The organism is Mesorhizobium sp. WSM4829 (assembly GCF_055811475.1).
The window spans coordinates 99,904-156,886 of sequence record NZ_JBVVQJ010000004.1 but is presented as its reverse complement, the minus strand read 5'-3'; the positions used below and the strand labels follow the sequence as shown (position 1 = coordinate 156,886).

The 56,983-nt window shown below is 62.3% G+C and carries 52 protein-coding genes (2 of these 52 running past the window's edge); 23 read left to right on the top strand and 29 right to left on the bottom strand.

The features are described from left to right. Positions 1–790, top strand: the 3' portion of a protein-coding gene (locus tag AC0L17_RS05920; RefSeq protein ID WP_208602495.1) for an aldehyde dehydrogenase family protein. Its footprint begins 647 nt before the window's first position; 790 of the gene's 1,437 nt are visible here — the last part of the coding sequence; its start codon lies off the left edge, out of view; it ends in the stop codon at positions 788–790. A gap of 185 nt (positions 791–975) precedes the next feature. Here AC0L17_RS05920 and AC0L17_RS05915 read toward each other — a convergent pair whose 3' ends face one another. The 3 genes from AC0L17_RS05915 to AC0L17_RS05905 form a co-directional block, all read right to left on the bottom strand. Further along, on the bottom strand, positions 976–2,316 hold the full coding sequence (locus tag AC0L17_RS05915) for a glucoamylase family protein (protein ID WP_473515125.1): 1,341 nt from the start codon (positions 2,314–2,316) through the stop codon (positions 976–978). A gap of 51 nt (positions 2,317–2,367) precedes the next feature. After that, positions 2,368–3,120, bottom strand: coding sequence for an SDR family NAD(P)-dependent oxidoreductase (locus AC0L17_RS05910; RefSeq protein ID WP_473515124.1), 753 nt, complete (start codon positions 3,118–3,120; stop codon positions 2,368–2,370). Positions 3,121–3,333: 213 nt separating this feature from the next. Continuing rightward, on the bottom strand, positions 3,334–4,263 hold the full coding sequence (locus AC0L17_RS05905) for a TIR domain-containing protein (protein WP_091592790.1): 930 nt from the start codon (positions 4,261–4,263) through the stop codon (positions 3,334–3,336). Between the two features lie 189 nt (positions 4,264–4,452). Here AC0L17_RS05905 and AC0L17_RS05900 point away from each other — a divergent pair, with 189 nt between their 5' ends. After that, positions 4,453–4,722 (top strand): hypothetical protein, encoded by a 270-nt coding sequence (locus AC0L17_RS05900; protein ID WP_473515123.1) that lies wholly within the window; start codon positions 4,453–4,455, stop codon positions 4,720–4,722. Continuing rightward, complete coding sequence (locus tag AC0L17_RS05895; RefSeq protein WP_091593000.1) at positions 4,719–5,981, top strand: O-antigen ligase family protein; 1,263 nt, start codon at positions 4,719–4,721, stop codon at positions 5,979–5,981. The genes AC0L17_RS05900 and AC0L17_RS05895 overlap by 4 nt, the downstream gene beginning before the upstream one ends. A 133-nt stretch (positions 5,982–6,114) precedes the next feature. On the opposite strand, the gene AC0L17_RS05890 is transcribed toward AC0L17_RS05895, so the two are convergent. The 3 genes from AC0L17_RS05890 to AC0L17_RS05880 all read right to left on the bottom strand — a co-directional run bounded on the left by AC0L17_RS05890 (position 6,115) and on the right by AC0L17_RS05880 (position 9,130). Continuing rightward, positions 6,115–6,873 carry a class I SAM-dependent methyltransferase gene (locus AC0L17_RS05890; RefSeq protein WP_091592793.1) on the bottom strand — a complete coding sequence of 253 codons (759 nt, stop codon included), beginning with the start codon at positions 6,871–6,873 and terminating at the stop codon, positions 6,115–6,117. A 204-nt stretch (positions 6,874–7,077) separates the two neighbouring features. Further along, a complete protein-coding gene (locus tag AC0L17_RS05885) occupies positions 7,078–8,286 on the bottom strand; it encodes a polysaccharide biosynthesis/export family protein (RefSeq protein ID WP_091593002.1) in 1,209 nt (402 codons plus the stop codon). Between the two features lie 169 nt (positions 8,287–8,455). Continuing rightward, on the bottom strand, positions 8,456–9,130 hold the full coding sequence (locus AC0L17_RS05880) for a sugar transferase (protein WP_091592795.1): 675 nt from the start codon (positions 9,128–9,130) through the stop codon (positions 8,456–8,458). 554 nt (positions 9,131–9,684) lie between these two features. On the opposite strand from AC0L17_RS05880, the gene AC0L17_RS05875 reads away from it, so the two are divergent. From AC0L17_RS05875 to AC0L17_RS05840, 8 genes are all read left to right on the top strand, one after another. Continuing rightward, on the top strand, positions 9,685–10,005 hold the full coding sequence (locus AC0L17_RS05875) for an exopolysaccharide production repressor exox (protein ID WP_473515122.1): 321 nt from the start codon (positions 9,685–9,687) through the stop codon (positions 10,003–10,005). A 406-nt stretch (positions 10,006–10,411) separates the two neighbouring features. Beyond that, positions 10,412–11,425: a glycosyltransferase family 2 protein gene (locus AC0L17_RS05870; RefSeq protein WP_473515121.1), complete on the top strand. Its 1,014-nt coding sequence runs from the start codon at positions 10,412–10,414 to the stop codon at positions 11,423–11,425. Between the two features lie 266 nt (positions 11,426–11,691). Next, positions 11,692–12,090: a hypothetical protein gene (locus AC0L17_RS05865; RefSeq protein ID WP_091592800.1), complete on the top strand. Its 399-nt coding sequence runs from the start codon at positions 11,692–11,694 to the stop codon at positions 12,088–12,090. A gap of 142 nt (positions 12,091–12,232) precedes the next feature. After that, positions 12,233–13,102 carry an endo-1,3-1,4-beta-glycanase ExoK gene (gene exoK, locus AC0L17_RS05860; RefSeq protein WP_473515201.1) on the top strand — a complete coding sequence of 290 codons (870 nt, stop codon included), beginning with the start codon at positions 12,233–12,235 and terminating at the stop codon, positions 13,100–13,102. 61 nt (positions 13,103–13,163) lie between these two features. Next, positions 13,164–14,495, top strand: a complete 1,332-nt coding sequence (locus tag AC0L17_RS05855) for a UDP-glucose dehydrogenase family protein (protein ID WP_023796744.1) — start codon at positions 13,164–13,166, stop codon at positions 14,493–14,495. 90 nt (positions 14,496–14,585) lie between these two features. After that, entirely contained in the window at positions 14,586–16,046 is a 1,461-nt protein-coding gene (locus tag AC0L17_RS05850; RefSeq protein ID WP_473515120.1) for a GMC oxidoreductase, read from the top strand. Further along, on the top strand, positions 16,043–16,492 hold the full coding sequence (locus tag AC0L17_RS05845; protein ID WP_023796742.1) for a hypothetical protein: 450 nt from the start codon (positions 16,043–16,045) through the stop codon (positions 16,490–16,492). The genes AC0L17_RS05850 and AC0L17_RS05845 overlap by 4 nt, the downstream gene beginning before the upstream one ends. A gap of 80 nt (positions 16,493–16,572) precedes the next feature. Next, positions 16,573–17,652, top strand: coding sequence for a glycosyltransferase (locus tag AC0L17_RS05840; protein WP_473515119.1), 1,080 nt, complete (start codon positions 16,573–16,575; stop codon positions 17,650–17,652). A 141-nt stretch (positions 17,653–17,793) separates the two neighbouring features. Here AC0L17_RS05840 and AC0L17_RS05835 read toward each other — a convergent pair whose 3' ends face one another. Both AC0L17_RS05835 and AC0L17_RS05830 read right to left on the bottom strand, forming a co-directional pair. Beyond that, on the bottom strand, positions 17,794–18,816 hold the full coding sequence (locus AC0L17_RS05835) for a phosphoribosyltransferase (protein ID WP_473515118.1): 1,023 nt from the start codon (positions 18,814–18,816) through the stop codon (positions 17,794–17,796). Between the two features lie 38 nt (positions 18,817–18,854). Next, positions 18,855–20,351, bottom strand: coding sequence for a lipopolysaccharide biosynthesis protein (locus AC0L17_RS05830; RefSeq protein ID WP_473515117.1), 1,497 nt, complete (start codon positions 20,349–20,351; stop codon positions 18,855–18,857). A 191-nt stretch (positions 20,352–20,542) separates the two neighbouring features. On the opposite strand from AC0L17_RS05830, the gene AC0L17_RS05825 reads away from it, so the two are divergent. The 6 genes from AC0L17_RS05825 to AC0L17_RS05800 all read left to right on the top strand — a co-directional run bounded on the left by AC0L17_RS05825 (position 20,543) and on the right by AC0L17_RS05800 (position 28,237). Further along, entirely contained in the window at positions 20,543–21,712 is a 1,170-nt protein-coding gene (locus tag AC0L17_RS05825; RefSeq protein ID WP_473515116.1) for a glycosyltransferase family protein, read from the top strand. 28 nt (positions 21,713–21,740) lie between these two features. Further along, the gene (locus tag AC0L17_RS05820) at positions 21,741–22,733 is read left to right on the top strand and encodes a glycosyltransferase family 2 protein (RefSeq protein ID WP_473515200.1); all 993 of its coding nucleotides are present in this window, start codon (positions 21,741–21,743) and stop codon (positions 22,731–22,733) included. Next, on the top strand, positions 22,733–23,683 hold the full coding sequence (locus tag AC0L17_RS05815) for a glycosyltransferase family 2 protein (RefSeq protein ID WP_023796736.1): 951 nt from the start codon (positions 22,733–22,735) through the stop codon (positions 23,681–23,683). The genes AC0L17_RS05820 and AC0L17_RS05815 overlap by 1 nt, the downstream gene beginning before the upstream one ends. Next, positions 23,673–24,641 (top strand): glycosyltransferase family 2 protein, encoded by a 969-nt coding sequence (locus AC0L17_RS05810; RefSeq protein ID WP_091592817.1) that lies wholly within the window; start codon positions 23,673–23,675, stop codon positions 24,639–24,641. The genes AC0L17_RS05815 and AC0L17_RS05810 overlap by 11 nt, the downstream gene beginning before the upstream one ends. A 58-nt stretch (positions 24,642–24,699) precedes the next feature. Then, the gene (locus AC0L17_RS05805) at positions 24,700–25,596 is read left to right on the top strand and encodes a UTP--glucose-1-phosphate uridylyltransferase (RefSeq protein WP_023796734.1); all 897 of its coding nucleotides are present in this window, start codon (positions 24,700–24,702) and stop codon (positions 25,594–25,596) included. A 259-nt stretch (positions 25,597–25,855) separates the two neighbouring features. After that, entirely contained in the window at positions 25,856–28,237 is a 2,382-nt protein-coding gene (locus AC0L17_RS05800; protein ID WP_473515115.1) for a polysaccharide biosynthesis tyrosine autokinase, read from the top strand. 293 nt (positions 28,238–28,530) lie between these two features. Here the strand turns inward: AC0L17_RS05800 and AC0L17_RS05795 are convergent, their stop codons facing one another. The 14 genes from AC0L17_RS05795 to AC0L17_RS05730 all read right to left on the bottom strand — a co-directional run bounded on the left by AC0L17_RS05795 (position 28,531) and on the right by AC0L17_RS05730 (position 41,947). Then, positions 28,531–29,613 carry an acyltransferase family protein gene (locus tag AC0L17_RS05795; protein WP_473515114.1) on the bottom strand — a complete coding sequence of 361 codons (1,083 nt, stop codon included), beginning with the start codon at positions 29,611–29,613 and terminating at the stop codon, positions 28,531–28,533. A gap of 134 nt (positions 29,614–29,747) precedes the next feature. Continuing rightward, positions 29,748–31,655 (bottom strand): propionyl-CoA synthetase, encoded by a 1,908-nt coding sequence (locus tag AC0L17_RS05790; protein ID WP_473515113.1) that lies wholly within the window; start codon positions 31,653–31,655, stop codon positions 29,748–29,750. Positions 31,656–31,852: 197 nt separating this feature from the next. Further along, the gene (gene dhaK, locus AC0L17_RS05785; RefSeq protein ID WP_473515112.1) at positions 31,853–32,839 is read right to left on the bottom strand and encodes a dihydroxyacetone kinase subunit DhaK; all 987 of its coding nucleotides are present in this window, start codon (positions 32,837–32,839) and stop codon (positions 31,853–31,855) included. Between the two features lie 35 nt (positions 32,840–32,874). Further along, positions 32,875–33,306, bottom strand: coding sequence for a hypothetical protein (locus tag AC0L17_RS05780; protein WP_023796729.1), 432 nt, complete (start codon positions 33,304–33,306; stop codon positions 32,875–32,877). A gap of 8 nt (positions 33,307–33,314) precedes the next feature. Continuing rightward, positions 33,315–34,901, bottom strand: a complete 1,587-nt coding sequence (gene ptsP, locus AC0L17_RS05775; RefSeq protein WP_473515111.1) for a phosphoenolpyruvate--protein phosphotransferase — start codon at positions 34,899–34,901, stop codon at positions 33,315–33,317. Continuing rightward, on the bottom strand, positions 34,885–35,187 hold the full coding sequence (locus AC0L17_RS05770) for an HPr family phosphocarrier protein (protein ID WP_023796727.1): 303 nt from the start codon (positions 35,185–35,187) through the stop codon (positions 34,885–34,887). Before AC0L17_RS05770 ends, ptsP begins: the two co-directional genes overlap by 17 nt. 21 nt (positions 35,188–35,208) lie before the next feature. Continuing rightward, the gene (gene dhaM / locus AC0L17_RS05765; RefSeq protein ID WP_027151568.1) at positions 35,209–35,598 is read right to left on the bottom strand and encodes a dihydroxyacetone kinase phosphoryl donor subunit DhaM; all 390 of its coding nucleotides are present in this window, start codon (positions 35,596–35,598) and stop codon (positions 35,209–35,211) included. After that, on the bottom strand, positions 35,595–36,197 hold the full coding sequence (gene dhaL, locus AC0L17_RS05760) for a dihydroxyacetone kinase subunit DhaL (protein ID WP_473515199.1): 603 nt from the start codon (positions 36,195–36,197) through the stop codon (positions 35,595–35,597). Before dhaL ends, dhaM begins: the two co-directional genes overlap by 4 nt. Positions 36,198–36,262: 65 nt before the next feature. Continuing rightward, a complete protein-coding gene (locus tag AC0L17_RS05755) occupies positions 36,263–37,282 on the bottom strand; it encodes an ABC transporter ATP-binding protein (protein ID WP_287177599.1) in 1,020 nt (339 codons plus the stop codon). Next, positions 37,275–38,387 carry an ABC transporter ATP-binding protein gene (locus AC0L17_RS05750; RefSeq protein WP_473515110.1) on the bottom strand — a complete coding sequence of 371 codons (1,113 nt, stop codon included), beginning with the start codon at positions 38,385–38,387 and terminating at the stop codon, positions 37,275–37,277. Before AC0L17_RS05750 ends, AC0L17_RS05755 begins: the two co-directional genes overlap by 8 nt. Before the next feature lie 3 nt (positions 38,388–38,390). Continuing rightward, positions 38,391–38,597, bottom strand: coding sequence for a hypothetical protein (locus tag AC0L17_RS05745; RefSeq protein ID WP_091592832.1), 207 nt, complete (start codon positions 38,595–38,597; stop codon positions 38,391–38,393). Beyond that, positions 38,594–39,544, bottom strand: coding sequence for a carbohydrate ABC transporter permease (locus tag AC0L17_RS05740; protein WP_473515109.1), 951 nt, complete (start codon positions 39,542–39,544; stop codon positions 38,594–38,596). The genes AC0L17_RS05745 and AC0L17_RS05740 overlap by 4 nt, the downstream gene beginning before the upstream one ends. After that, on the bottom strand, positions 39,541–40,488 hold the full coding sequence (locus AC0L17_RS05735) for a carbohydrate ABC transporter permease (RefSeq protein WP_128183436.1): 948 nt from the start codon (positions 40,486–40,488) through the stop codon (positions 39,541–39,543). The genes AC0L17_RS05740 and AC0L17_RS05735 overlap by 4 nt, the downstream gene beginning before the upstream one ends. Positions 40,489–40,615: 127 nt before the next feature. Further along, complete coding sequence (locus tag AC0L17_RS05730) at positions 40,616–41,947, bottom strand: ABC transporter substrate-binding protein (RefSeq protein ID WP_023796720.1); 1,332 nt, start codon at positions 41,945–41,947, stop codon at positions 40,616–40,618. 404 nt (positions 41,948–42,351) lie between these two features. Between AC0L17_RS05730 and hrpB the strand changes: the two genes are divergently transcribed. The 4 genes from hrpB (at position 42,352) to nhaA (ending at position 48,279) form a co-directional block, all read left to right on the top strand. Beyond that, positions 42,352–44,967 carry an ATP-dependent helicase HrpB gene (gene hrpB / locus AC0L17_RS05725; protein WP_473515108.1) on the top strand — a complete coding sequence of 872 codons (2,616 nt, stop codon included), beginning with the start codon at positions 42,352–42,354 and terminating at the stop codon, positions 44,965–44,967. Positions 44,968–44,999: 32 nt separating this feature from the next. Then, the gene (locus AC0L17_RS05720; RefSeq protein WP_473515198.1) at positions 45,000–46,325 is read left to right on the top strand and encodes an ActS/PrrB/RegB family redox-sensitive histidine kinase; all 1,326 of its coding nucleotides are present in this window, start codon (positions 45,000–45,002) and stop codon (positions 46,323–46,325) included. A 63-nt stretch (positions 46,326–46,388) separates the two neighbouring features. Beyond that, positions 46,389–46,952, top strand: coding sequence for an ActR/PrrA/RegA family redox response regulator transcription factor (locus AC0L17_RS05715; protein WP_023796717.1), 564 nt, complete (start codon positions 46,389–46,391; stop codon positions 46,950–46,952). A 130-nt stretch (positions 46,953–47,082) separates the two neighbouring features. Then, positions 47,083–48,279 (top strand): Na+/H+ antiporter NhaA, encoded by a 1,197-nt coding sequence (nhaA, locus tag AC0L17_RS05710; protein WP_287235090.1) that lies wholly within the window; start codon positions 47,083–47,085, stop codon positions 48,277–48,279. Between the two features lie 226 nt (positions 48,280–48,505). Here the strand turns inward: nhaA and AC0L17_RS05705 are convergent, their stop codons facing one another. Then, complete coding sequence (locus AC0L17_RS05705) at positions 48,506–49,006, bottom strand: MmcB family DNA repair protein (protein ID WP_473515107.1); 501 nt, start codon at positions 49,004–49,006, stop codon at positions 48,506–48,508. Between the two features lie 176 nt (positions 49,007–49,182). Between AC0L17_RS05705 and AC0L17_RS05700 the strand changes: the two genes are divergently transcribed. Continuing rightward, positions 49,183–49,416, top strand: coding sequence for a hypothetical protein (locus tag AC0L17_RS05700; protein ID WP_077377488.1), 234 nt, complete (start codon positions 49,183–49,185; stop codon positions 49,414–49,416). Between the two features lie 50 nt (positions 49,417–49,466). Here the strand turns inward: AC0L17_RS05700 and cueR are convergent, their stop codons facing one another. Next, positions 49,467–49,889: a Cu(I)-responsive transcriptional regulator gene (gene cueR, locus AC0L17_RS05695; protein ID WP_287361657.1), complete on the bottom strand. Its 423-nt coding sequence runs from the start codon at positions 49,887–49,889 to the stop codon at positions 49,467–49,469. 226 nt (positions 49,890–50,115) lie between these two features. Here cueR and AC0L17_RS05690 point away from each other — a divergent pair, with 226 nt between their 5' ends. After that, on the top strand, positions 50,116–50,733 hold the full coding sequence (locus AC0L17_RS05690) for a L,D-transpeptidase (RefSeq protein ID WP_027151583.1): 618 nt from the start codon (positions 50,116–50,118) through the stop codon (positions 50,731–50,733). 109 nt (positions 50,734–50,842) lie between these two features. On the opposite strand, the gene AC0L17_RS05685 is transcribed toward AC0L17_RS05690, so the two are convergent. The 5 genes from AC0L17_RS05685 to AC0L17_RS05665 all read right to left on the bottom strand — a co-directional run. Continuing rightward, positions 50,843–51,412, bottom strand: coding sequence for a NifU family protein (locus AC0L17_RS05685; protein WP_023796710.1), 570 nt, complete (start codon positions 51,410–51,412; stop codon positions 50,843–50,845). A 134-nt stretch (positions 51,413–51,546) separates the two neighbouring features. Continuing rightward, positions 51,547–52,038, bottom strand: coding sequence for a universal stress protein (locus AC0L17_RS05680; protein ID WP_023796709.1), 492 nt, complete (start codon positions 52,036–52,038; stop codon positions 51,547–51,549). 88 nt (positions 52,039–52,126) lie between these two features. Next, positions 52,127–53,209: a tryptophan--tRNA ligase gene (trpS, locus tag AC0L17_RS05675; RefSeq protein WP_473515105.1), complete on the bottom strand. Its 1,083-nt coding sequence runs from the start codon at positions 53,207–53,209 to the stop codon at positions 52,127–52,129. Positions 53,210–53,606: 397 nt separating this feature from the next. Continuing rightward, on the bottom strand, positions 53,607–55,190 hold the full coding sequence (gene murJ, locus AC0L17_RS05670; RefSeq protein WP_473515104.1) for a murein biosynthesis integral membrane protein MurJ: 1,584 nt from the start codon (positions 55,188–55,190) through the stop codon (positions 53,607–53,609). Positions 55,191–55,236: 46 nt separating this feature from the next. Beyond that, positions 55,237–56,983, bottom strand: the 3' portion of a protein-coding gene (locus tag AC0L17_RS05665) for a [protein-PII] uridylyltransferase (RefSeq protein ID WP_473515103.1). It continues 1,055 nt past the right edge of the window; only the last 1,747 of its 2,802 coding nucleotides appear in the window; its start codon lies off the right edge, out of view; it ends in the stop codon at positions 55,237–55,239.

Sequence of the window (56,983 nt, the reverse complement as noted above, 5' to 3'; positions counted from 1 at the left end):
CCTCAATGCCATCACCTTCACCGGCTCGGTCGGCACCGGCAAGCGCGTGGCTGCCGCCAGCGTCGAGCACATGCGCAAGTACCAGCTCGAAATGGGCGGCAAGAACCCGCTCGTCGTGCTCGACGATGCAGACCTAGCCGTCGCCGTCGACTGCGCGATCAATGGCGCATATTTCTCGACCGGCCAGCGCTGCACGGCGTCGTCCCGCCTGGTCGTGACGGACGGCATCCATGACCGCTTCGTCGATGCGATGAAAGATCGCCTCGCCAAGCTGGTCGTCGGCGACGCCCTCGATGCGAAAACCCAGATCGGACCCGTCGTCGACCAGAGCCAGTTGAAACAGGACGAAGACTATATCGCCATCGGCCGCCAGGAAGGCGCCGATCTCGCCTTCGGCGGCGAGCGGCTCGATCGCGAAACCCGCGGCTTCTACCTGCAACCGGCGCTGTTCACGCAAGCCACCAACGCCATGCGCATTTCACGCGAGGAGATTTTTGGTCCGGTCGCCAACGTCATCCGCGTCAAGGACTATGACGAGGCCTTGGCGGTGGCCAACGACACGCCGTTCGGGCTGACGTCGGGCATCTGCACCTCGAGCCTCAAGCACGCCACGCATTTCAAGCGCAACTCGGAGGCCGGTATGGTGATGGTCAATCTGCCGACGGCGGGCGTTGACTTCCACGTGCCTTTCGGCGGACGCAAGGGGTCGAGCTACGGCCCGCGCGAGCAAGGCCGCTACGCAGCGGAATTCTACACTACGGTAAAGACCGCCTACACGTTCGCCGGCTAAGTAAATCAAGTTAGACGAAATCGAACGGCCTTCCCAGCGAGCGCGAGTTGCCGGGAAGGCGAACGTCTTCGTGGCCGAAACGACAGCGACCACTGGGCGCTAATGCATGTCGCGCACATGCATGGAACAGCAACCTAAAGCGCGTCGCAGGAGGCCGGTAAAACGCGGCGCGTTTTAGCCGTCATTCAGCAGGGGTCCTTGCGAGGAGGGCTCGCCGGCTGCGACAGCCAGCCGCCGGAGAACCCGGCCTTGCACAGGCCGCGACGGATATGCGGGCTCGACCGCATCAGCTCCCAGATCAGCCGCGAGCGGTGGTTTTCAATCATCAGCACGACGATGCCTTGGTCCAGTCCGTAGTGCGCATCCGATATCCAGCCGCTCGGCCCGAACTTCCGCCGGTTCGCCAGCGTCGGGTTGAAGCCGCTCGGCATCCTGAAACCGTCGACCACCTCAGGGTGGCGTTCTCTGAGGTGGCGCAGCGCAGGCAGGCAGATTTCCGGCGCGAAGGGCAGCGATGCGAGATACGACCACGGCGCAATCGTTCCGTCATCGGGGCCGAACGGTGCGCCACGCGCTGCATAGCCGGAAAATTTGCGCGGCCGCCGCTCGATCCGCGCGCGGAATTTGCCGGGTCCGTCACCCGCCGAAAGGCCCCAAAGTGCTTCGCCGTAGCCGTCATAGCCAGAGGGGTTGTGCCGCGCATAGTCGCGGTGAAGGTAGGTCGCGCGGCGGCTGTTTTCGAAATAGTCCGAGTTCTTGTCCCGCATGAACGCATCCCGGATGCCATCGAAGTCGATCCAGGCATGTGAGAACTGGTGCATGAACAGCGGGCCGCCATAGAGCACGTCGTAGCCGTAGATGTTTTCCCACTGATATGTCGCCGTCCAGCCGGCATAGCTGTCGTCCGAGGCGGGTTTGTCGGGGGCGGCCATTGCCAGGACGTAAAGGATCGTCGCTTCGTTGTAGCCTTCCCAGCCATAACGCAGAAAGCCGCTCTTCGGCTTCCAGCCCTGTCGCAAGATCGGTCTGCTGCCTTGAATCCATCGCCAGTCGACGCGTCGGTAGAGCATTTCCGCCAGCTCGCGGATTTCGGTTTCGTCGTCAGTGTCGCCTGTGAAATAGGCGCCAGCCGTGAGCACGCCGGCCATCAGCAGCGCCGTGTCAACCACCGACAACTCGCACCGCCAGGCGCGCAGGCCGGTCCGCATGTCGAGGAAATGGTAGTAAAAGCCTTTGTGGCCGGTGACGTCGTCGCCATCGCCTTGCCGGCTGTTCCAGAAGAAACGCAGTGCGGCAAGCGTCAGCTTCACGGCTGCGTCTCGTGCTATCCAGCCGCGCTCGATCCCGACCGGATAGCAGGACAGGGCGAAGCCGACGACTGCGATGCTTGCCGGCCAATTTGGCCGCGACGTGTCGGCAACCAGTCCGTTTTCCGCATTCACGGTTTCCAGAAAATAGCCGAAGGCGGCGCGCTGGAAGCGGTCGAGCAGTTCTTCGTCGGACTGTGGAGGTTCGACCCTAAGCAAACGACGTAAACTCCAGTCCGGCGTCCCAGGTTGCAAATCGTTCCAGTTGCTTCAATAGGTCGCCCGGCCGCCGGAAACGTCGAAAACGGCAGCCGTCGTAAAGGAACATTCCTCGGAAGCGATCCACGAGATCAGCGCCGCCACCTCCTCGACCTCGCCAAACCGCGCCATTGGTATTTTCGACAGCATGAAATCGATGTGCTGCTGGCTCATCTGCTGGAAGATCGCGGTGCGCACCGCTGCCGGCGTGACGCAGTTCACCGTCACCTTGGTCTTCGCCAGTTCCTTGCCCAGCGACTTGGTCAGGCCGATCACCGCCGCCTTGGAGGTGCTGTAGGCAGAGGCATTCGGGTTTCCCTCCTTGCCGGCGATCGAAGCGATGTTGACGATCCTGCCGTAATTGCGCTCGAGCATGTGCGGAACCAGCGCCTTGTTGCAGTAGAAGACGCCGTTGATGTTGATGTCGATGACCCGGTGCCAATCCTCCACCGAATAGTCCCAGGTCGTCATGTTCGGTCCGGTGATGGCCGCGCTGGTGACCAGGATATCGACCGCGCCAAGGGCTTCGATCGTCTGCCGGGCGGCCTGTGCGACCGCTACAGGATCGGCGACGTCGACGGTCACGCCGTGCAAGTCGGCGATGACAGCCTTGGCCTGCTCGATCTGGGTGGAGTTGCGATCCCAGACGCAAACGTGCCCGCCCTCTTCAACGATTCGTTGCGCGACGGCCAGGCCGATGCCTGAGGCGCCACCGGTGACCACGGCCGATCGTCCGGCAAACCGTCCCGCAAAACTCATTGGCATATGGTCTCCCTCATTTGCCCGCCCCGACGGGCGCTGGCGACACCGCCGGCGGCGAATGTGAAGTCAACAGCGGAGAAGTTCAAGCCGGGGACTGGAGCCTCGAACAGGTTCATGGCGGGCCAGGAGCAGGCGGTTGAGAGCCGCTCTTGGCTACGACCTGACCATTCGATGCTGGGGCTGCCGTCTCTGCAAGGCGACTTCCACGCGCACAGTTCAAACGTTCTTGATCGACTTCCAATGGCTCAGCCGCTCCGCGATCAACTCCACTCGTCGCTGGTTGTCGCGCCCGTCCAGGATGCTCAAGTCCTCCGGTTCGGCGCGCAAGTAGACGCCTGAGGTGCGCGCGTTCAGTTTTGGCTGCGTGTCGGCGCGTGTGGTAAAGTACCCGGACGCGCGATCGGCGGACTCCAGCCGGATCTCCCCCGTCCCGTACAACTGCGACGCGTTAGCATCCAAGGGCCGTTCTCCATTCCAAAAGTAGAAGATGCCGGCAGGCTCCTTTCTCTCCTTTACCGCCTCGCTCCAGTATCTGGCTGACAGACTGCCATTCTCTTGCCATGAGCGGCCGGCCAACTCCAACGCGCCATCGCGGTCTCGCGCGATACGCAGGAGGCTCACGGCGGACGGTTCCTTTGCGGTCCGCTCCGACAGGGAAAACTGCCACCAAAGGCCCTCTATTCGGGCGACGCGGCCTTCATTTTCAACAGCTTTTCGCAGCTTTTGGTTGACCGCTCTCATCTCCGCGGCGGTCGTCGCTTCGCCATACCTCACGGACGTCAGGCCCAGGAGATCGCTTGGAAGCTTGGAACCGTTGGCATGAAGGATAAACGTTCGGCGCATTCCAAGGACTCCGCCGAAAAGGCCGGCTTCGAAGACGACATTGTCTCGCGGAGAAGCTTGAGCGGATACAGGAGCAGATGATGCTGGCAGGCTTCCACTCGTCCAGTCGTCCTGGGCGAAGACGAAAGCGGCGAAGTCGACTTCACGCGTAAGCTCGAGCAGGCGCCCCAGGGTGGTTGTCCCCGGATTGAAGGACGTCGTCCAGGGTTCCACATGCGCGATGTCTTCAAGACCGCGTGTCAGCGCCTGCAGCAGTTTTTTCTGCTTCCCCGACGAGCCCAGGAAGATTCGAGGTTTGTCCATCCGTTTGCTCCAACCCAGCAGATCGGGGACGACCAGCGCCTGCCAATTGTTGGTGTGGCCATCGTCTGGTTGTCCCCGAGATAGCGTACGCGGAGGGCCTCATTCATTGCAACGGATGCAACGAATGCCGGCTGCTATTTTTCGGTCCGGTGCTGAAAGCAACTGCAAAAACAGTTCGGCGCGGCGGTCATGCCGACCGTCTCGTTAAATGCGGCGGCGATGGTGTTTGACGGCGCCGAGAGCGATGCCCCAGCGCTGCGCCGGGATGCTCGGTTCTTGCCGCACGGCCTGTCGTGGCCTTTTACCGCTGTCTCGGGCGCCTTACGGCTGTTTTTGCCTCATTTGGGTGACAGGCTGTGGGGGATGGGTTATATTGCACTGCACAATGAGAGCGTCCGCGCATGGCGCGGCGGCGAATCGGCATTGAACTGCATGGACGGGAATTCGCTACCGAGATGAAGATTCCAAAATCTCTGTTGGTCGACCCGGAGAAGAGCACCGTCTACGGCGCATTTGCTGTTGCCATCTCCATTTGGGCGTTCTCCTACTCCTCGGTTTTCGGGCCGATCCTGATCCTGGCCTATTATGCGGTCTGGCTTCCCCTGATTCTGGTAGACTACCGGCGGCTGTTGCGGCATGCCTCCAGCGCGTGGCTGCCGCTGGCGTTTGCATTCTATGTCTGCCTCTCGGTGTTCTGGTCGGATGCCCCCGGCATCACGTTGAGGACGTCAATCCAGTATTGCTCCCATATCGCCTGCGCCTACATCGCCGCGCGCACCGTCAGCGTCCGGACGTTGACGATAGGCTCACTGATCGGGATTTTTGTCGTCCTGCTCTATTCGCTCAAGGTCGGGGGTTATTCCTATGATATGCTCGACGGGACGTACAATTTCGTCGGCGCATTCAGCTCCAAGAACCAGATCGGCTTTGTCGCCTCCCTTGGCATCTATTTTTGCATTGTCTTCCTGGTTTTTCTCAGGCGCGGCCGGATAAGCTTCATCCTGACGGCGCCCATCCTCGTCCTATCGGCCTATCTTCTGATCATGGCGCATTCCGCCACCTCGACGGCTTCGATACCGGCAGTTCTCGCTCTGGTGGCTCTGCTTGCCATGGCCAAAAAGCTTCCACTCCGCTACCGACGGGTGATTTTCGTGGTCGGCGCATGCGGGCTGGTCGTGGTCACCGCGGTTGCCTTTGCAGGACTTCTGGATTTCGTCCTTGGCGCCTTCGGAAAGGATTCCACGCTCACCGGACGGACCTATCTTTGGGAGCAGGGCTGGGAAGCGGCGCAGCAGGCGCCAGTCCTCGGCGTCGGCTACGCGGCCTATTGGGTGCAGGGGTTCGCCGAGGCCGAGCGGCTCTGGAACGAATTCTACATCACAACCCGAAGCGGCTTCCACTTCCACAACACCTATATCGAAGCCCTCGTCGAGCTCGGTTATGTCGGGGCGACGCTGATTTCGCTGATCATCCTGCGCACGCTATGGGGCCATATATCGGCCCTGATATTCAGGGCATGGCAAGCCGAGTCGGTGATTCTTGCCGGCGTGATGGTGCTTTTGTTCATTCGGTCCTTCGTTGAGATCGACACCTTCAACCCCTACATCACGGGCTCCTTCCTCCTGTATTACAGCTACTTCAAGCTGGTCAGGGTGCATGTCGCCCGTCCCCGATGGACCGCAGCGGACCTCGCGGAACCAGAAACCGCAGGGCGCTAAGCAAGGGCTAAAATATTACCTTGATTTTGGTGGCGCGCACAAAAACGCCGCCTGACAGCGCCAAGGCCAAGCAATCATCTCATCTCACAGGCAGCAGGCGAGCCTCGCCCGAGTTGGGTTTGCTGCCTGTTGATCAGGCCCTGAGGGTCAGGAGCGCGTACCATGCGAACCGCTTCACAAAGGGAAGCGTCAAAACCACTGAATCGACAGCTTTGCCAACCGTGTAGACGGTCTCCGAGATGGTTCGCGGCATCAGCGCGCTTCCTACGGAGCACAGGCCGAAATAGTCCACCTGGACATCGCTGAAATAGCGGCGGGCCAAAGCGAAGTCCGAAATCAGCAAGGGATGTTCATCAGCGGTGCGGATGAGGGGTGTCCGCTTTCTGTAGGCATTCAGCAGCGGATTGTGTCCCATCGGCTCGTAGAAGGACGCCACGCCGTTCGGCTTCAGGACACGGACCACATCGGAAAAACACCGGTCCAGGTCCAGGTGATGGATGATCCCGCGTCCATACACCAGGTCGAACTTGTTGTCCTCGAACGACATGGCTTCCGCATTCATCGCCAAGAATGTAGCGTTCGTGCTTCCAAGCGCGCTCGCCCGTTCGTTCGCCTTGTTTACTGCTACATCCGAAATATCGATCCCCGTCAGAGATCGGCAAAGATCGGGCAGGTGCAGGGAATGCAGGGACCACCCGCCATTGGAGCAACCGTACTCGAGCACGTCTGCATTTTTCGAAAGCCGTTTTATCTGCTCGTCTTGACGTTCAGCGCCATGTCGAATCGTTCGATACCACTTGTCCAGGCTTCCTCTTGGATCCTCCTCCTGACTAAACCTGAGATTGTGAAATTCTCTTTCTCGACTGACGATTTCGTCCCTTGCACTGTGCATGACGAAGTCCTCCTCGGATTTGAGTTGCAGCTAAAGCACAACATCTCCTTGCGCTGTAATTACTCACGTCCCGAGTTGGCGGCAGGCTGGCTTGTCGGGCAGCGAGCACAGTGTCGACGAGTTCATGGTCGAACTCGTCCGGGTCGAACTCTTTGCCGATCGAATCTTGTTCGGCTTGATCGGATCCGCCGATCGCTCGAAGGCTTACTGGCTTGCCATTGGCACCAGCTTCACCTTGATCACGTCCCCAGGCAGCACGGGTGTATCTTCGCTGGCGGCGATTTCGCTGGTCTTGCCGTCGACCATCCGGACCAGGCCAAACGACATCGTTGGCTCTTCGCCGTCGCGATAGCCTTGTAGCGCCGGGTTCCCCGACATGGCTTCGGCCATCAGGCCGGTGTGCATGTTCATCTTGAGCATTGTTTCGGCGAGATCGGCTTCTGCCTGTTGCCGGCCAGTGGCGAGGTCGGCATTCTGGGTGTTCTCCAGGTCGATGGCGTCCTGGTTGGCCTTGCTGATCGACTGCCTGGCGGTGAGGATAGCCGTTTCGTAATCCAGGATCTGTCCTTCCAGGTCGGCGATCGTTTGCTGCGAACCCAGAACCCGAGTGTTGACCACAAGGCCCTTTTGCGCCAGCGAACCGATGCCGCTGAGCTGTTCCTTTGCCAGGTCGACCTGCCGCTGCTGGTTGACGATCTTTTTCTGCAGCGAATCGATCTCGCTCTGCAGCAGCTTCTTCAAATCGTCGAGCGCCTGAAGGCGCAGTTTGAGATTCTTTTGATCGGCCGTCAGGATCGCCATCTCGTCGGCAACGATGCTTGCCAGCTTCGGATCCTCGGCCAGCTCTTTCGGCACGTCGAATGTCGGCTTGTCGGCGATCTGTGCTTCGATGCGCGCGCGCCGAACGATCAGTCGGACCCGTTGGTCCTGGAGAACGTCAAACTCGCCCTTGGCGTTGATCATGTCGCGGTCGTACCGCTGTCCTTCGGGGGCCCGCCGGACACCGCCGGCGATGCTCATCGCCCTCAGGACGGTCAGGTCGGGCACGTAGGGATACTGGCCCGGCGTCTGCACCTCCCCGGAAATGTAGAACGGCCTGTACTGGGCCATTTCGACGGAGGCTTCCGGCCGGTCCGCCAGAGCGAGCTTGCGCTGGAGCGCCTGGCTGATCGCCGCCGCGATCTCGGATGTGGTCTTGCCGGATGCCGGCATTTCGCCGACGAACGGCACCGACAATGTTCCAGACGGGCCGACCGTGTATTCTCCGTTGACGGCTGTCCAGTCGCGGAACGTGCCTTCAACGGTCTGCCATTCGGCCACGCGGATGGTCAGCTTGTCCTGGGATCCAAGCCGGTACTCGTCGGCCGCGGCGAGTTGCGGAACGGCGAGCGCCAGCGCGAGGCAGGTGGTCATAAGCCGCATCGGTCGCATGCGATTGCTAACCGTGCCGGCCCAGGAGATTTCGAAGATGTCTGTTTTCAACTGTATGTTTTCCGATTCGCTTTGGGCCGGTCCGATGAAGCTTGCTGCAGAATGCCTGGCGTCTGGACAGTCACTCCGCGCACAACCGGCTGCCGGCCGGTCAATAGCAGCCCCGCGACATCCAGACGGCAGGCACGGTCTTGATGATGATGCGAATGTCCTCGAACAGCGACCAGTTTTCGACATAGTGGCGATCGAACGCGACACGGCTGTCATAGGAAACGTCATTGCGGCCGCTGACCTGCCAGAGCCCGGTCAGGCCAGGGCGCGATTTCAGGTAATAGACGGCCGAACTGCCGTAGATTTCGAGCTCGTCACGCACCACCGGGCGAGGACCGACAAGGCTCATGTCACCCTGAAGGATGTTGATGATCTGCGGCAGTTCATCGAGGCTGAGCTTCCTCAGCACGGCCCCGACACGCGTGACGCGCGGATCGTTCTTGAGCTTGCGGGTAGCTATCCATTCGGCCTTGGCGTCCGGGTTGGCGGCAAGGTATGCCGCCAGCACCTGTTCGCCATTCTGCACCATAGTGCGAAACTTGAGGCACGGGAAAATCCGTCCGCCCCGCCCGATCCGCCTGTGACCGTAGAAAATCGGCCCGCCGTCGGAAAACTTGACAAGCAGCGCGACCATCACAAACAGCGGACTGAGAGCAACCAGCCCAATCAGTGAACCGGCGATATCGAAGCTGCGTTTGAGCAGGCCGCCGATTGGTGGAAAGTCGATACCGGCCTGTGGAAAATCCGCGTCGGCCGGCTTAGCTACGTCCCTCATGCATAAACTCCATACGTTGAACGGATGGTTTGCCGCACGATATCAAAAAAATGCTGCATCGCAACACACAATTCCTTGAGCGCCTGAAATAATCGCGTCATGCATTGATTAAATAATAAACCGATCCTGCGCAAATTTTGGCCTTTTATGGCGCGTTCGTGACAAATTATGGGCAACCTTGAAAAAGTTAGTGCCTTTTTGAGGCTGATTTTGGGCGTATCGCTCTTTGTGCCGCGTGGTTGAGAATTATCGTGCTGTAGCTTTTTAAAATATAAAGCGCTCCTAAAGTAAAATACTGATTAATATTGCGGCTCTTACTGACGTGAGTCCATACCGGGTGATTGGTTGTGATGCCGGGGTGTGCGTCGCAACATGGCAGAGTCGATCCCCCGAACTTATGCAAAATAATTTGCGGCTGGCCTTGCCCGCTATTGCACACCTTAATAGAGTTGCAAATTGTTTCTGTCAGAGTATGGACAGCGTGGGAAGGCCGGAAGCAACCGGCCAAAAAGCGGGTGGCCTCAACAAGCTCGCATGGCGAAGGGAGGCTCGGGGTGGTCAATCATCGATTTTTGCCCGAGCAGGTTGACGGGCTGTCGGGTATGTCGCTACCAAAATTCATTATCGGCATGATTTTCGCGCTGGCGATCGTGGTCGCCTGGTCTTATCTCAACGGCGCTTCGCTAGGCACAACGCTTCTTCGCGCCATAGCCTGCGCCATTGTCATTCAACTGGGCTACTTTCTGCTCGTTTTCGCCATGGTTGCCAGAAATACCCCGACGTCGGCTGACAAGATTCGCGACGTCGAACGAAAGCTGAGTTCGACCGAAGCGGCCGATGGCGAGAAGTTCAGTGCCAGGAGAAGCCTCCACTGACCTAACGGCAGGTAGCGTCGGCCGGGTCCCTGGCGCACTGCTCGCCCGACAGCATCCTGGGCAACCGACTTGTGATTTCCCTTCAGCCTCGGATTCCCTGGCCACCACTGCCTAAACCCTGTCGATCGACCTGGTGATCAGCGATTCGAGTGCGCTGATCACCCATCCAGAATGGGCAGGGACGGTGTGCGAAGCGGCCCGCCTATCCGCTGGCATTTCACCGCCCGTCGATTTGCGCCATGACGACCCCGAAAGGAAAGACTGGACGGAGCGAGTGATTTTAACGATGCTTCGCACTCGCAGCATAAGCGCCGGCTGACGTTTCGTACAGCCGGGCAGTCAGTGAGAACGAGAGCTGCATTGGGGAGAAAATTCGGAGCTACCTGTGCAGTCGAGAGGCGAATTGATGACAGAACCGGAAGTCTGCGTGATCATTGCCGCTCGCAACGCGGCGCGGACAATTGCGGTTGCCATCGCATCGGCCTTGCGCGAGCCGGAGGTGGCCGAAGTCGTCGTCGTCGATGACGCCTCCACTGACGATACCGCGAAAGTCGTTCGAGCGGCCGACGATGGCAGCGGCAGGGTTTCCGTCATCCGGCTCGACGTCAACGGCGGTCCTTCCTTGGCCCGCAACGCCGCGATCGCCAGTTCCAAATCGCCGTTCATCAGCATTCTGGACGCCGACGATTTTTTTCTCGAGGGCAGATTTCGCGAGTTGTTCGCCAGCGCCGATTGGGATTTCGCTGCCGACAACATCATGATGATCAGGGACGATGCGGCGACCGACGTTTCGAAAATCACCGCTCCGCGGTTTTCGGCCGATCCGGAATTTCTCGATTTCGAGCGCTTCATCGAAGGCAACATCTCCAGTCGTCGTGTGCAGAGAGGTGAGTTGGGTTTTCTCAAACCGGTGATCAGCCGCGCTTTTCTGGACCGGCATGGGCTGCGCTATGACGAAAACCTGCGGCTGGGCGAAGACTATGAACTCTACGCGCGCGCAGTTGCTTGCGGGGCGCGCTTCAAGGTCATCAGGTCCTGCGGCTACGGCGCGATCGTTCGCGCGGATTCGCTGAGCGGCCAGCACAAGACGCAGGATCTCAAGCGTCTGGCCGACGCGGATCTGGCGCTGCTGGCGATCGACAGTTTGCCGGAAGGCTCCAAGGCCGTGCTCAGAAAGCACGAACGGCAGGTGCGCGACAAATATCGGTTGCGAAACTTCCTCGACGTGAAGAACGAGAGAGGGCTGACAGCGGCTGCGGCCTACGCCCTGGCCAGCCAATCCAATCTCATCCCCATCGTTCGCGGCGTGGCCGCCGACAAGCTGGATGCGCTGTTTCGCCGCGCCGGCTTTGGCTCGAAACAGCCTGTGCCGTCGCGGCGCTTTCTCATGGCCGCAACCAGCCCGGTCGGCGAGGCTTGATCTGGTCCGCCGGCGCCCCACACCGATCATGTCAACAGGTCCTTACCCTGCCTCAAAGCGATGCGAATTTCCGATTCGCCGCACTAGGTGGTTGCCTACTCGCTTTGGGAATGGCATGTATGTTGCGGTGCAGCAATTCTGATTGGCTGTTTGAATCGGTCGAAAATGTCCGCCTGTCAGAGGAGCTGGACGATGCGACAAGAACTTTTTTGGCCCGGCCGGGCACAAGGGACAGCTTAGGCCGGCTATGACAGGAAACTGAGCGCATGGCCTCGATATTTGGCTTCAGATCAAGGGATCCGGCTCGAGACAGGCAGACCGATATCTCGCGCCTTGACCGCCTGGCAAAGCTGCTTGACCAGATCGCAGCCGAGATCGAGGCGGAGAAAAACGGGCTTGAGAATCGCTACCGGACCAAGGCCACCAACGCCGCCTTCCTGGTCGAGGCGATGGAAAATGGCGCGGCCTCCTCCAGCAGATCCTCCGAGGTCAGCGAACTGACGAAGTCGATCCTGAATTACGAGCGGCGCATCGCGGCGCTCGCCCGCCAGAACGAATTGATGAAGGGTCTCCGGCATTCGCTGGATGCTATCTTCGATGAAAGCGCCCAACCTGGCTCGGCCACCAAGGCCGATTTCGCCAACCCTGCCGCCGGCGCGGGGTGAAATTTCAAAGAGCCTGGCTGGCACTGGGCAAGAAGCAGGCAACCGGGGACGCTACCGGCAGAAGGTCAAGATCAGCTCGTTTCGTCATGGTTTTGAACATCGACTTGGGTTGGGGGGGCGCACAGCACAAGGTGAGTTTGGTATGAACGCGGATTCGAAAAGCACGTCCACCCCAGCAACCGGCGACCGGCCGCTCACGCGCATGATGAGGCAAGGGAAACTGAGGCAGCTATGTTCGGGCGGAGCGTTTCTGCTGGTCGCACTCGGCAGCCTGGTTGCGGGCCCGACCCCTTCCCGTTCGCAGGACATCCCGACTGCGCCATCGTTCGTCGATGATTTCACCAGCTTCGACCGGGCGCGTTGGTACATTGCCGACGGCTGGGCGAACGGCAAGTATCAGAACTGCATCTGGTCCAAAAGACAGGTCAAGCTTTCCAATGGCATGCTGACGCTCGGTTTCGAAAAGCAGAAGGTGAAGGATCGCGACTTTGCCTGCGGCGAGGTCCAATCCAAGCAGCGCTTCGGCTATGGCACCTATGAGGCGCGGATGAAAACCGATTCGGGCTCTGGCATCAACGCCTCCTTCTTCACCTACATCGGCCCAACCGACAAGCAGCCGTGGGATGAAATCGACTTCGAGGTGCTGACCAAGGACACCTCCAAAGTGCAGGTCAACGCCTACATCGCTGGCAAGGGCAATAACGAGAAAGTGGTCGATGTAGCTGGCGGCACCGACAAGGCTTTTAACGATTACGCCTTCGTCTGGGAGAAGGACCGGCTGCGCTGGTACGTCAATGGCGAGCTGGTGAACACGATCACCGATCCGGCAAAGCTGCCCAGCCATGCGCAAAAGATATTTTTTAGCCTCTGGGGCAGCAACACGATGAAGGAATGGCTCGGGCCGTTTTCGGATCCGGGTCGCAAGCTTACCTTGCAAGTGGATCGCATCGCATTCACGGCGCTCGGCCAGCCATGCCAGTTTCCGGAATCGCTGGCATGCAGCATTAAGTAGAGACCAATCTGAACCGGCCGGGCCGAAAGCGCTCCGAAGTCTTGAACAGGAATGAAATCAAATGAATTTGACGGTCTTTGGAATCGGCTATGTCGGTCTGGTGCAGGCGGCGGTGCTTGCCGAAGTCGGCCATCAGGTATTATGCGTCGACATCGACGTGAAAAAGGTGGAGCGGCTCAATCAGGGCCTCATTCCGATTTTCGAGCCCGGGCTCGAAAACCTCGTCAAGGAGAACCATGCGGCCGGCCGCATCAAGTTCACCACCGACGCCGCGGCCGCCGTCAAGCATGGCCAGATCCAGATGATCGCTGTCGGCACGCCTCCGGGCGAGGATGGTTCGGCCGACCTCAAATATGTGCTGGCCGTTGCCGAGGCCATCGGCCGGGAGATGGATGCGCCCAAGATCGTCGTCGGCAAGTCGACCGTGCCGGTCGGCACCTGCGAAAAGATTAAGGCCAGGATCGCCGTGACGCTGAAGGCGCGGGGCCGCGAGGATCTTACTTTCGACGTCGCCTCCAATCCGGAATTCCTCAAGGAAGGCTCCGCGGTGGCCGACTGCATGAAGCCCGACCGCATTATCGTCGGCACCGGCAGCGAGGACACCGAGGCGGTGATGCGTGAGCTTTACGCCCCATTCAACCGCAACCACGAGAAGATGATCGTGATGGATGTGCGCAGCGCCGAGTTCACCAAATACGCGGCCAATTGCATGCTGGCGACCAAGATCAGCTTCATGAACGAAATGGCCAATCTGGCCGAGGAACTCGGCGCCGACATCGAGGAGGTCCGCAAGGGCATCGGCAGCGATCCGCGCATTGGCTACCACTTCATCTATCCGGGCCTCGGTTATGGCGGCTCGTGCTTCCCCAAGGATGTGCGCGCCCTGATCAAGACCGCCGAAGGCGTCAAATTCGATGCCAAGCTGCTGCGCGCCGTCGAGGAACGCAACAACGAACAGAAATCGGTCCTGTTCGATAAGGTGAACCGCTGTTTCAACGGCAATCTGAAGGGCAAGACTTTTGCGCTGTGGGGCCTGGCGTTCAAGCCCAATACCGACGACATGCGTGAGGCGCCGGCTCGGGTCTTGATGGAAGCGCTCTGGAAGGCCGGTGCCAAAGTGCAGGCTTACGATCCCGAGGCGATGCAGGAATGCCAGGCCGTCTACGGACTGCGCGAGGATCTGCTCTTGTGCGGGACCAAGGAGGCAGCGCTGCGTGGCGCCGATGCGCTCATGATCGCCACCGAGTGGAAGAATTTTAAGGCACCGTCGTTCGACGCGATCAAGGATGCGCTGTCCACGCCGATCATCTTCGACGGTCGAAACCTCTACGACCCCAAGGTCATCGCTCGCTACGGCATCGAATATCACTCGATCGGCAGGATGGCGGCGTGAGATCAGGCGGGACAGGCCGGTGGCTAGGACATCAAGGACGATCGCGAAGGCTTCGATGAACGCGCTCGTGTCAACAAGGGGTCTTCTCTGATGGTGCTGGGCATCAGGCCGGAACAGATCGCCAACGAGCATTTCGATCTTGTCGCAGTCGGTTCCGGTTTCGGTTCGGCCTTCTTCCTGCATGCGTTCGCCAAGCAGCGAAAGGCACGCATTCTGGTTCTGGAATGGGGCGGGCACAACACGCATGAATGGCAGCTCGAGCAGAACGTCAACACCGACATCGAGGACAAGACCACCTACAAGACCAACTCTGACAAGCCGTGGAATTACACCATCGGATTGGGTGGCGGAACGAATTGCTGGTTCGCCCAGACGCCGCGCTTTCACCCGAACGACTTCAGGCTGAAAAGCCTCTACGGCGTCGGTAACGACTGGCCGATCAGCTATGACGAGCTCGAGCCGTTTTACTGCGATGCAGAGGACGTCATGTCGATTTCAGGCGACCCCGACATGGCGGCGATGATGCCGCGTTCCAGGCCATTTCCCCAGCCACCGCATCACATGTCGACGCCGGACCGGATGATGAAAGCGGCGCAGCCGGACCAGCATTTTGTCATGCCGACAGCCCGCGCGCGCGTGCCGACCGCGCAACGGTCTTCTTGCTGCGCCAACTTGCGGTGCGGATTATGCCCGGTCGATGCCAAATTCACCGCCAACAATGGCCTGATGCACGTCTTCGAGCATCCCGACGTTTCGGTCTGCCTTGGCGCTGAAGTGCGCCGGCTCGACCATATCGGCGGTTCAGTCCGTTCGGTCGCATTCGTGCATGAGGGCAAGGAATATTCGGTCAGCGGCGATCTTTTCATACTGGGCGCCAATGCCATCCAGAGCCCGGCGATCATGTTGCGGTCCGGCCTGTCGGGCGAATTCGTCGGGCGCGGCCTGCACGAATCCTACGGATGGAATTTCGAAGCCTATCTCGACGGTGTCGATAATTTCGACGGAAGCACCATCACCACCGGCTTGAATTTCGGCCTTTATGACGGCGCTCACAGATCGGACCATGCTGCGGCGCTGGTCTATTTCGAAAACCGCTGGCAGCACGGGATGCGCCCTGAAAAGGGACGTGTCCGTCAGACGCTTCCCATCATCATTGTTACCGAAGACCTGCTCGACCCGGAAAATCTCGTGATTCTCGACGAGGATGAAAACGCCTTCGTCAGTTTCGCGGGAGCATCCGACTATGCGGTCAAGGGCATGGCGCGGGCAAAGCAGAAATTGGCGGCGCTTCTGGCCCCGCTGCCGGTCGAAGAGATCTTCGATCGCGGCATCCGGCGCACCGAGTCGCATGTCCAGGGCACGTTGCGGATGGGCTCGAGCCCGGCGGATTCGGTGGTCGATCGGGACATGATCCACCATCAGCTCAGGAACCTGGTTGTCGTCGGCTCGAGCACATATACAAGCTGTTCCTGCGCCAACCCGAGCCTGACGGCGGCAGCCCTCTCCCTGCGGGCGGCGAGCCGGATAGCAGGAAAGGAAATGGCCGGATGACCAAGGTTTCGCGACGCGCGGCACTGGCCATCATGGCTGGCGGAGTTGCTTCGACCGGCATCGCCTACGCCACCGTTTCCTCGCTTTCGGACGAAGACCTGGTGCGCGTCACGCTCGAAAGATATTTCGGCAGGCTGAACATGCGCATCGAACATTTGCAGCAGTTCGTCCTGGAATTCCAGAAGCGGAACCCCTGGATATTTCCAAACACAAAGCTGGGCGATGCTGTCACTGTGCTTGAGGCGCTGAAATTGGGCGCCGCACGCCGGTTTCTGCCCGAACAGAAAAAACAGGACCTGAGGCATTTCGACCGCTGGGTCATTGCCGAGTTCCATATGCTGACCGACTACGCCCGGCGCAGTTCGCCAGCCGACCCGGTCCGGTTCACCGGATGGCAGCCGTGTACCAATCCGTTCGCCAATTTGGAGACGCAGCAGGATGCTTGAAGCGGTTCGCAAGCCAGCATCCGAAAATAAGCCGTGCGTCATTGCCCGTAAACTTGAGAATGCGACAAGGAGCCGAAACCATGAAAGTGCTTTTTGCAGGCGGTAACGGTTACACGCCCCAGTTCAGCGGCGGTGTCCAGTCCAGCACCCATCACCTTGCCGAACAGTTGCGCGAGCACGGGCATGAGGCTTCGGTGCTCGCCGCCCTGTTCGGCCAGGGCGTCTTCGGCTACAAGGCGCGCGCCAAGATGAAACTTTTGAGGCAGCGCGCTGTCATCGACAGCTTTCCGGGCTATCCGGTCGTGCGCGCCTGGTTTCCCTGGGAGGCGGCGGGTTTCGCCGTCGAAAAGCTGAGGCCGGATGTCGCCGTGGTCCAGTGCCACAAGTCGGTTCCGATCGGCAAGGCGCTGCAGGCCGAAGGCGTGCCGCTGGTCGTCTATCTCAGGAATGTCGAGTTCCACGAATTGGGCGGCGATCTGCGCGAGCTGCATTCGGCGCTCTACATAGCCAATTCCGAGTTCACGGCGCGCACCTACAAGGCAAAATTCGATATCGATTCGACGGTTATACCGCCGACCATCAATCCCGCGCTCTACCGCACGCCGACGACGGGCGAGTTTGTCACGCTGATCAACCCCTATGAGGAAAAAGGTTTCGAGCTTGCGGTGCGCATCGCCGCCGCCTGCTCTGAAATCCCGTTCCTGTTCGTCGAAAGCTGGAAGCTTGACGATGATCATCGGGCCCGGATCGAGCAGACGATCGCGCCGCTCGGCAACGTCACCCTGGAGAGCCGGACCAACGACATGAAGACGGTCTACGGCCGCACGAAAATCCTGCTGGCTCCCAGCAAATGGGAAGAGGCCTGGGGTCGGGTGGCGTCGGAAGCCCATTGCAGCGGCATTCCAGTCGTCGGCTCGCGTCGTGGCGGCCTGCCCGAAGCGATCGGCTCCGGTGGCGTGGTGCTGGATTACGATGCCCCACTCGCCGACTGGGTGGCAGCGGTCAGGCGTCTGTGGACCGACAGCCTGGAATATGGGCGGCTTTCAGCGGCGGCGCGTGCATTCTCCGAGCGCCCGGAACTCGATCCGGCGGGTCAATTCGCGACCTTCTTCTCGATGCTGGAGAGGGCGACACAACAGCCTTCGCGGCAAGCCGCCTAACCCATGTCGCGCAAAAGCATTCCCTCGGGCCTGACCCTGGGCGGCCTGACCCGAGGGTGCGTAGCGGTTTTGCGATAACGACTGCATAAAACAAAACAAAAGCGCGCGTCGCGTGACGCGCTTTAAGTCCCGAAACCAGGTTCAAGCCGGTCGTTTGACCCGGCTTTTGAGCGTCTCGTAACCGCGTTCGCCAAGCAGCGTGCGCGCGACGGTCTTGATTGCCGTCTTGCGCCCGTCAGGCGAACTGATCTGCCTTAAGCTGCCCGGAAGGTTGCGCGCCGCCTGTCCAAGTGCCGGAAGTGACAGCGTGTCAGGATAAATTACCAGATGCGTTTCAACGCACAGCACCGGCTTGCCGGAAAGCTCGGCGATCTTGAGGGCCTGCTGGTGCTCGCTTTCGATGAACAGGATGGCATCGGATTTGCGGTAGAAATCGGCTTTGAAACTGCCATGCACGCCAAGCCGTTGCCGTTCAGCCTTGCTCGGCAGGTCAAGCATGATCAGCTTGTCGTATTCTATGCCGTGCTTTGCCAGCCATGCTTCGGTAAGCGTGCGGTATTTCTCGAGCCGGCTGGTGACGAGCCAGCCGATCTTGCGGGTCGGGCCAAACAGAGGCAGCGCTTCGCCCAGGAATTTCTCATAGGCGGGGCCGTCGTCATTCTCTGCTTCGGTCGGGTCCAGGCAAAGCACGCCGTCAATGTCGACGCAGCTTTGCGCGAGGAATTTGTGGTGCATGAAGTTCCATTGGAACATCCTTGGATGCGGCACGACCTCGAGGACGATGTCGGTTTCCTCGTGTTGGGGCAGCAGGCCGAACACCGCGGCAAAGGTGAAGTCCGCCTTGATGCCGGCGGCCTCTACCCGGCTGCGCGCCTCTCTCATGGCAGCGCCGCCGCTGACGCTGTCGTCGATCACCAGGACCTTGCGCATATCGGTCGCCTGGCGGTCGAGCGCGGCGCGCCGTTTGGTGACGCCCGAAGTATAGATCTTACCGGCCAGGAAACTATCCAGGTCGGTCATCGGAATGTTCGCCGTCAGGCTGAGCAGGGTGGCGGCGAGAATGCCGCTTCGCGGGACCCCGACCACCAGGTCGATATCGCGCGGCAACCGGTGAAGGTTCCTGACAATCGCGTCATTCATGTCGGAGATCGATCGGTAGTGCATGGGATCAGACCTGGTCCTCGTATGGGTGTCCGTGCAAGTTACTTCGCCTCGCTTGGCGCTGCCTTAGGCGCCCGTGCCGGCAGCAGTTTTAGGGCCTCCCGCAACGCCTCGCGGCCGGAAGCAAACGCCAGCGCGGTCATGACCGTGATCATGTACGACAGCGCCACCGCGCTCGCCATCGCGACGATGTGCTGTTGCGGCAGCAACGGCTTGGCGAACCAGATCGCGGCAAGCGCCAGATGCGCGCCAAGCACGAAGGGCGTTGCCGCGCGAAGCATATGGCTTGCCCGCAGCGGCCCGGTCTTTCCGATATACAGCCACAGAAAAGGCGTTCTGAGATACTCGCTGACCGCATAGGCGATCGCCACGCCCAGCGCGCCATAGGGCAGGCCGATCAGGAAGGCCAGCACCGACGTCAAGGCTGTTATGATGCCCCAGCGCATGAAATCGCCCGAGCGGCCCTGGCTGATGAAAAGCCATCCCGCCGGGTTGTTGAGCGGCTGCAGCAGACCGGCAAAACCGAGCGCCAGGAAGATGCTGGAACTCTGCCGCCACTGCTCGCCGAGCACGAACGGTATCAGCACGTCGGCCATGGCGATGGCGAAGGCGACACCCGGAAGTGCGACCAGCAATATCAGCGGCATGACGCGAAGATAAGCGCTGCGGTAGCGATTCGGCTCGTCCTTCAGCCTGGAAAGAGCCGGCACCATGACCTTCGACAGCGGATTGGTGATCTGGCTCAACGGAAACAGGAGCAGCTTGTAGGCGCGGTCATAGAGTCCAAGCTGCGCTTCGCCCCAGTATTTTCCGATCAGCACATTGTCGAGATTTCGGGCAAAGAAGTTGGCGAAGTTGAACCCGGTGATGCCGGCGCCGAAATTGATCAGCTCGCTGATGCCGTTGACCTTGCGCGGCAGGCTGGGGCGCCATCGCGAGTTTGCCCAGTAGCAAAGCGTGGGCACTACGGCTGCTGTCAGGGTGCCGGCAAAAAGCGCCCAGTAGGAACGGTCGATGAAAGTCCAGGCGATCGATACGGCAAGGCCGGCAATGGCGCTTGCGACGTCGATGATGGCCAAGCGGGCGAACTGCATTCGGCGTGTCAACAGCGCCAGATGCTGGGCGCCCAGCCCATAGGCTATGATCTGCAGCCCGAGTGCTGCCACCAGACCAGACACCCGCGGTTCGCCATAGAAGGCGGCGACCAGAGGCGCCGCGCCGGCAAGCACGCAGGCGAGCAATGCGCTAACCGCGACATTGACCCAGAAGAGGTAATTGACCTCTTCATGCTTGATTCCGCTTTTCTGAACCGTCGCCTGGGTCAGGCCGAAATCCTGGAACAGCGCGATGAACGCCAGCACAGGCGCGCACATCGCCACGACGCCGAAGTCCTGCGGCGAGAGCAGGCGCGACAGCACGATGACGGAGACGATCTGCGTCGCAACCCGCACCGATTGCGCCAAAGCCGTGATGATAGCGCCGCGTCCGACTGATCTGCGGAGAGAGCCCTCTGGCGGGTCGAATGCATTGGCTTGCAAATTCAGGGTCCCTGATTTTCGTGCCGGTCCCGGAGTCCCGACCCATGCCCGATGCCACCATCAAACTACGGCAATAATATTGCAGCGCAACAAAAAACATTGATTTTTGCTACGCTGCACCAAAAATGTTGCGATGCAGCACGAGCTGTACTAGGATTCTTTCGGGCGGGCCAACAGCGGTCGAGTTTTTCATGCTGCATGTCTTGTACTTGGTGCACGACGTCTCCGATCCGGCAGTGCGCCGGCGGATCATAATGCTCAAGGCAGGCGGTGCCCAGGTCACACTGGCAGGCTTTCGCCGGTCAGCAAGCCCGATCGCCGAGGTCGAGGGCTTGCATCCGATCGATCTTGGCGCAACGCGCGATGGGCGATTCGCCCAGCGGCTGGCAGCGGTCACCCAGGCGGCGGTTTCGATCAGGTCGAAACTCGGTTCGATGCCAAGACCCGACCTCATCATCGCGCGCAATCTGGAAATGCTGGCGCTTGCCCGGCGTGCCAAATCGGCATTCCAGGCAACCGTGCCGATCGTCTATGAGTGTCTCGACATCCATCGCCTGATGCTTCGCGACGATTTTCTGGGCAAGGCGATGCGCGGCGCGGAGCGCTATCTGGCCAGGGATGTAAAGCTGCTGGTCACCAGTTCGCCGGCCTTCATCGCAAACTATTTCAAGCCGTTCGGGCAGATTGCCGCGCCGGTCGAACTGCTCGAAAACAAATATTTCGAGCCTGCCGCGGTTTCGCTGAATGATCGCACGGCGGCGGAGCCCGTCGCTCCGCCTTGGCGGATCGGCTGGTTCGGCGCGCTCCGATGCCGCCGCTCCCTGGAACTGCTGGCCGAATTTTCCCGGCGACTTGAGGGCCGCTTCGAAATCATCCTCAGGGGCCGTCCGGCGCTTTCCGAATTTCCGGATTTCCACGGTTTCGTCGAATCTGAGCCCTGGCTCTCGTTTGGCGGACCCTATCGGAATCCCGAAGATATGGCGACGATCTACCGTGAGGTTCATTTTTCCTGGGCCATCGATTTTTTCGAGCAGGGGCTGAATTCTGAATGGCTGCTGCCCAACCGCCTCTACGAGGGCTGCCGCTTCGGCGCCGTGCCGATCTCGATGGGCCACACCGAAACCGGCCGGTTCCTCGACCAGCAGGGAATCGGTGTTCTCTTGCCTCAAGCAACTCCCGAGGCACTCGAGGCTGCCTTGGGCGAGTTGGAGGAGCATCGTTTCGGGAAATTGCGGGCGCGTGTTCTTGCCCGCAATCCGCGAACCTGGAGCCACGATCGCAGCGATTGCCGGGCGCTCGTCGAGAAGCTTCGCGGGTTGACGGTCGCGCCCGGTTCATATGCTGCCGAGGCACTGGCTTAGGATGGCTAGGGAAGGACATGGGCCGATGATGCAGACCGAAATGCCGTCCAACCTGATCGTGATTCCGTGCCTGAACGAAGCGGCTCACATCGGTGCGCTTGTTCACGAGCTTCGACCGGCCGCCGAAAGGCTCGGCGCCCGGATCATCGTTGCCGATGGCGGTAGCACGGACGGCACCAGGGCGATCGTCGAGGAGATCGCCAGGAAGGATCCTAGGATCATCCTTCTTGAGAATGAAAAGCGCCTCCAGAGCGCGGCGATCAATCTCGCCATCGCCAGGTACGGCGATGGGGCTGAATATTTCATTCGCATCGACGCGCATGGCGGCTACCCTCCGGATTATTGCGATCGGCTGATCGAAGAGGCGCTGGCCACCGGCGCCGATTCGGTCGTCGTCTCGATGCTGACCAGCGGCAGCGGCACAGTGCAGAACGCGGTTGCGGCTGCACAGAATTCCAAGCTCGGCACGGGCGGCTCCAAGCACCGGCATCTCTCGGCGGGAGAGTGGGTCGACCACGGTCACCATGCGCTGATGCGGATTTCGGCGTTCAAGGCGGTGGGCGGCTATGACGAGACGTTCAGCCACAACGAGGATGCGGAGTTCGACTACCGGCTGCGCAAGGCCGGCTACCGGATCTGGATGAGCGGCAAGACGCAAATGATCTATTACCCGCGCTCGTCGCTCGCCGGCCTCTATTTCCAGTATCTCGGCTATGGCCGCGGCCGGGCAAAGAACGTTCTCAAGCACCGCATGATACCGAAGGTCCGGCAGATGGTGCCGCTCCTGGTGTTCCCTGTCGTCCTTCTATCTGCCTTTTTCTTCGTGCATTGGCTGGCAGTCATGCCGATTCTGGTGTGGGCGTCGGTTTGTCTCGGCTATGGCGTGTGGATTGCGATCAGCCAGCGCAATCCGGACAGCGCCCTTGCCGGGATTTCGGCGATGGTCATGCATTTCGGCTGGTCCGTCGGTTTCTGGCTGCAACTGCTTGGACCGCGATTGCAACGTAGAAGGGTGGCGTGATGGGTGTGGCCGAAAAAAACCGCAGCGTCGACGTCTGCGTCTGCACGTTCAGGCGGCCGGAGCTTGCCGACACGCTTCGCTCGGTAGCCGCCCTGGACGTGCCTTCGGGATTCGACATCCGCGTTATCGTCGCCGACAATGATGACGGGCCAACGGCCGAACTGCTGGTGGCGACGCTGGCGGAGACGCTGAAGCTGCCGATCAGCTATCGTCATTGCCCGGCACGCAACATCTCAATCGCCCGCAATGCTTGCCTCGACGCCAGCACGGCGGATTTCGTCGCCTTCCTCGACGATGACGAAACGGCATCCTCGAGATGGCTTGTCGAACTGGTTGCGACGGCGGACTTGAGTGGCGCTGCCGCCGTGCTCGGGCCAGTGCGGGCGCGCTATCGGCCGGATGCGCCCAACTGGATGCGCCGCGGCGATTTTCACTCCACCTTGCCCGTCTGGGTGGGCGGCGAGATCCGCACCGGCTACACCTGCAACGTCCTGCTCAGGATGGGCGCCGACAGCCTCCGCGGCCGGCGATTCAGCTTGGCGCGTGGTCAGACCGGTGGCGAGGACACCGAATTCTTCGACCATATGGTCAAGGCCGGCGGTCGCATCGCCTTTTCGCCGCAGGCCTGGGTCGATGAAGTGGTGCCGCGCGCCAGGGCGGCTTTCGACTGGCTCCGTCGCCGCCGGTTCCGCGTCGGGCAGACGCATGGGCACCTGCTGGGGCGCGACGCGCATGGCCTCGCGTTGGTCAGGCAAGTCGGCCTCGCCTCGGCAAAGGCGGTTTTTTGTTTCGCATCGGCAATCCCGGTCGCCATCAGTCCCGTGCGCAGGAACCGCAGCGTGCTTCGCGGCATCATGCATGTCGGCGTCGTCAGCGGTCTTGTCGGCGTGCGTGAAATCCGCCAATACGGCCTGCCCTCGCCGCAGGAAGGGGGCAAGCGTGCAGCCTGACGTCACCTTTGTCATTGCCGCCTACAATTCGGAGCTGACCATCGAGCGGGCGATCGCCAGCGCCATCGCCCAGCGCGATGTGAGCGTGGAGGTGATCGTCGTCGACGACCAGTCGCGCGACCGGACGCTCGATCTGGCGCGATCCTACCCCGAAGACATCGTCCGCGTCGTCGCACTTGAGCAAAACCGCGGTCCAGGCGGCGCCAGGAATGTCGGCCTTGAGCTTGCCCGCGGCAGGTGGGTGGCGGTCCTTGATTCCGACGACGCGGTCTATCCCGGGCGGATCTGCACCATGATTGACCGCGCCGAGAAAGCGGGCGCCGCGATCGCAGTCGACAATCTCCAGGTGGTTCGCGAGGACGGTGTTGCCGAAGAGACGATGTTCCCGGCCGACTATCTCGAGGGTTTGAGCGAAATCTCGCTGGCGGACTATATTGCCGGCAATGTGGTCTTCGAATCCAGGTTCAATCTCGGCTATCTCAAACCGATCTTCCAGCGCCGGTTTCTGAACGAAAACGGGCTTCGCTATGACGAAAGCCTGATCATCGGCGAGGACTACATCCTGCTGGCCAGTGCTCTGGCCAAGGGTGGCAAGTGCGTGGTCGAGCCGACGACCGGCTATGTCTACCATATCCGGACCGGCTCCATTTCCCGCGTGCTCGAACTTCATCACGTCGAGTCGATGCGTAAGGCCGATCTCGTTTTCGCCAGAGCCCATTCGATGGACGCAAAGGCCGCAGCCGCTTTCGCAAGGCGCACGCGCAGCCTGCGCAAGGCGGCGTCGTTCCTTTCTCTGGTCCAGCACATCAAGGCGCGATCCCCACTCAAGGCGGTGTGGACGGCGCTCAGCGATCCGGCGGCGGTTTGGCATATGGGCATGCCGATCGCCGTTCGGCTGCGAAGGTTGGCGGCGCAATTTGCCGTGGGTGCGGGGGAGGTGAAAGGTGCAGGCAGCTGAAAAATAGTTTTCGCGGCCTGCGACAGGTTGAAGTCGATCTCCTCAGAAGGAATATGCAATGAAAAAAGTCAGGAAGGCAGTCATACCGGTAGCGGGGCTTGGAACGCGATTCCTGCCGGCGACCAAGTCGATGCCGAAGGAAATGCTGCCGGTCGTCGACAGGCCTGTCGTGCAATATGCGGTGGACGAGGCGTTCGAAGCCGGCATCGAGCACATTGTCTTCGTGACGGGCCGAAACAAGGCGGTCATCGAGGATTATTTCGACCTGCATCCAGAATTGATCGGAACTTTGGAGCAGACCGGCAAGACGGCGCAGCTTCAGGCGTTGGAAAGCCTGCTTCCCGTGGCTGGTGCGACGAGCTTCATCCGGCAGCAGTCACCCCAAGGTCTCGGCCATGCGGTATGGTGCGCCCGGGAAGTCATCGGCGATGAGCCCTTCGCATTGCTGTTACCGGACATGGTGTCCTTCGGCGGTCGCGGATGTCTCGCTGAAATTGCGGACCTCTATGCGCAGACCGGCGGAAACGTCATCGCCGTCGAGCGCTGCGACCCGACCGAGACCAGCAAATACGGCATCGTCGGCTGCGGCGCCGATGTCGGCTCGGGCTTCGAAGTCACCGCCATGGTCGAAAAGCCGGCTCCGGCGAATGCGCCGTCGAACTACTACATCAACGGCCGCTATATCCTGCAGCCTGAAATATTCGGGCTGCTCGGCAATCAGCAGCGCGGCGCCGGCAATGAGATCCAACTGACCGACGCCATGGTCCGCCTTGCGCAAAGCCAGGCTTTCTTCGCGCAGCCCTTCAACGGCCGGATGTTCGATTGTGGCTCGAAGGAAGGGTTCATCCAGGCCAATGTCGCCTTCGCGCTGGCGCGCGACGACATGAAGGGACCGATCTTCGAGATGCTTCAGGAGTTCGTCCGGTTGCATGAGCGCCGGGTGGAAGCCGCATAAAGCCCATTTTTTGGGAGCAAGCATATGAATGGTGACGCAAGACATGCCGATATGTTTGACTGCCCAGGTCTCGCGGTGGCTGGCATGAAGCTTGCGTTGGGCATATGCTGATGCTCCCGCTCTAGCGCCTGCAAACGAGAGCAGCGGACCCGAGTGGAGACAGGGTTTGGGAAAATCCGAGGCTCAAAAAAAAATAGAGCGGCGGCGCGTTCGACTTGAGAGACCGCCGCTCTAGATGCAAACTTGAATTGGACCGAAGATGAATTATGCCAATTTTCCTCTCGACAAGAGGAAACCATTGCCGAGTTCGGACCCAGTCAGCGCCGACGATTTTATCGATGTCGAGCGCCTGCTCGGCATGGCAGCAAGGCAGGCAAAGGTGGTTGCGGCATGCGCTGCCATCGGTCTTTTTCTGGGCGTGCTCTATTTGCAGACCACGCCTCCCACCTACATGGCGACGAGCCGTGTGCTGATCGACGAAGGGTTGAACAAGGTCGTCGACGAGGTCTCGGCGGCGTCGGTCAGCATGCAGACCGACTCCGCCATTCTGAGCCAGATCGAAATACTCCACTCGGCGAGACTCGCGGCGGTAGTCGTCGACAAGCAGAAACTCGATCAGAACGACGCTTTCATGGACCCTCCGACGTCGGCCGTGTCGAAGGCTGCCGGTTTTGTGCGCGGCGTGGTCCGGTATTTCCGTCCCAATCCCGCCGTGGGTACGGCCGACGTTACTCAGCTTGACCCGGCGACGCGTGACGCGATGATTGCCTCGTCACGGCGCGATTACGCAATCCTCAAACTGCAGGACGAGGTGCAAGCCGAGCGCATCGGTCGAAGCTATGTGATCTCCATCGCCTACCAGGCGACGGACCCCGCACTTGCGACCGCGGTCACCAAAGCCTATGCCGACGCCTATCTCGCCGATCAGCTCGATGCGAGCTTCGATGCGACCGAGCGGGCGGCGGTCTGGCTGCAAGGTCGGCTGACGGAGCTTCGCGAAAGTTCCCAGGGAGCGGCGCTCGCCGTCGAGAAGTTCAGGGCCGAACATGGGCTGGCCGTCGATGACGGCCAGTTGATCAGTGACAAGCAACTGTCGGACCTCAATGGCCAGCTCATTGAGGCGCAGGCCGATACCGCCCGCGCCAGCGCCCGCTACCAGCAATACAAGTCGATCGTCGAAAGCGGTTCGGACAACGCATTCAGGGACGCCGCGATATCCGCCGACCAGCCGAGCAACTCGATCATTTCAACGCTCAAGACCCGCTATCTCACTGTCGCCAAGCGGCAGCAGGATATCGAAGCCAATTTCGGGGCTGAGCATCCCCAGGCGGTCGCACTTGCCAAGGAAAGGGCCGACATATCGGCGCAGATATTCGGCGAACTGAAGCAATTGACCGAAAGCTACCGCAACGAATACGAAGTCGCTCTCGCGCGCGAGACGGCGCTCCGTGCAAATGTCGCGTTAGCGGCTGGCAAGAGTTCCATCGACAACCAGTCGCAGGTCAAGCTGCGCGAACTGGAGCAGAAGGCAACGGCGCTCTCGACGCTCTATCAAACGTTCCTTGGCCGCTACGAGGAAGCCTCCCAGCAGCAATCCTTCCCGGTCGGCAAGATCCGCGTCATCTCGGACGCGACGCTGCCGAAGTCCGCGGCAACCCCGCGCACGTCCATAGTGCTGGGACTTTCGCTCGTGCTTGGCGTGATGTTGGGAGCCGGGGTTGGTGGCCTGAATGAGTTCAGGGAGCGGTTCTTCAGGACCGGCGAAGACGTTCGCGATCGCGTCGGCCTCAAATTCCTCGGCTACCTGCCGATCATTGGCAGCAAGGTCGCCAAGGACGATAAGCGCGATGACGGTCAGGCGGATATCAAAACCGCCCCATCACCGTCGGCGGCTGAAAGACGCGCGCGCATGCGGGTGAGCATCGACGCCCCGGCATCGATGTTTTCCGAGACGCTGCGCAGCGCCAAGATTGCCTTCGACGTGGTGATGGAAGGGCAAGGCAGCCGGGTCATTGGCGTGATCTCGGTCCTTCCCGGCGAGGGCAAGTCGACCGTGGCGGCGAATCTGGCCGGATTGCTTGCCGCCAACGGGTCGAAGACGCTGCTGGTGGACGGCGACCTGCGTAACCCCGGCCTCAGCCGCAGCCTTGGCATGGAGGCCGAGCAAGGCCTGATGGAAGCGGTGGTGAGCGGGCAGACCTGGCAGTCCGTCGGCAAGATCGACCGGCAGACCAAGCTGGCGATCGTCCCCGCCGTGCCGCGCGGTCATTTCTCGCACACAAGCGAGCTTCTGTCGTCGGCCGGGATGCGGCGTTTCATCGACAATGCCAAGGAGACCTTCCAGTACATCATCGTCGATCTGCCGCCGCTCGGCCCAGTGGTCGATGCCAAGGCCTTTGCTCCGCTTGCCGACGGCTTCGTGCTCGTGACCGAGTGGGGGCGCACGCCGCGTGCGATGGTGCAATCCATATTGAGTTCGGAATCCTATATCGCCAACAAGATCGTCGGCGTGGTCCTCAACAAGGTCGATTTGAAGAAGCTGGCGAAGTACGGATCGATCGGCGGCTCGGAAAAATTCTTCGACAGATATTCGTCATACTATCTGGAGAAGTCGGAAGCGCGGACGAAGGTGAACAGCTGAGGCCGGTCTGTAGGACCGATATTGAGCAGATCGTCATCTTCCGCCCACGCCGATACCGGGCCCGGGGAGCGAAGACGAATGCCCCTCGAACAGACCATGACCGGCAGCCTGTGCACGGCCGGTGGGGTCGGTGGGGAATGACGTTCCTTACGGTGCCGGTCTATTTCCTCGCTTGATCAGTAGAGGTCGCCGAGCCGCGACCGGTCGCGCAAAAGCGTGCGCACCGTGCTTTGTGCCGGACATTCCACCGTAGGACGTTTGCAGCCAGGAACCGGCGTGACAACGCTGGCGCGTTACGCCGTCTTGAGACGGTAGCGGAAGATGGTGTGGTCGAGCAGAAGCCGGATGCGCGGTTCGGCCTCGATCGCAATCAGCCAGCTCGCGGCGATCATGGTCGCCCCGACGATGACCACCGAAAGCAGGTATGGCACTCCCGCACGCATCAAGGCGCCGAGAATGGCTGCGCCGACGACATTATGGATCAGATAGAGAGGGTAGGTCATCAGGCCGATCCGGCGCCAGCCGCGCCAGGACAGGTCGAGCCGTAACGACCACGCCATCAGCGCCATGGCAGCGAGGAACAGGACGATCGGTGGCCCGTAGGGCATCGCGGCTTCGACCTTGATGCTGCGGACGTCGACAGCACTTATGATCTGCAGCACGCTGCCGGCCAGGAACAAGGCGCAGAAGACAAGGCGGGCGGGCGTCACTGCCTTGAAACGCATCAGCCAGAACAGCACACCTGTCGCGAAAAAACATCCGTGATGCACCAGGAGCAGGTCGAGCCAGCGCGCCTCGGCAAGGTCCGTCCAGTCGAATGGATAGTACAGGCACCAGAAAAGCGTGCTGATCGCGCCGAGCCCAACTGCCACCGCTTCCATCAGGTCGAAGCGGCCGAGCCGCAGCAGGATCCAGACGATGGCGTAAAAGGCGATCTCGATGCCAAGCGTCCAGTAGACGCTGTCGACCCAGGGGTTGAACGGAACGAACAGGGCGGTGCGTATGAGCGTGGTGACAGCGTCCGTCGGCCAACTGAGATCGACGAGAAGCAGCACCATCGCGGTGACTGGTGCGCAGATCCAGACGGCCGGCGCCAATCGTTTCACCCTTGCCTCGAAAAACCGCAGCGGTGTCGAATGCTCGGCGCTGAAGGCGATGACGAAGCCGCTGATGACGAAGAATATCTGGACGCCGACCCATCCGAATTGGACCAGTCCGCCTATTTCCGGATGCGGCGGGATGCCGCCCGTCGCACGCGCCGAAACGCCCTCGGGGAACGCCCACACCCAGAAGCCGTAGTGGTAGAACATCACGAAGACAGCGGCGACAAAGCGCAGGATGTCGACGCCGCCGAACGTTGTTTTTTGCTGAGCCATGCCGTGCCTTCGGAATGGCCCCCCACGCAAAGGTTTAAGGGCTATTGCTGCATTGCACAACAGACGATTGCGGTGCAGGATGAATTCGTGAATTCGTCCGAAGCCGCGATCCGCCTGCCGCGCTCCGAAAGCAACTAAAGCCCGATTCCGCGTCCCTTCAGCGCTGCGGTGATTTCGTCGAGAATGACCGGATCGTCGATGGTCGCCGGCATTGTCCAGTCTTCCTTGTCGGCAATCTTCTGCATGGTGCCGCGCAGGATTTTGCCGGAGCGCGTCTTGGGCAGGCGCTTGATCGTGACCACCGTCTTGAAGGCGGCGACCGGGCCGATCCGCTCGCGCACCAGCGTGACCACCTCGGCCTCAATAGTGGCGCTGTCACGCGTAACACCGGCATTCAGCACGACGAAGCCGAGCGGAACCTGGCCCTTCATCGCATCTGCGACGCCGACGACAGCGCACTCGGCAACGTCCGGATGCGCGGCCAGCACCTCCTCCATGGCGCCGGTCGACAGCCGGTGGCCGGCGACATTGATGATGTCGTCGGTGCGGGCCATCACGAACAAATAGCCGTCCTCGTCCATCATGCCGGCATCCGCCGTCTTGTAGAAGCCGGGGAATTCGTCGAGATAGGCTTGGCGAAACCGGTCATCGGCATTCCATAGCGTCGGCAGGCAGCCGGCCGGCAGCGGCAGCTTGACCACGACATTGCCCAACGTGCCGCGCGGCACTTCGTGGCCGGCATCGTCGAGCACACGGATGTCGTAGCCGGGCATCGGCACCCCGGGCGAGCCGTATTTCACCGGCAGTAGCCCTAATCCGGCTGGGTTGATCGTCATCGGCGAGCCCGTCTCGGTCTGCCACCAATGGTCGATTACCGGCACGTTCAATTTCTGCTCCGCCCATTTGATGGTTTCCGGATCGGCGCGCTCGCCGGCGAGGAACAGCGTGCGGAATTTCGACAGGTCGTATTTCGGGACGAATTCGCCCTTGGGGTCCTGTCCCTTGATGGCGCGGAATGCGGTCGGCGCGGTGAACAGCGCGACCACGCCATGCTCTGATATCACCCGCCAGTAGGTTCCGGCGTCGGGCGTGCCGACCGGCTTGCCCTCGAACAGGACGGTCGTGCAGCCATGCAGCAGCGGGCCGTAGACGATGTAGGAATGGCCGACCACCCAGCCGACGTCGGAAGCCGCCCAGAACACCTCGCCCGGCTTGACGCCGAACTCGTTCTCCATCGACCATTTCAGCGCAACCATGTGGCCGCCATTGTCGCGCACGATGCCCTTGGGCTGGCCGGTCGTTCCGGACGTGTAGATGATGTAGAGCGGATCGGTGGCGAGCACCGGAACGCAGTCGACATTGGCGCCCGCGGCCCGCTCGCGGGCGACGGCGTCGGCATAGTCGATGTCGTGGTTCTCCTTTAGCTCGCAGCGCAGCTGATCGCGCTGCAGGATGAGGCAGGCTTCGGGCTTGTGCCGCGACATCTCGATCGCCTTGTCGAGCAGCGGCTTGTAGGCGACGACGCGCCCGGGCTCCAGGCCGCAAGAGGCGGAAATGATCAGCTTCGGCCTGGCGTCGTCGATGCGCGTGGCGAGCTCGTGCGAAGCAAAGCCGCCGAAGACGACCGAATGCACGGCGCCGATACGGGCGCAGGCAAGCATGGCAAACGCAGCTTCCGCCACCATCGGCATGTAGATGATGACCCGATCGCCTTTTTGGACGCCGCGGTTCTTCAGCACCGACGTCAGCGCAACCACCTCGCGTTTCAATTCGGCATAGGTGAATTTCCTGACCGTGCCGGAAATCGCGCTGTCATGGATCAGCGCGATCTGATCGGCGCGGCCACCCGCCACGTGGCGGTCGACGGCGTTGAAGCAGGTGTTGCAGGAGGCGCCGCGAAACCAGCGCCCATAGACGCCGGCATTCGCATCGAAGACCGTTTCGAACGGCGAGAACCAGTCGATGGCCTTGGCCGCATCCGCCCAGAATTTTTCCGGATCGCGTTTCCAGCCGTCATAGACCTCGTGGTAGCGTGACGCCATCCAGCTTTCTCCCAGGAATGTTTCTGTCCTTGGAAATAGCGTATGCTGTTTTTGCAAGCACGTGCAAATTCGTCTTGGCGACCTCGCTTTGGTCGAAATGGACGTGACCGCCGCTTTATCGCCGCAACCGGCCACGTCGTAGAAAGCGCCTGCTTGCTTAATACTGTCCCTATAGCCGTGGCGCCGTGTTGGCCGTGCTACATCCCCCGGCGCAGCGCAGCCGTATGCACCGGTGCGTCCCACAATGCGGTCGTCTCGTCGTCGAGCATTGTCAGCGTGATCGAGCAGCCGGCCATGTCGAGCGATGTCACATAGGACCCGACCAGCGAACGGGCGACCGTCACGCCGTTTTTCTCGAAGATTTTCCGGGCGCTGTTGTACATCAGGTAGAGCTCCATCAGCGGCGTGCCGCCGAAGCCGTTGACGAAAAGCAGCGCCGGACCTTTTACCTGATCACCCAGATCGCCAGATATCGCCGCGCAGATCTCCTCGGCGATGGCGTCGGCGCTCTTCAACGCGTCGCGGCGGCGCCCGGGTTCGCCATGGATGCCGACGCCGAATTCCATCTCGCCGTCGCCTATATCGAAAGTCGGCCTGCCGGCGGCCGGTACGGTGCAACTGGTCAGCGCAACGCCCATCGAGCGGGTCGCGCCATTGATGCGGTCGCCAAGCGCCTTCAACGGCTTCAGCGCCATGCCTTGCTCGGCCGCGGCGCCGAGGATCTTCTCGACCACCAGCGTGCCGGCAACGCCGCGTCGGCCAGTGGTGTAGGAGGAGTTCTCGACCGCGACGTCGTCATTGGTCACCACTTGCATCACACCCTCCGACATTTCAGCAGCCATGTCGAAATTCATTACGTCGCCCTCGTAGTTCTTGACGATGAACAGGCAGCCGGCACCGGTGTTGACCGCCTCTGCGGCCGCCATCATCTGGTCCGGCGTCGGCGAGGTGAACACCTGGCCGGGGCAGGCGGCATCCAGCATGCCATGCCCGACCAGCCCGCCATGCAGCGGCTCGTGGCCAGAGCCGCCCCCGGAAATCAGCGCTACCTTGCCGGGTTTGAGTGTCCTGCGGCGCACGAATTTATGCTCGTCGCCAAGCACAAGGATGTCGGCATGGGCGGCAACGAAGCCGTCGAGGCTTTCGGTCAGCACCGTATCCACAGAATTCAGAAACTTCTTCATGGCCGTCTCTCCCGAAATAGCTGAACGTGGCGCGACTATGTCCCGCCCTTGCCGGCGATGCTGGTGATCTTCTGGATGAAATCGTTGACCGCCCTGTCGAGCGCCGCGTTCTGTTTGTCGTCGCCGAAATCGGGAACGATGAGCGAAACATGCCGCGTCTTGCGCATGCCGGATGCCAGCGACATTTTTCCCGGATGCGCCTGATGGTAGGCGGCCAGAAAATGGTCGCGTTCGGCCGGGCTGAAATGGCAGACGGCGAAAATAGCCGGCAAATGTTTTGACGGGATCGGGATCGAGTAGGCCGGGCTGGAAATCTGGGTGACGAAGCTGCGATGCTTGCCCAACGCGTCGGCGAGGCGCTGGCGCATGCCGGACGGGCGCTGGTCGAGGACCTGCGACAGGATCGTCTTGTAGGCGCGGATCGCCTCTTCGGAGCCGGCTTCAGGCGTCTTCTTGGTTTCGGCCATGCCGGTGCCTAGATCGAGACGTCCGCAATGGCCGCCTTGGCCATTGCGAGCTGGGCGGGAACCACGGAAAGGTCGCGCAGGCCGGCCTCGATCAGCGCCGGGATCGCCGCCGGATCGCCGCCGGCGTCGCCGCACAGGCTGACCGGAATCTTCTGCGCGCGGCCGAACGCCGCAACCGAGGCGATCAGCCGAAGCACAGCCGGATGCCTGATCGAATTGAGATGCGCGACCGACGCGTTGTCGCGCGCCGCCGCCATCACATACTGGGTCAGGTCGTTCGAGCCGATCGAGAAGAAGGCGACCTCGGCAAACGCCTCAGGAGCGATCGCCACCGACGGCACCTCGACCATGATGCCGAGCGGCGGCATTTTTTGCGCGACGCCGCGCGCCGCAAGCGCGGCCTGCTCTTCGGCGAAGAGCGCAGCTGCTCGCTGATACTCGTCCCACACTGCGATCATCGGGAACATCACTTTGAGATTGCCATGCAAGGCGGCACGCAGCAGCGCCCTGATCTGCACCCGAAAAACCTCCGGTCTCGCCAGCGATAGCCTGATGCCGCGCAGGCCGAGAAACGGATTGCCCTCTTCGACGGTGAAGCCCGGCACCGGCTTGTCGCCGCCGGCGTCGACGGTGCGAATGGTCACCGGTTTGTCTTCAGCCCATTCGAGCACCTTGCGGTAGGCGCGATACTGCGTTTCCTCGTCCGGCAGCGTCTTGCCGAACAGGAACTCGGTCCGCATCAGCCCGACGCCATCGCAGGTCGAGACATCGATACCGTCGACATCGGACGGATCGGCGATGTTGACCTGCACCCGCACCGCTGTGCCGGCTTTCGTCACTGCCGGCCGAGCCAAAAAAGTTTCCGCCCTGTCGCGACGTGCCGCGAAAGACGAGGACGATTGCCGGAACGCCTCGACCTCTGCCCTTGTTGGCCTCAACACGATGCCGCCGTGCTCGGCATCGAGCAGGGCGACGCCGGCAAGATCAGCCGGCGAAGCACCGAGCCCCACGATCATAGGCACGCCGCGCGAGCGCGCCAGCATGGCGACGTGGCTGGCGGTGCTGCCCGCCTTCAGCGCAATGCCGCCGCCGGCGCTCCAGTCGGTTTCGAGAAAGCGCGTCGGCGCGATGTCCTCGCCGTAGAAGATGGCGCCTGTCGGCGCGGCAGCCGCGCTGTCCGCGGTCAGCGCGCGAAGCACTTGGTCTCTGATGTCGCGCATGTCGGCGGCGCGTGCCCGGAAATAATCCTGATCCGACGTTTCGTAGCCGACAATTTCGGCGTCAAGCGCCTGCCGCCATGCCGCATCGGCCGGCTGGCCGGCGGCAATCGCGGCATAGGCCGGGCCGGTCAGCGCATCGTCCTCCAGCATGGCGAGCTGGAATTCGAGAATGTCGGCGGCATCGCCCTCGGTTGCCTGGATCAGCTTGGCAAGCCGGCCTGTCGCTGTGCCGATTGCCGTTTCGAGCGCGAGCCTCTCGTCAGCTGCGGTCGCTTTACCTTTATAGCGCGCGACAACCGGCTCGAGGTTGAACAGCGGCCCTTCGGCATAGCCGGCCGAAGCCGGGATCCCCTGCAGCTTAAGCGGTTCGGGCATGGTCCACGCCCTCGTCGAAGTCGCGCCGCACCAGCTCGACGAGCGCGCCGACCGCCTCGCCGGCGCCGTCGCCCTTGGCTCTGATATGCAGCACCGTGCCTTTCGGCGCCTTGGCCGCCATCACCTTGACGATGCTCTTGGCGTCGAACCAAGGACCGTTGGCGGCGAGCGCCACTTCGACTTCGGCCGAAAACGTCTTGGCGAGCTTGGTGAATTTCACCGAAGGGCGCGCATGCAGGCCGACCTCATGGGTGATCAGAACGGTGGCTTCTGCGGATGCGGACATTGAGTCAAAATTCCTGTTCATTCACGATGGCGACAATTCGTGTGCCGTCGCCACCACTTCCCTGAGCGAGGCGCCGCCGGACGCCTCCGTCGCCGCCATCACCGCGCCCTCGACGATCGGCGCGTTGCAGACGATGATCTTGTGCGCGCGCGGCTCGCCGATCATCTCGACCGCCATCTCGCTGTTGGTTTCGGCGCCGCCAAGATCGACAAGTATGGCGACACCTGCCTCCGACCAGGCCTTGTCGATCGCTCCCATGATCGCCTCGACATTGGTTCCGAGCCCGCCATGGCCGTTTCCGCCGCACCATGCAAGCGGCACTTCGTCGCCGACCATCTGACGCACCATGTCGGCCGTGCCCTCGGCGACCAGCGGTGAATGCGATACGATGACGATGCCGACATTGCTCATGCTTGCCCCTCGATGGTCTCGGTGACAGCCCGCACCAGAAGCGCGGTCGAGCGTGCCCCGGCATCCATATGGCCGATGGAGCGGTCGCCGAGAAACGAGGCGCGCCCGCGCAAGGCCTTCATCGGCACGGTGGCATCGGCAGCACTGTCCGCGACATCGGCGATTTCCGATCCGGTCTTTCCCTGCAGCAGGGCGTCATGCACCGGCTGCAGCACGTCGAGCATGGTCTTCTGCCCGACCTGCGACTTGCCCCTGGCTGCCACCGCCTGGATCGCCTTGCCGAACGCCGACATCAGGTTGGCTCGATCCGGCTCTACGGAAATTTCCTTGCCGAGCGCCATGAACAGCGTCCCGAACAAGGGGCCCGAAGCCCCGCCGACGGTCATTACCAGCTTGGTGCCGATCGCCTTCAGAGCGTCCGGCAGCGGCTTTGTCGCGAACGTGTCCGCCTCGGCGCGCACTGCCTCGAAGCCGCGCTTCATGTTCAGCCCATGGTCGCCGTCGCCAATCGCCTGGTCGAGCCCGGTCAGCTCTTCGGCGTGAGCGGCAATCGTGTCGGCGGTGACGGATATCAGCGTCTTCAGGTCAAGCTTGTCCATCGTCCCGGTCTTTTCCAGTGTCGCAGTCTTTTCCAGTGTCCCGTTCTTTTCCAATGTCCCGGGGCTCATCGGTTTGCAATCCTGTTTCCGGCCTGGTCGAAGAACAGCGGCGCCCGGTAGCGGATAATCACCCGGTCGCCCTTTTCCAATTGGATGTCGGGGTCGGTCAGCGTCACCAGCTTTCTGCTTCCCACCGTCACATGCAGGTGATTCTGGTCGCCCAGATGCTCGACCCAGTTAACAACGCCGTCGGCGGGGCCATTCGATGCTTTGCCGATCGACAGATGTTCTGTACGCGCGCCGATCGTTTTGGTTCCCGCCGGCATGTCGCCATCCGGCAGCAGGCCGGTCGGCAATAGATTGATCGCCGGCTGGCCGAGCCTTGCGGCGACATGAACGTTTGCCGGCTCCGAATAGATGGTGCGTGGCGTGCCGATCTGCGCCAGCACGCCGTCGGCGAGAATGCCGATGCGATCGGCCATCGTCATCGCTTCGATCTGGTCGTGCGTGACATAAAGCATGGTGGCGCCGACCTCGGCCTGGATGCGCTTCAGTTCGAGCCGGAGATCGGCGCGCAGCTTGGCATCGAGCGACGACAGCGGCTCGTCCATCAGATAGATCGAGGGCTTGCGCACCAACGCGCGCCCGATGGCGACGCGCTGCATCTCGCCGCCGGAAAGTTTGGTGGAGCGGTTGTTCAGCTTGTGGTGGATACGCACCATCTTGGCCACATCCTCGACGCGGCGGCGCACCGAGTCCTCGCTCAGCCGCCGCGCCGGCGAGCGCAGCGGAAAGGCCAGATTGTCGAAGACCGACAGATGCGGATAAAGCGAATATTGCTGGAAGACGAAGGCGGTGTCGCGCTCGGCCGGCGACAACATTGTCGCATCGCGGCCGCCGATATGGATCGAGCCCGTATCCGGCCGTTCCAATCCGGCGATAAGTCTGAGCGTCGTCGTCTTGCCGGCCCCGGTCGGGCCGAGCAGCACGACGAATTCGCCGTCGGCGACGTGCAGATCGAGAGTGTCCACGGCGACATGTTCGCCGAAGCTCTTGGTCACGCCTTTGATCTGCACGTCAGCCATGATGCGCCTTTCCCTGGGAAGCCCCGTCATGGATTGCGGTTCGCACCGCGCGGCCGGAGCCCTTCTCGAACAGCGACAGCCGTGCGCTGCTCAGCGCCAGGCCGACTTGGTCGCCCGCATTGAGCCGGATTTCGGCCGGCACCCGCGCCTTGATGATGCCGCCGGATGTCTCCACCGCAACAATCTGCGTGGTGCCGAGATACTCGGTGCCATAGATGGCGCCGCGCAGCTTCGAAGCGTCGTCGAAGCGGATGTGTTCCGGTCGGATGCCGAGCGCCATGTCGGCCGGCGCGATGTCCTCGCGCACCTCCGGCACTGCCACTTTGGCGCCTTGCACCACAATCTCCCTGGCGCCCTTTGAAAGCCCGCCGCCAAAGCCGAGAAAATTCATCGGCGGCGAGCCGATGAAATCGGCGACGAACATGGTCGCCGGCCGGTCATAGATTTCGCGCGGCGTGCCGAACTGTTCGATGACGCCGTGGTTCATAACCGCGATCTTGTCGGCCATCGACATCGCTTCCATCTGGTCATGCGTGACATAGACCGTGGTGGCGTGGATGCGGTTGTGCAGTTCGCGCAGCTCATGCACCATGAGATCGCGAAATTCGGTGTCGAGCGTGCCGAGCGGCTCGTCCATCAGGAAGCATTTTGGCCGTCGCACGATGGCGCGGCCGAGCGCCACGCGCTGGCGATCGCCGCCGGCAAGACCGGAGACCGACTTGTTGAGCAGATGATCGATGCGCAACAGCTTCGCCGTCTCTTCGACGCGCCGGCGGATTTCGATGCCTGGCGTGCCTTGCGCCAGCAGCGGGAAGCCGATGTTCTTGCGCACATTCATATGCGGATAGAGCGCGAACAGCTGGAAGACAAAGGCGATGTCGCGCTCGCGGGCACGCCGCATGGTAACGTCCTCGCCACCGAGCAGGATCTTGCCGCCGGTCGGCAGTTCGAGCCCGGCAATCATGCGCAGCGTCGTCGTCTTGCCGCAACCCGACGGCCCCAGCATGACGAAGAACTCTCCATCTCTAACGACGAAGTTGGAATCCTGCACGGCGACGAAATCGCCGAATGCCTTCCTCAGATGCTCGACCCTGATCTCCGCCATCGTCTACTCCGGAAACTTCGAGACGATGATGAACATCGCCGTGCCGGCCAGCATGGTGATGAAGGAATAGGTGTAGAGCGGCAGCGCGAACGGCTGGAACAGCATCAGGAAGCCAATGGCAATGATCGCTGTGGCGACGTTCTCCATCAGGCCGCGACGGAACGCACGCGGCCAGCGCGACTTGCGTTTTGCGGGTTGGGTCAGGCTCATTTGCGCACCGCGCCGAAGGTGATGCCGCGCAGCAACTGCTTGCGGAGCAGGATAGTGAACACCAGGATCGGCACCAGGAAGATCGTGGTGCCCGCGGCGACCGCCGGCCAGTCCTGGCCGCCTTCGCCGATGATGGTCGGGATGAAGGGCGGTGCGGTCTGCGCCGTGCCCGAGGTCAGCAGTGCGGCGAAGGCATATTCGTTCCAGGCGAAGATCAGGCAGAAGATGGCGGTCGCGGCAATGCCGGTGGTCGCCTGCGGCAGCACGGTGCGCCAGAAGGCCTGCAGTCGCGTATATCCGTCGATCATCGCCGCTTCTTCGTACTCGCGCGGGATCTCGTCGATGAAGCCCTTCAGCAGCCACACGGCGAGCGACACATTGACCGCCGTATAGAGCAGGATCATGCCGAGCGCGGTGTCCGACAGGCCAATCTCGCGATACATCAGGTAGATGGGAATAGCGACCGCGATCGGCGGCATCATGCGCGTCGACAGGATGAAGAACAGCAGGTCGTCGGCCAGCGGCACCTTGAAGCGCGAGAAGCCATAGGCCGACAATGTGCCGAGGAACACCGCGCAAAAGGTCGAGCCGAAGGCGATGATCAGCGAATTGATGAAACGCGGCATGAAATTGGACGGGCCGGCGATCACCATGTTGCGCTTGCGCACTGTCTCATCGCAGATGCCCGTCGCCGGTCCCAGCGCGTTGATGTATTCCGGTGTCTGCCGGGTGCGGGTCGAGAACAGATTGCAGTAGCCCTCGAGGCTCGGCTGGAACAGGATTTTTGGCGGATAGGCGATCGAGTCCGGCGGCGTCTTGAAGCTGGTGGCGAAGATCCACAACAGCGGCACGATCGAGATCAGCGCGTAAAGCACGATAATTGTGCCGGCGACGCGCTTCGAAATCGCGGAGGGTGCGACAACAGAATGGGCTGACGTCAGGCTCATCTCTGCTTCACCTTGTTGAGCGCCTTGACATAGATGTTGGCCAGCCCGAACACCGCAACGAACAGGATTATGGCGAAGGCCGAGGAATAGCCGGTCCGCCAGCTTTCGAAGGCCTGCCGCTTCAGCGTGATCGAGGCGACCTCGGTGGTCGATCCCGGTCCGCCGCCGGTCAGGAGGTTGACCATGTCGAACATCTTGAAGTTCTCGATGCCGCGGAACAGTACCGCCAGCATGATGAAGGGCAGCGCCATCGGCAGCGTGATCGACCAGAACTGCCGCCAGTTGGAGGCGCGGTCGACCTCGGCAGCCTCATAGATGTATTCGGGGATCGAGCGCAGGCCGGCGAGACAGATCAGCATCACGTAAGGCGTCCACATCCAGGTGTCGACGATGACGATCGACCACGGCGCCAGCGACACGTTGGAGAGCATGCCGATCTGCGTTGCCGGAATGCCGGTGACAAACGAGATGGCATAGGCGAACAGCCCGATCTGCGGCTCGTAGAGGAAGCGCCAGAAATTGCCGACCACTGCCGGCGACAGCATCATCGGCACCAGAATGATGGTCGTCCAGAAGGCGTGGCCGCGAAACTTCCGATCGATCAGCCAGGCCAGGGTAAAACCGATCAGCGTTTGCAGCAGGATGGTCCAGAATACGAAATGCGCCGTCGTCTGCATGGCGATCCAGATGTCCTGGTCGCCGAGGATGCGCTTGTAGTTGGCAAGGCCGACGTTCCTGACCACCTCGTTGGGACGGTTGGCGCGGTAATTGGTGAAGGACAGATAGATCGCCCAGAACAGCGGGAAGATGTTGACGGCGAGCAGCAACAGGATCGTCGGCGAGATGAACAGCCAGGCGAGGCCCTTGTCGCTGATGCCTCGGACCTTGCGGGCCAACGGCTCAGGCGTAGCCCGGGCGACGCTGTCCGCAGTCCGATTGAGCATGGTCAGTCCCGCTTCGGTCACTTGGGTCGTCTCGACAGTGGAATTTATCTGAGCTGTGTCCCGTGCCAAGGGTGGCACGGGACACGCGGTCGTGGCTCGGGAGGAGCCGATTGGATACTGCCCCCAACTACATCTTGCCGTCGTCCTGGAAGACCTCGGTCCAGTCCTTGACCAGGCCATCAAGTGCATCCTTGGCCGAACCCTGGCCGGCGACGACGTAATCATGGAAGCGCTTCTGCGACGCCTGCAGCAGCGGCGCATAGCTGGGCTCTGCCCAAAAATCCTTCACGATGGCCATGGAGTCGAGGAAGGTCTGCGCATAAGGCTGGCTGGCCGGGAAGCCTGGATCCTTGACGACTGCGTTGAGGCAGGAAAAGCCGCCGAGCGACCACCATTTGGCCTGCACGTCCTTGTTGGCGAACCACTTGATGTATTTGAGCGCAGCCTCCTGCTTGTCGGAGTAAGAGACCACCGAGATGCCCTGGCCGCCAAGCTGGGCGAATTGATCGCCGTCGGGCCCCTTGGGATTGGCGAAATAACCTATCTTGTCGCCGCCGACATTTTCGTCCTTCTGCAGGCCTGGCCAGGTAAAGGCGAAGTTCATGTGCATCGCCACCTGGCCGGATTTGAAGGCGTCGACGCCTTCGCCCATGTAGCTGTTCGAGGCTCCAGGAGGCGTGCAGCAGTCATAGAGCGCCTTGTAGAACTCAAGACCCTTCACCGATTTCTCGGAGTTGACGAAGCCGTCCATCTCGTATGGCTTGTCGGGATTCTCATATTTGAAACCGAAGCTGTAGAGCCCGTCCATGGCGCCCATGGTGATGCCCTCGGAGCCGCGCTCGGTATAGATCGATGCGCCATAGACCGTCTTGCCGTCGATCTCGCGCTTCTGGAAAAACTCGGCGATCTGCTTCAGTTGGTCGAAGGTCGTCGGCGCTGCGAGATCCCAGCCGTACTTTTCCTTGAATTCCTTCTGCAGTTCCGGCTTGGAGAACCAGTCCTTGCGATAGGTCCAGCCGACGACGTCGCCCATGGCCGGCAGCGCCCAGTAATTCGGCGAGTTCTTCGGCCATTCGGAGTAGCCGACGACGGTCGCTGGCACGAAGTCGTCCATGCTGATCTTCTCCTTGTCGAAGAAGTCGTTCAGCTTGACGTAGTGGCCGTTCTCGGCCGAGCCGCCGATCCACTGGCTGTCGCCGATGATCAGGTCGCACAGCTTGCCCTTGGAATTCAGTTCGTTGAGGAAGCGATCGGCATAGTTGGTCCACGGCACGAATTCGAATTTCATGCCGATGCCGGTTTCCTTGGTGAAATCCTTGGACAATTCGACAAGCGCGTTGGCCGGGTCCCAGGCTGCCCAGCAAAGCGTCAGATCTTCAGCCTGCGCGACATTCGAAACGGCGGTCGACGCAAACATCGCCGATGTCAGTCCCAACGTCAGTTTCAAGGTCGATTTCATGCCTTCCTCCCATTTGCGAAACGCGCCCGGATGACGGTTTCAAATAACCTCAAACCCCCTCCTCAGGGGTCTAAACATGACGACGCGGTTAAGCGGCGGATGTTTAGTAATTTGTTTAGTGATGCAATTTTTACTAAACAACGCAAGCGAATTCGTCGCTGCGCTGCAGCATAATTCGCTTGTATCTGGGCGGTGGCCCTGGCCGCGCCGTTCTATCAGGAAATATCCCGACGTCCTGTCGCTCCTCGGCCGCGTGATCCTCGGTGGCTTCCGCCTTTGACCATAGCGAGGAGGTGGACCCCGCTTTGAGTTGGTCCGTTGCCCGGTTGCGCGGCGACCGCCACCGCTGATATGCGGGGCGCGACCGACCTGCCGCGAGATTGGGTGGATGCATCCCTGAAACAATGACCAGAAAACCCTTGCCAGAGCTTCCGGTCTCCGCCGTCCTGCCGGCGCTCGGTGAAGCGCTCGGCCATGGCAACAGTGCCGTGCTGGTGGCGCCGCCCGGCGCCGGCAAGACGACGCTGGTGCCGCTGGCGCTGCTCGATGCAGCTTGGCTCGGCACGGGGAAGATCATTCTGCTCGAGCCGCGCCGGCTCGCTGCCCGCGCAGCCGCCCGCCGCATGGCCGAACTGCTCGGCGAGGAGCCCGGCGAAACGGTCGGCTATGCCATGCGGATGGAGAACCGCACTTCTGCGAGGACCAGGATTCTTGTCGTCACCGAAGGCGTGCTGTCGCGGATGATCCTCGACGATCCGGAGTTGCCCGGTGTCTCGGCGGTATTCTTCGACGAGTTCCACGAGCGCTCGCTCGACGGCGATTTTGGTCTGGCGCTGGCGCTCGATGTGCAAGGTGCGCTGCGGACCGATCTGCGATTGCTGGTCATGTCGGCGACGCTCGACGGCGCGCGCGTCGCTCGGCTGCTTTCCGGCGCCCCGGTGATCGAGAGCGAAGGCCGCGCCTTTCCCGTCGACATCCGCTACGACGAGCGGCCGGCCGGCATCGCCATCGAGGACGCGATGGCCAAGGCAATCCGCGCGGCCCTTGCCGAGGAGAGCGGCAGCGTGCTCGCCTTTCTGCCCGGCCAGCGCGAGATCGAGCGCACCGCCGAGCGGCTGCAAGGCCGCGTCGGTGCCGACACCGACATCGTGCCGCTCTATGGCATGCTCGACAACAAGGCGCAGGACGCCGCGATCAAGCCGGCGCCGTCCGGCCGCCGCAAGGTGGTGCTGGCGACCTCGATCGCCGAGACCTCGATTACCATCGACGGCGTGCGCGTCGTCATCGATTCCGGCTTGTCGCGCCTGCCGCGCTACGAGCCGGCCAGCGGCCTGACGCGGCTGGAGACGGTGCGGGTCAGCAAAGCCTCCGCCGACCAGCGCGCCGGCCGCGCCGGCCGCACGCAGCCCGGCGTCGCCGTCCGGTTGTGGCGGGCCGAGCAGACCGCGGCACTTCCCGCCTTCACGCCGCCGGAAATCCTCGAGGCGGACCTTTCCGGACTTCTGCTCGATTGTGCAGCCTTCGGTGTCGCCGACCCGTCGAGCCTCTGCTTCCTCGATCCGCCGCCGGCCCCGGCACTCAGCGAGGCAAGGGCGCTGCTTCGTGCGCTCGACGCCATTGACGAGGCAGGGCGACTGACGCAATCGGGTGCTGCGATGCGCAGGCTGGCACTGCCTGTGCGGCTGGCTCACATGGTCGCCGAGGTGGCAAACACCGGCCGGGCGTTCGAAGCGGCCATGCTCGCCGTGCTGCTCACCGAGCGTGGCCTGGGCGGTGACGGCGCCGACCTCGAACGGAGGCTGCTTCGGTTCCGATCCGAAAGATCGCCGCGCGCCACCGCCGCCCGGCAGCTCGCCGAGCGGCTGGCGAAACAGGCTTCACCCTCGCCCTCGAGGGGGGCCGAAGGACGGGCGAGACCCGTGGTTCGCCCCGGTATGTCGATCCGCGAAGCGGATCGGGGTGGGGTTGGGTCGGGCCCGTCATCGCCGACCCCACCCCGTCTCCCTCGCCTCGCTGGGCAAGGCTCACCGGCCGACCCTCCCCTCGGGGGGGAGGGCAGCGCCGGCGCTCTCCTCATCCACGCCTGGCCGGATCGCGTCGCCAGGGCGCGCGGAGAGCGCGGCCGTTTCGTGCTGGCCAACGGTTCAGGCGCCATGCTCGACGCCGCCGACCCGCTGGCGGGCGAAACCTGGCTTGTCGTCGCCGATCTGCAGGGCAAGGCGCAGAACGCCCGCATTACGGCAGCGGCGGCGATAGACGAAGCCGACATTCGCGCTTCGCTCGCCTACAAGATCGAGACAAACCGCGAAACCAGTTTCGACCGCGACAGGCGTGCGGTGCGTGTGCGTGAAACCGTTCGCCTCGGCGCCATCACCCTGTCCGAACGCATGCTGCCGGCGCCGGCCGGCATCGCTGCCGATCGCGCCATCCTTGACGCCCTGCGCCAACACGGGCTGTCGCTTTTGCCGTGGGGCAAGGAGGCGGAAACGCTGCGCCAACGGCTCGGCTGGCTGCATCGCGGTCTTGGCGCGCCCTGGCCAGATGTTTCCGACGCGGCGCTCATCGACCGCCTCGACGACTGGCTGCTGCCCTTCCTTTCCGGCGCGGCGTCCTTTGCCGCGATCGATCCGGGCGTGCTTTCGGCCGGCCTCATGGCATTGGTGCCGCACGATCTGCAGCGCCGGATCGAGGCGCTGGCGCCGACCCATTTCGACCCTCCATCCGGCAGCCGCGTGCCGATCCGCTATGACGGTGAATGGCCGGTGCTGGCGATCCGCGTCCAGGAGCTGTTCGGTCTCGACCGGCATCCCGCGATCGCCAACGGCGCGGTGCCGCTGACGCTCGAGCTATTGTCACCGGCGCACCGGCCGATCCAGACGACGCGTGACCTGCCCGGTTTCTGGCGCGGCTCCTGGGCCGATGTGCGGGCCGAGATGCGTGGCCGCTATCCCCGGCATGTCTGGCCTGAGAACCCGCTTCTCGCCACCGCCACCAGCCGTGCCAAACCGCGGGGGACCTAGCCTTTATTCTTTTCCGGCTATAATCCTTGGCCATGATAAACATCCTGCGGGCGCCCGACTTCCAGCAAAGCCAGCGGCTGCGCCTCAACACGCTGATCAGGCTGCGTTGGCTGGCCATTGTCGGTCAGAGCCTGGCGGTTCTTGTCGTGGCCTATGGGCTGAAATTCCCGCTGCCGGTCAGCCTCTGCTTCGCCCTGATCGCCTGTTCGGCCTGGATGAACCTGTTGCTGACCTTCCGCTATCCGGCGGCGCACCGGCTGACCCCGCTTCAGGCTTTCGCCATCCTGACCATCGACAGCCTGCAGCTTGCCGGTCTGCTCTACCTGACCGGCGGGCTCACCAATCCGTTTTCAGTGCTGGTCACAGTGCCCGTGGTCATCTCGGCGACGTCGCTGCCGCTGCGCCTGACCGCCATCCTCGGCGCGCTGGTGGTGGTGATGGCGAGCCTGCTGGTGTTCTTCCATCTGCCGCTGCCCTGGTACGAGGGCGCGCCGCTGGAGATGCCGTTCATTTACGTCGCTGGCATGTGGATGGCGGTGTTTTCCTCGATCGCCTTCACCGCGATCTACGCCTTCCGCGTGGCCGAGGAAGCCCGGCTGCTCGCCAACGCGCTTGCCGCCACCGAACTGGTACTGCAGCGCGAACAGCATTTGTCGGCGCTGGACGGCCTTGCCGCCGCCGCCGCGCATGAGCTCGGCACGCCGCTCGCCACCATCACGCTTGTTGCCAAGGAGATGGAGAAGGCGCTCCGCAATGACCCGAAATACGGCGAGGACGTGACGCTGCTGCGCTCGCAGAGCGAGCGTTGCCGCGAGATCCTCAAACGCCTGACCAGCCTGTCCTCCGAGGGCGAGGCGCATCTCTCCCGCCTGCCGCTGACCTCGCTGGTCGAGGAGATGACCGCCCCGCACCGCGATTTCGGCATCTCGATCAAGCTTCGCCCCGGCGAGCGCATCGGCCCCGAACCGGTGGGACGGCGCAATCCCGGCGTCATCTACGGCCTCGGCAATCTCGTCGAGAACGCCGTCGATTTTGCCCGCAAGAGCGTCACCGTGCGCTGGAGCTGGAACGAGGCAACGGTCACCTTCTCGATCACCGACGACGGGCCGGGCTTTCCTCCCGAAATCATCGATCGCATCGGCGAGCCCTATATGTCGACACGCCAGGGCACCGAGGCCGGCGGCGGGCTCGGACTGGGGCTGTTCATCGCCAAGACCCTGCTTGAACGCTCGGGCGCCACGCTCGATTTCCGCAATTCAAACGAGCCGGGCGAGGGCGCCGTCGTGCGGATATCGTGGCCGCGCAGCGTCTTCCTCAATCCTGAATCGGCTTCGGCCACCATGTTTGACACGGCTTGAATTGGACAATAGCGCTCCAAAACTATATCTGCGTAAAAATCGGGCAGCAGGAATGTCAAGACGATGAATGGCGACGAAACGATTGGCGCAATGGTTGAGGGCGAGGACACCTCGCTGCTGATCGTCGACGACGACAGGCCATTTCTCACGCGCCTTGCCCGCGCCATGGAGACCAGGGGTTTCGTGGTCGAGACGGCCGAGAGCGTCGAGGAGGCCGTGGCCAAGGCGCGCGCCAATCCGCCAGCCTACGCGGTGGTCGACATGCGGCTCGCCGACGGCAACGGCCTCGACGTCGTCGCCGCCATCCGCGAGAAGCGCGACGACGCCCGCGCCGTCATCCTCACCGGATACGGCAACATCGCCACCGCGGTTACGGCGGTGAAGCTCGGGGCCATCGACTATCTGTCGAAACCGGCAGATGCCGACGAAGTTTTCGCGGCTCTTACCCGCACTGCGGGCGAACGCGCCGCACCGCCTGAAAACCCGATGTCGGCCGACCGCGTGCGCTGGGAGCACATCCAGCGCGTCTACGAAATGTGCGACCGAAATGTCTCCGAGACGGCCCGCCGTCTCAACATGCATCGCCGCACGCTGCAGCGGATACTCGCCAAACGCGCGCCGCGCTAACGCCTGACCGTCCTTTGCGCGCGCCAAGGTCGCGTGGCACTGTAAGAACTGCCCTGCCATCGGCGGTTGCGCATCATCGCACAGGGTGATGTTGTCCCTGCCGGCTGGTAGGCGACACGACGGAGACGACATGCAGGACCAGAAGCCGCGGCCGACTTCCATCTTTCGCGAATTCCTGGCCAGCGAGGCGACAGGCGGCATCGTCCTGATGGCAGCCGCGGCCTTGGCGCTGGTCGTCGCCAATTCGCCGCTGGCCAAAACCTATTTCGACGCCCTTCACGCCTATCTGGGACCGCTCAGCGTATCGCATTGGATCAATGACGGCCTGATGGCGGTGTTTTTCCTGCTGGTCGGCCTGGAGATCAAGCGCGAGATGCTGGACGGCCAGCTCTCGACCTGGCCGCGCCGCGCTCTGCCCGGCATCGCCGCTGCCGGCGGCATGCTGGTGCCGGCGCTTGTCTATGTCGCCATCAACCGCGACAATCCAGCCGCCCTGTCCGGCTGGGCGATCCCGACCGCCACCGACATCGCCTTTGCGCTTGGCGTGCTGTCGCTGCTCGGCAGCCGCGTGCCGGGGTCGCTGAAGGTATTCCTCACCGCGCTCGCCATCATCGACGACCTTGGCGCCGTCATCATCATCGCGGTGTTCTATACGAGCGGCCTGTCGCTCGCCTATCTCGGCGCCGCCTTCGCGGTCATCGCTCTGCTCATCGTGCTCAACCGCATGAAGGTGCTGACGCTGCTGCCCTATCTCCTGCTTGGTGTCGTGCTGTGGGTGCTTGTGCTGAAATCGGGCGTCCATGCCACGCTCGCCGGCGTGGCGCTGGCCCTGACCATACCTTTGAAAATCACCCCCGGCATCAGCCAGGATTCAGACCATTCACCGCTGCACCGGCTCGAGCACGGCCTGCACAGGATAGTGCCCTTCGTAGTCGTCCCGATCTTCGGCTTCGCCAATGCCGGCGTCCCGCTCGCCGGCCTCAGTGCTGCCACCCTGGTCGAGCCGCTGACGCTGGGCGTCGCCGCCGGCCTCGTCGCCGGCAAGCTGGTCGGCGTGTTCGGTTCTTCTGCGCTTGCCATCCGGCTCGGCCTCGCCGATCTGCCGGTCAATGCCGGCTGGCTGCACATGGTCGGCATTTCGCTGCTCTGCGGCATCGGCTTCACCATGAGCCTGTTCATCGGCCTGCTCGCCTTCGCCAGCAATGTCGAGCTCCAGGACGCGGTGAAAGTCGGCATCCTCGCCGGCTCCTTCATCGCCGCCATCCTCGGCGCCGCCGTGCTGCTGATGGCGCCGGCAGCGAATGGGATGGACCAAGAGGAAGAGTAGCCGTCAAACGTCGCGCCGCCTCTCATTGCAATGCCCGAGCATTTCTCCCCGTTTAGAGACGGGGAGAAAGACGCCTTCGCAAAAGATTTCGCCAATCTCCAGCGTTGCAGAAAGTGCGCCAAGATTAACGGCCAGCTCCCTTCTCCCCGTCACTATACGGTGAGAAGGTGCCGGCAGGCGGATGTGGGGCAGTGCGAAGGGCTAAGGAAGAGCACAAACGTTCCAGCTACTCGCTCTCGCCCTCCAGAGCCGGCACCGCCACGCCGGCAAGTTCCGCCGCGAGCAGCCGCGCTGCTCCGGCCCGCGCGATCCTCAGCATCAGCGCCTTGCGCGTCGCCGCCGCCATGCGGTGCTCGGGCGCATCGCGCAGGATTTCGGCGCCATAGCCGTCGGAAAGAATAAAGCCGCATTCCTGCGGAAAGATCTCCGAGGGCACGCCGGGATGGGTGGCGAAGAAGAAGCGGTCGGAGTGCAGCCGGTAGTCCGGCCATTTGCGGTCGACCCTGAAATCCTCGATCGAGGATTTGATCTCGATGATCCAGATGTCGCCCCGGCGGGTCAGCGCGACGAGGTCGGCGCGGCGCCCGGTCGCCAGCGACAGTTCCGGCAGCACATGCGCGCCCATCTCCCTGAGCAGCCGCTGCACGCCGCGCCGAACCAGCATCGCGCGCTCCGACTGGCGGCCATCGATCAAGGGATTGAGAGGAATCGGTGAGATAATTGGCATGGGCGCACCATGACAGACTTTGTTCACGGTTTGAACCGTTTTCTGGAAGGCACCCAAGGCGCGCTTGAAATGTGATTTCTGCGTGAAATCTTGGTACTCAAACGGACGCTGCACGTTCCACACATTAGCAATATGAGATACTGTGCGAATGCGGGTGGCTCCAGGGAGTGTGGATGATGAACGCGGACGAGATGCAGGCGGTAGCCGACACCCTGATGCGGGTCGTGACGCCTGACATGGCACCCAAGCAATTGATCAAAGCGGCCAGGAAGGAACACCCGAACGCGTCAAAGAAGGACATCGCCCGCGCGGCGTTCTTCTCGATTATCGCCAACGCCGAAGAAGACCACGGCAAGGCAAGGAACCTGCAGGCATTCGCCATAGCCGAGCGTGTCGACGGTACCTCTTGATCCCTGGAAATCCCAACCTGCAAAACGGCTGGCATTACGGGTCTCGCCCTTCACACCTGGGCGGGAACGACTTTGTCTGATGGCAAAACCGCCCCCGCGATATCGTCCAGGATCGGGCAGTCCGGCCGGTCATCGCCGTGGCAGGCATGGATCAGCTTCTGCAGGGTCGAGCGCATCGACTGCAGTTCGCGCACCTTCTCCTCGATTGCCGTCACATGCGCGGCGGCGATCTCGCGCACGTCATGGCTGGCGCGGCTGCGGTCCTGGTAGAGCGCCATCAGCTGGCGGCAGTCGTCGATGGAAAAGCCGAGATTGCGCGCGCGGCGCAGAAACGTCAGCCGGTGGATGTCGTCGCCCGAATAATCGCGGTAGCCGTTGCCGGCCCGCGCCGGACGGATGAGGCCGATCTCCTCATAGTAGCGAATGGTCTTGGCCGGCAGGCCGGAACGCTGGGCGGCATCTCCGACATTCATGATTGGTTCCCTAACTTCGGGCGGCCTGGCTTACCGCCCCATTGAATTTCCTACATAATCTTATGAGAGCCGTTGCCGAAAAGCCACAGCTGCGGACTTACCGGCATGTAAGCCCCTGCATATAGGCATCGCCCGCTTGGCAAGCAAAGCAAATGCCAGCATGAATGATGGCGACAAGGCGGCCGTCTCGTGCCGCTACCTTTCGGGCGGGGCATCGGACCTTTTCATGCGCATGAAGTCATTCGCAATCGTCGCGGCACTTGCGCTGTCGACGGCAATTGCCGGTTGCAGCACCATCGGCTCGCAGATCTTCACCAACAACTATGGCCCGATGACCGATGCGGGCTATCAACTGCCGCGCATTCCGATCGAAAAGGTGCCGTTCAAGTACCGCCGGCAGATCGTGAGCTACGACACCGGTGAAAAGCCGGGCACCATCGTCGTCGATACGCAGAACAAGTTCCTCTATTATGTCATGGGCGGCGGCGAGGCTATGCGTTACGGCATCGGCGTCGGCCGCGAGGGTTTTGAATGGCGCGGCACCGCCCGCATCGCGGCGAAGCGCGAATGGCCGACCTGGACGCCACCTTCGGCGATGATCAAGCGCCAGCCGGAACTCGCCAAATTTGCCGGCGGCATGGATCCCGGATTGACCAACCCGCTCGGCGCGCGCGCCCTGTATCTGTTCAACAAGGGCGGCGATTCAGGCTACCGCCTGCATGGCAGCCCGGAGTGGAACTCGATCGGCAAGGCGATGTCGTCGGGCTGCATTCGGCTGATGAACCAGGACATCATCGACCTTTACGACCGCACCTCCGTCGGCGCCAAGGTCATCGTTCTCTAGAGCTCATACGCGGACCGTCTAGGCAACAACTGACGTCCCAAAACAAAAAACCGGGCAATTTGGCCCGGTTTTTTGTGTCGCGCGAAGGGCGAATTGTCGTCCTTTGATCTTAAGAGACCTGTTCGACCTGCTGCACCTCGGGCACAAAATGCCGGAGCAGGTTCTGGATGCCGTGCTTCAGCGTCGCCGTCGACGACGGGCAGCCGGCGCAGGCGCCCTTCATGTGCAGGAACACGGTGCCGTTCTCGAAGCCGCGGAAGGTGATGTCGCCACCGTCCTGGGCGACGGCCGGACGCACCCGCGTGTCGAGCAGTTCCTTGATGGTGATGACCAGTTCCTCGTCGGCCTTGTCGTAGAATTCGCCGGTCTGGCTGGTCTCGGCGGCGGGGCCGGCCCTGGCCATGACCGGCGCGCCGGACATGAAGTGCTCCATGATGGCGCCGAGGATCGCCGGCTTCAGATGCTGCCAGTCGGGGCCGTCCTTGGTCACGGTGACGAAATCATAGCCGAAGAAGACGCCGGTGACGCCGGGGATCTCGAACAGCCGGCCGGCCAGCGGCGAAGCCGCGGCGGCGCTGTCGGCATCGCGGAAATCGGCGGTGCCTTCGACAAGCACTTCCTTGCCGGGCAGGAACTTCAATGTCGCCGGATTTGGCGTCGATTCGGTCTGGATGAACATGGACGTCTCCGAGCCCGTTCGGGCAGATAGTTTGGAATAATTCTAAATAGGCCCTATCGGCAGGACATTCAAGCGAAAGCCATCGCCGGAACGGCTGGCTGGGAGAATGTTTTTGCGGTCTTCTGCAACACACCTTAGGCGAGGCTGTCGATTTCTTCGTCCGACAGGTTCTGCGGCACCACTGTCACCGGGATCGGGAAGGCGGCGCCCTTGCCGGCGACCGCGCCGACCAGCGGGCCCGGCCCTTCCTTGCCGGCGCCGGCGGCCAGCACGAGGATGGCGATATCCTGGTCCTCCTCGATCAATTTGTGGATCTCTTCCGTCGGCTTGCCTTCGCGCACCACCAGTTCCGGCTCGATGCCGAGCTTCTGGCGCACCTTGTTGGCATAGCTGTCCAGTGCGGCGCGCGCGGTGGCGGTGGCCTCCTCGCGCATGATCTTCTCGACACCCAGCCAATGCTGGAAATCGTCCGGCTCGATCACATAGAGCAGCACCAGCACGCCGCTGGTGCTCTGCGCGCGCTTCGAGGCGTAGACGACGGCCCGTTCGCATTCGGGCGTGTCGTCGATGATCGCCAAAAACTTGCGGCGATGGCCGGCTTCGCGGCTGAGGCGTTTGGAGACCATACTCTACCCCAAATGGTTTCGGTCGCAATCTGCCACCGCCACGGCCCGGCCGCAAGCGACTGGCGGATGTAGCGATATTGGCTGCAGATTAACCCTGCAGCAGGCCGATGATGTCGCGCACGGTCTTCATCGTCGCCTCGGCCAGCAGGCCGGCCCGCTCGCCGCCATCCCTGAGCACCGCGTCGACATAGGCGCGGTCGCCGGAAATGCGGCGCATTTCGCCGGCGACCGGCGCCAGCTTTTCCACGGCAAGGTCGGCCAGCGCCGGCTTGAATACCGAAAACTGCTGGCCGCCGAACTCTTTCAGCACTGCCTCCTTCGATATCTCGGCGAGACCGGCATAGATGCCGACCAGGTTTTCGGCTTCCGGCCGGCCGGCCAGGCCGTCCAATTCGCCAGGCAACGCCTCCGGGTCGGTCTTGGCCTTGCGGATCTTCTTCGAGATGCTGTCGGCATCGTCGGTCAGATTGATGCGCGACAGGTCCGACGGATCCGACTTCGACATCTTCTTCGAGCCGTCGCGCAGCGACATGATACGCGCCGCCGGTCCGCCGATGATCGGTTCGGTCAGCGGGAAATAGCCGTTCACGGTCTCCTCGCCGACCTTCATCTCGACGCCGACGCCAAGGCCGGCGATGCGGTCGGAAAAGTCGTTGTTGAATTTTTGCGCGATGTCGCGTGTCAGTTCCAGATGCTGCTTCTGGTCATCGCCGACCGGCACATGGGTGGCGCGGTAGACAAGGATGTCGGCCGCCATCAGACTCGGATAAGCGAGCAGCCCAAGCGAGGCGTTCTCGCGATCCTTGCCGGCCTTGTCCTTGAACTGCGTCATCCGGTTCATCCAGCCGATGCGGGCGACGCAGTTGAAGATCCAGGCAAGCTCGGCGTGCTGCATGACCCGCGACTGGTTGAAGACGATGTGCTTCTTCGGGTCGATGCCGGAGGCGAGAAACGCCGCGGTGATCGCGCGCGTCTGGTCCTTGAGATCCTCATGGACAAGCTGCGCGGTCAGCGAATGCAGGTCGACGACGCAATAGATGCAATCGGAGGTGTCCTGCAGGGCGACGAATTTCTTGATGGCGCCGAGATAGTTGCCGAGGTGCAGATTGCCGGTCGGCTGGACGCCGGAAAAAACGAGGGGCTTGAAGGCAGGCTGATTGGCGTCGGTCATGGTGCTTCCCTGGCTTGTGGAGGGCCGTTTCGCGCGCGGCGAAAGTCTTGCGACGGCGCGCTTATGGACGAGAGCGAGTAGACGATCAAGGGGCTGTAGGCGATCGCAGCAGAGCGATTGCTTCAGGTCGGATTGCTTGTCCGATGTTGTTGGCGCCGCGCTTGTTGCGCCCGTCTCGGCTTGACAGGTCGGCGCCGCCCCTCATTGTCCTGCCGGACATTTCTCCCCGTATAGAGACGGGGAGAAGACACACCGTCGACGGTTTCGCCAACGACAGGCGTTGCAGGAAGGGCGCCGAGGGCGGCCAGCTTCTTTCTCCCCGTTTACGGGGAGAAATGCCCGGCAGGGCAATGAGGGGCAGCGCCGACATCGATATGGTAGTCGACGGGGTCGGAGACTATTCCCTGGTCGAAGGGGAGCCCTTCCGCCTGATATTGCGCCGGATCATGCCGAAATCGGCGCCGCCGATGGCGAAGGCGGTGACGAAGTAGAGCAGCGCCCCGCCGGCGACGAGCCCAAGCAGCGTTGCCGCCTTGACCACCAGCGGCGAGCCCGAAGCCAGTTGGGCGGCAAACCAGTGTTCGGCAAAATACAGCCCCGTCGCCATCACCGCGGCCGACAGCACCAGCCGTGGGATGCGTCTCATGAGCGGCACGTCGCGGCCCCAATGGCCGCGCCGGATCAGCACGCCGAGCAGCATCAGCGCGTTGACCCAGCCGGCGACGGCCGAGGCGACGGCGATGCCCGGCGCGCCCATCTGCGGAAACAGCGTCAGCGCGGTGGTGACGTTCACCGCCACCGAGATAGCGGCGAAGATCATCGGCGTGCGCGTGTCCTCGCGGGCGAAATAGCCGGGGGTGAACGCCTTGATCAGCACGAAGGCCGGCAGCCCCAAGCCGAAGATCGCCAGGATCGCCGCCACGATCGGCGTCGAGTTGTTTGCGGCAAACGCGCCGCGTTCGTAGACAAGCCCGACGATCGGCTCCGCCATGACCAGCAGTGCCGCCGCCGCCGGCAAGGTCAGGAACAGCGTGAACTCCACCGACCGGTTCTGCAGATTGGCCGCCTCGATCAGATTGCCCGACTTCAGCGCCCGCGACAGTTCGGGCAGGAGAACGATGGCGACGGCGATGCCGACGACGCCGAGCGGCAGCTGATAGATGCGATCGGCATAGGCGAGCGACGACACCGCACTGTCCTGGGCCGAGGCGATTGCGGTGCCGATCAACTGGTTGATCTGGGTGATGCCGCCGGTGATCGCCGCCGGCAGCGCCAGGATCAGCAGCCGCTTGACATTGGGCGTCATCCTAGGCCGGCGAAAGCCGATCGAGATGCCGGCATGGCGCACCGCCACCCAGACGATCGCCAGTTGCACCAGCCCCGCCGCCAGCACGCCCCAGGCCAGTGCGAAGCCAACGCTGCGCGCGTCCGATCCCTTGTGCCAGGCATAGGCGAGCACGCCGATCAGGATGACGTTCAGGAACACCGGCGCCACCGCGGCGGCGAAATAGCGGCGCAGCGAATTCAGCATGCCGGCCATCATGGCGCCGAGCGACATGCAGATCAGATAGGGAAACATGATGGTCGCGAGCCGGACCGTCATCTCGAACTTTCCCGGCGAGTCGGCAAAGCCCGGCGCCACCAGGTAGCGCACGATCAGCGGCATCGCCAGTTCCATGGCGATGGTCAGCCCCAGCAGCGCCGTGAACAGCACGCCGAACACCTCTTCAGAAAAGCGCTTGGCGCCTTCGGTGCCGTGGGTTTCGATCTCCTTGGCGAACAGCGGCACGAAGGCGGCGTTGAAGGCGCCTTCGGCAAACAGCCGGCGAAAAGTGTTGGGAAACTGGAAGGCGGCGTTGAAGGCGTCGGCGATCGGCCCGGTGCCGAGCGCGGCCGCCATCAGCATCTCGCGGCCAAAACCGAGGGCGCGGCTCATCAGCGTGCCGGAAGCGACCGTCGCGAACTTTTTGACAAGGCTCATGCGTCTGGAGACTGCCTGCAGGATTGGGACAAATGAGTGGTGGCTGTCACTCGGCCGCAGCCTTGGCCTTGCCGCCGCGCTCGGGCACGGTGGCTTCGAGGACGGCGATCAGCCTGTTTTTGATGGCGGCCATCCGCGTCGGGCTGTCGATCTTCTGGCCAGTGAGATCGGTGACATAGAAGGTGTCGATGACCTTTTCGCCGAAGGTGGTGATGTGTGCCGAGGCGATGTCGAGCGACAGGTCGGACAACGCCCCGGTGATCTCGGACAGCAGGCCCGGCCGATCCAGCCCCTCGACCTCGATCACCGAGAACCGGTTCGACAGCGTGTTGCGGATTTCGGCGCGCGGCTGGATGCGGAAGACCTTGGCGCCGCGCCGCGGCTTGGTGCGCTTTTCGATCATTTCCGGCAGCCAGCTCTTGCCCGACAGCACGTCCTCGATCAGGCGGCCGACGCGCTCGGCGCGGCGGCGCTCGTCCTCGTCGCGGTCGAATTCCCTCGAGATCAGGATGGTGTCCAGCGCGCGGCCATCGGAGGTGGTGAAGATCTGCGCGTCGACAATGTTGCCGCCGGCCGCCACACAGGCGCCGGCAATGACCGACAGCAGGCGGGGATGGTCCTGCGCCAGCACGGTGATCTCGGTCACCGCCTCGAACTGATGGGTCTTGATCATCGTGGCGAGCTTCTTGCCCGCCGCATCCGCCTCGCGGATGAATTCGGCGTGGCGAAGCTGGTCGGCGAGATCGACCGCCAGCAGATAATTCTCATAGTGCTTGGCGACATAGCGCTTGCGGGCCTTTTCCGGCCAATCGGCGAGCGCCTCGGCCAGCTTTTCGCGGGCGGCCGCGGTGCGCATCGCACGCGACACCTCCGAAAACCCGCCGGTCAACAGCAATTCGGTCTCGTAGTAGAGCGTGCGCAGCAACTGCCCCTTCCAGCCGTTCCAGACGCCAGGCCCGACGCCTCTGATATCGCAGACGGTCAGGACGAGCAGCAGCTTCAGCCGTTCGACCGACTGCACGATCGCGGAAAAGTCCTCGATCGTCTTGCGGTCGTTGAGGTCGCGGGTCTGCGCGGTCATCGACATGACGAGATGGTTCTCGACCAGCCAGGCGATCGTTTCGGTGTCGGCCGCCGACAGCCCCATATGCGGGCAGATCCGCCGCGCGATCCGGGCGCCCGCTTCGGAATGGTCCTCGGGCCGGCCCTTGGCGATATCGTGCAGCAGCACCGCGACATAGAGCGCCTCGCGGCTTTTCTTCAGCCCCGGCATCAGCGAGTGGGCAAGCGGGTGGACCTTTTCACCGTCGCCGCGCTCGATCTCGGCCAGCACGCCGATGCAGCGGATCAGGTGCTCGTCCACCGTATAGTGGTGGTACAGCGAGAACTGCATCATGGCGACGATCTTGCCGAAATCCGGGATTAGCTTTGCCAGCAGTCCCGCCTCGTTCATGCGCCTGAGATTGAGTTCGGCATTGCGGTCCGACGTCAATATGTCGAGGAACAGCCGGTTGGCTTCCTCGTCGCGCCTGAGCGCCTTGCCGACGAGGCCGAGCGAACGGGTCAGCAGCTTCAGCGCATCGGGGTGAAATTCCAGCCCGTGCTTGTCGGCGAACCAGAACAGCCGCAAGAGATTGACCGGATCGCGCTCGAACACCAGGTCGTCGGCGATGTTGATGCGATGGTTGTCGACAATGAAATCTGACGTGCCGGCAAGCTTGCGCTTGCGGCGCGAGAAGGTGAGGAAGATACGGTTGAAGCCCGGCACATGCTTGGCCTGCTCTTCCTCGAGC

Bases quoted from the DNA above. Each gene is read 5' to 3' on its own strand.
- AC0L17_RS05720 (WP_473515198.1), top strand. From the start codon at position 45,000: ATGATAAACATCCTGCGGGCGCCCGACTTCCAGCAAAGCCAGCGGCTG.
- AC0L17_RS05680 (WP_023796709.1), bottom strand. From the start codon at position 52,038: ATGGTCTCCAAACGCCTCAGCCGCGAAGCCGGCCATCGCCGCAAGTTT.
- nhaA (WP_287235090.1), top strand. From the start codon at position 47,083: ATGCAGGACCAGAAGCCGCGGCCGACTTCCATCTTTCGCGAATTCCTG.
- AC0L17_RS05740 (WP_473515109.1), bottom strand. From the start codon at position 39,544: ATGAGCCTGACGTCAGCCCATTCTGTTGTCGCACCCTCCGCGATTTCG.
- AC0L17_RS05690 (WP_027151583.1), top strand. From the start codon at position 50,116: ATGCGCATGAAGTCATTCGCAATCGTCGCGGCACTTGCGCTGTCGACG.
- AC0L17_RS05735 (WP_128183436.1), bottom strand. From the start codon at position 40,488: ATGCTCAATCGGACTGCGGACAGCGTCGCCCGGGCTACGCCTGAGCCG.
- AC0L17_RS05755 (WP_287177599.1), bottom strand. From the start codon at position 37,282: ATGGCTGACGTGCAGATCAAAGGCGTGACCAAGAGCTTCGGCGAACAT.
- AC0L17_RS05850 (WP_473515120.1), top strand. From the start codon at position 14,586: ATGGTGCTGGGCATCAGGCCGGAACAGATCGCCAACGAGCATTTCGAT.
- AC0L17_RS05910 (WP_473515124.1), bottom strand. From the start codon at position 3,120: ATGCCAATGAGTTTTGCGGGACGGTTTGCCGGACGATCGGCCGTGGTC.
- AC0L17_RS05885 (WP_091593002.1), bottom strand. From the start codon at position 8,286: ATGACCACCTGCCTCGCGCTGGCGCTCGCCGTTCCGCAACTCGCCGCG.
- AC0L17_RS05685 (WP_023796710.1), bottom strand. From the start codon at position 51,412: ATGTTCATCCAGACCGAATCGACGCCAAATCCGGCGACATTGAAGTTC.
- ptsP (WP_473515111.1), bottom strand. From the start codon at position 34,901: ATGCCCGAACCGCTTAAGCTGCAGGGGATCCCGGCTTCGGCCGGCTAT.
- dhaM (WP_027151568.1), bottom strand. From the start codon at position 35,598: ATGAGCAATGTCGGCATCGTCATCGTATCGCATTCACCGCTGGTCGCC.
- AC0L17_RS05800 (WP_473515115.1), top strand. From the start codon at position 25,856: ATGAATTATGCCAATTTTCCTCTCGACAAGAGGAAACCATTGCCGAGT.
- dhaL (WP_473515199.1), bottom strand. From the start codon at position 36,197: ATGGACAAGCTTGACCTGAAGACGCTGATATCCGTCACCGCCGACACG.
- AC0L17_RS05865 (WP_091592800.1), top strand. From the start codon at position 11,692: ATGGCCTCGATATTTGGCTTCAGATCAAGGGATCCGGCTCGAGACAGG.
- AC0L17_RS05730 (WP_023796720.1), bottom strand. From the start codon at position 41,947: ATGAAATCGACCTTGAAACTGACGTTGGGACTGACATCGGCGATGTTT.
- AC0L17_RS05845 (WP_023796742.1), top strand. From the start codon at position 16,043: ATGACCAAGGTTTCGCGACGCGCGGCACTGGCCATCATGGCTGGCGGA.
- AC0L17_RS05895 (WP_091593000.1), top strand. From the start codon at position 4,719: ATGAAGATTCCAAAATCTCTGTTGGTCGACCCGGAGAAGAGCACCGTC.
- murJ (WP_473515104.1), bottom strand. From the start codon at position 55,190: ATGAGCCTTGTCAAAAAGTTCGCGACGGTCGCTTCCGGCACGCTGATG.
- AC0L17_RS05905 (WP_091592790.1), bottom strand. From the start codon at position 4,263: ATGGACAAACCTCGAATCTTCCTGGGCTCGTCGGGGAAGCAGAAAAAA.
- dhaK (WP_473515112.1), bottom strand. From the start codon at position 32,839: ATGAAGAAGTTTCTGAATTCTGTGGATACGGTGCTGACCGAAAGCCTC.
- AC0L17_RS05825 (WP_473515116.1), top strand. From the start codon at position 20,543: ATGCTGCATGTCTTGTACTTGGTGCACGACGTCTCCGATCCGGCAGTG.
- AC0L17_RS05890 (WP_091592793.1), bottom strand. From the start codon at position 6,873: ATGCACAGTGCAAGGGACGAAATCGTCAGTCGAGAAAGAGAATTTCAC.
- AC0L17_RS05900 (WP_473515123.1), top strand. From the start codon at position 4,453: ATGCCGACCGTCTCGTTAAATGCGGCGGCGATGGTGTTTGACGGCGCC.
- AC0L17_RS05870 (WP_473515121.1), top strand. From the start codon at position 10,412: ATGACAGAACCGGAAGTCTGCGTGATCATTGCCGCTCGCAACGCGGCG.
- exoK (WP_473515201.1), top strand. From the start codon at position 12,233: ATGAACGCGGATTCGAAAAGCACGTCCACCCCAGCAACCGGCGACCGG.
- AC0L17_RS05840 (WP_473515119.1), top strand. From the start codon at position 16,573: ATGAAAGTGCTTTTTGCAGGCGGTAACGGTTACACGCCCCAGTTCAGC.
- AC0L17_RS05750 (WP_473515110.1), bottom strand. From the start codon at position 38,387: ATGGCGGAGATCAGGGTCGAGCATCTGAGGAAGGCATTCGGCGATTTC.
- AC0L17_RS05715 (WP_023796717.1), top strand. From the start codon at position 46,389: ATGAATGGCGACGAAACGATTGGCGCAATGGTTGAGGGCGAGGACACC.
- cueR (WP_287361657.1), bottom strand. From the start codon at position 49,889: ATGAATGTCGGAGATGCCGCCCAGCGTTCCGGCCTGCCGGCCAAGACC.
- AC0L17_RS05820 (WP_473515200.1), top strand. From the start codon at position 21,741: ATGCAGACCGAAATGCCGTCCAACCTGATCGTGATTCCGTGCCTGAAC.
- trpS (WP_473515105.1), bottom strand. From the start codon at position 53,209: ATGACCGACGCCAATCAGCCTGCCTTCAAGCCCCTCGTTTTTTCCGGC.
- AC0L17_RS05815 (WP_023796736.1), top strand. From the start codon at position 22,733: ATGGGTGTGGCCGAAAAAAACCGCAGCGTCGACGTCTGCGTCTGCACG.
- hrpB (WP_473515108.1), top strand. From the start codon at position 42,352: ATGACCAGAAAACCCTTGCCAGAGCTTCCGGTCTCCGCCGTCCTGCCG.
- AC0L17_RS05835 (WP_473515118.1), bottom strand. From the start codon at position 18,816: ATGCACTACCGATCGATCTCCGACATGAATGACGCGATTGTCAGGAAC.
- AC0L17_RS05805 (WP_023796734.1), top strand. From the start codon at position 24,700: ATGAAAAAAGTCAGGAAGGCAGTCATACCGGTAGCGGGGCTTGGAACG.
- AC0L17_RS05745 (WP_091592832.1), bottom strand. From the start codon at position 38,597: ATGAGCCTGACCCAACCCGCAAAACGCAAGTCGCGCTGGCCGCGTGCG.
- AC0L17_RS05700 (WP_077377488.1), top strand. From the start codon at position 49,183: ATGAACGCGGACGAGATGCAGGCGGTAGCCGACACCCTGATGCGGGTC.
- AC0L17_RS05780 (WP_023796729.1), bottom strand. From the start codon at position 33,306: ATGGCCGAAACCAAGAAGACGCCTGAAGCCGGCTCCGAAGAGGCGATC.
- AC0L17_RS05705 (WP_473515107.1), bottom strand. From the start codon at position 49,006: ATGCCAATTATCTCACCGATTCCTCTCAATCCCTTGATCGATGGCCGC.
- AC0L17_RS05795 (WP_473515114.1), bottom strand. From the start codon at position 29,613: ATGGCTCAGCAAAAAACAACGTTCGGCGGCGTCGACATCCTGCGCTTT.
- AC0L17_RS05880 (WP_091592795.1), bottom strand. From the start codon at position 9,130: ATGAGGGACGTAGCTAAGCCGGCCGACGCGGATTTTCCACAGGCCGGT.
- AC0L17_RS05790 (WP_473515113.1), bottom strand. From the start codon at position 31,655: ATGGCGTCACGCTACCACGAGGTCTATGACGGCTGGAAACGCGATCCG.
- AC0L17_RS05855 (WP_023796744.1), top strand. From the start codon at position 13,164: ATGAATTTGACGGTCTTTGGAATCGGCTATGTCGGTCTGGTGCAGGCG.
- AC0L17_RS05770 (WP_023796727.1), bottom strand. From the start codon at position 35,187: ATGTCCGCATCCGCAGAAGCCACCGTTCTGATCACCCATGAGGTCGGC.